The organism is Pseudoalteromonas sp. SG43-1 (assembly GCF_014164415.1).
Taxonomy (GTDB): domain Bacteria; phylum Pseudomonadota; class Gammaproteobacteria; order Enterobacterales; family Alteromonadaceae; genus Pseudoalteromonas; species Pseudoalteromonas distincta.
Genome location: NZ_JACJFD010000006.1, coordinates 57,672 through 115,342, shown reverse-complemented (window position 1 = coordinate 115,342; position 57,671 = coordinate 57,672). Strand labels below are relative to the sequence as shown.

Below are 57,671 nucleotides of genomic sequence, written 5' to 3'. Positions count from 1 at the left end.
AAAATCAATCACCATCTTGTTAACGCCTTCAGGAATAGGCTGGCCGGGAATTCCGCCTAAGCCTTGGCGAGTATTTACAACGCTTGCAAGCGTTTTTGATTTTGGATCGAGTGGACGCCATTCAATATCATAAGAAAAGGTAAACTCGTCGCCTTTGCGCGCCTCTTTTTCGGGCACCCAGTAGGCAACAATATTGTCGAACGTTTCATCTTTTGTAGGAATTTCGATTAACTGAACTGCGCCTTTGCCCCAATCGCCAGTAGGTTTAATCCACGCTGATGAACGCTTATTGTAAAATACGCCGTCGTCTTGGTAGTTATTAAAGTCACGATCTCTTTGGATTAAACCAAACCCTTTTGGGTTCTCATCAATAAAGCTATTGGTTGACACCGACTGAGGATTATTTAATGGGCGCCAAACGTATTGACCCGATCCTGTGTGAATCGCAAGGCCATCGCTATCGTGAATTTCTGGGCGCCAATCTTTAGCTTCTGTTTTATCTTTTTGTGAGTACCAATACATACTGGTTAACGGTGCTACGCCTAAGCGTTCAACATCGGCGCGCATATACAAATTAGCCGTTACAGAGGTAATATGGCCTTTGGCTTCTTTGTTATCTTTACTTAAACCAAATCGATAAGCACCAGTGATAGAAGGCCCTTCAAGCAATGCCCAAACAGACACACTTTCACCTTTTTTCTCTGCGGGGCCAATCCAAAATGCAGAAAAGCGCGGAAATTCTTCTGGCTGATTCATACCCGTATTAATTGCAATACCTCGAGCCGACAGTCCATATTGCCCCTCTGGCCCGTCGGTACGAAAATAAGACGCGCCTAAAAAAGATATCCAATCGGGTTTCATATCTGGGCGCATTATTCTAAAGCCTGCAAATCCAAACCCTTCTGGGAGATCGTGAGCTGGGCTGTCATCAGGCATATCAAAAATATCATTACTAAAAGGTACATTTTGAACCTGATTTTTATCGTCTCTGATGTAAATACTTACTGGCTCAGGAAAATATCGACCAGGGTAAAATAATTGTACGGGCGCCTTTTTTCCACTTGGGTATAAGGTTTCATCTTCTTTAAAGCGTATTTTCCAGTGTTCGTCATACGTAATTTTATCGATAAGCTCAGGGGCTGGTACTGCAGTTGGCGTATAGGGCTTTTCGGCTGAGGCTTTTGCTAGGGCTTTTAAGTCTTCGAATGAAAACTCCGTTTTATCTACTGCTTCTGTCGCGTAAGACGACATCGAAGTGCTAAAAATAATTGCGATAAATAACTTTAATTTCATAAAAAGAATGTCCAATAAATTGAGTCAAATAAAAATGGGAACGCTGCACGAACGTATGTTTAACTTAAAGTTCTGTATGGATATTACGTGACGTAATATGAACTAGTGTTTACTAAAATATAGTTATTTGACTACAGGACCTCCCATAGTTATTTTTTTTAGGTATTAGGGATATTGCGCGCGTTTGATGATATCGCTGAAGTGAAAATAAGTGGGATAGCGCAATTTATTATTAGATCGCTGGTATTCAAATGGATAAGGGTTGTATTTAGGTGGTGGAAAACGAAGAGGCTCACCCCTTTTAAAACTTGCAATTAATGGCTGAGTTTTATTTGGCCCTCACTTCAGGGCATGTTTTTATGTTTTTGAAGTTAATTTTTCAATAGCATCTTTAGCTTCTTTCAAACTTACACCATGAACAGATCTATAATATTTTATTGCTCTAACTTTATGACCTGATTTTAAAGCAACAATAACATCACCTTCGGTTACGCTGCCATGCTTAGGTATTGAGTTACCAAATATTAATATAAATAAAACTGCAATAACCGCTAAAACACCCCAAATATATTCAATTTCCATAAATATCCTCGATGTTCGAAAAATAATGAGCCTGTAGGTTAACTCGTTTTTTATTTATTTTTATTGATAAACAAACCATAGCTGAGTTCCTCTTTTGTTTGTAATAATGTTCACCAAGAGCAAAATGTATTTTTATTTTATCTTATTTTAATTATTCTTATTGGCTACTGGTTAAATAGCCTTTCGCATTTTATTTAATAACTCGTAGCATGCTTTATACAACAGTATTTCCATGTCTTCGTTATGGTACAAAGGACCCCAACGAAAAAAGCCTCTTAAGCTAAATTTTTTAGCTATGAATTCGCGCCACGTAACAGATTTAGAAACGCTGAACGTTTTAATCGTCTTATTGTGTTTAATATTATACAAGCGCGATACTAACTTAACTTTTGGTCGCCAAAATAGCGGAATAATAGCTGTATCAAAATCTATAGTGAATGCATCACCACCATGCAAAGTAACTATAACAACATCTAAACCAATATCTGACTTTTTAGGCTCTTTAATAGACGAAATACTGTGAAGACAAAAAATATCTTCAAGCTTCTTGTGCATATGATCTTGTAGTGAATCGCCCGTTATATAAAAAAACGACTCTACCTTAGAAAAATGGCTGTTATTAGCTACAGCTAACGATCCCAAATAAACATTTGGCTTTTCAGAGCTAAACCAATCGAATAGCAAATTTAAATTCCTTTTTTACTTATGCCGAATAAATAGGCCGTAAGGTTGTTATCTAAGGTTAGGGCGAAAAAGCAAAAACCAGCTGTTTTTGCTCTGCTTTACGATTTGTTTATTTACGCTCAACTATTTTCGACGTAATTGAATACCAAGTAATGTACCTAATAAAACAGCAATAACATGCAGCAAAGCTGAAATTAAATATATCAGAGGATCCATTGATATTTCTAATAAAATGTATAGTAAGGCACCGACACTTAGATCAATAAACCAATAAACCGCCGCAACTAAAAAGGCTTGTTTATACGGACTCACTGTTTGCTTATAGCCTAGGTAACAATAAACGATTAAAGAGGTTACAAATCCGAGGACGTAATAAGTAAAAGTTAATGAGGTACTTTGAGTCATTTCATCAAAGCCAACAATCTTTGTTGCTATTGTTGATAAAGCAACTAGCAATAAATACAAGCCTACTGAAAAGAGTACAATCCTAGAGCATTTCACGATAATCCTTTAGCAATACAACGAGGCTGTAGAATAGCTCTAACAGTCAGATTCAATTAATTAGTTTCTTTAATCTTAACGAGCCTGTAGATTAACTCGTTTTTTATTTTTTTGATAAACAAACCATAGCTGAGTTCCTATTTTGGTTCAATCGTTATTGCATTTCACGTGGAATATAAAAAGAGGACTAGGTGTTGTTTTAATTGACGTTTTGGAAGGTATTACTGGAAATTTAGTATGCTAACTGTTTGTTATTATCCTAACTTGCCGTATTTCAGAGTACTCGGACTGAATTAACCCAAAGCATTTAAGATCGTGAAACTGATTTTTCCAGTAACCACTTTGACGCCTTATACCTTCCTCTTTGAACCCAACTTTTAAAAGGAGTGACTCAGATGCAGAGTTTCCAAGAACAGTATCGCCTTGAATACGATTAAGTTTACCGCAAGATAAGTCACCTGAAAATGCGGCTTTAACTATTCGATGAACTGCTTCAGTGGAAAAACCCTTACCCCAATATTTAGGTAGTAAATCATATCCAATAACAGCATTTTTCATTTTAGGACTCCAAGTATTAAAGCCGCAAGTACCTATAAGTTGATCTGTTTCTTTTAGGCGAATAGCCCAACGAATACCTGAGTTTTCTTTAAAACGAGCGTTAAAAAACTCAATTAAATGGCTGGCTTGTGACAGTTCAGTAAACGCCTCTAAATCATAATATTCTACAACTGAATTGTCCGAGAACAACTCAAACAAACTATTTGAATCTTCTTTTGATAATTGATCTAACCTTAAGCGATTTGTCTCTAAAGTTGGAAATGACAACCTAAATCCTCCGTGAAATATAACAAGCCTGTAGATTAACTCGTTTTTTAATTTTTTATTGATAAACAAACCATAGCTGAGTTCCTATTTTGGTTCAATCGGTTACTTCACTTCACGTGGAATATAATAAGAGGACTAGGTGTTGTTTTAATTGATGTTTTGGAGGGTATTACTGGATAATTTAGTGTGAGTGTCTTTTTACTCTTTCTTTCATTTCAGCTCAGCTTTTTGCGTGATTTATTTTTATAAAACCCACTTAACCCGCTGCTTTAATTTATTATTTATGTAAAAGCTAGAATGAATCTCATCCTAACTCTTTAGCTTTTGTTTAACTCTATTTTTGAAACGTAAAATACAATACCAGCAACAAGGCCTACTATAGAAAATAAAAATAATTGTAAAAAGCTATATCCATAACCTATTAACGTAATTGAACCATTTTCGACCAATACCTTACCATTAATGATTGAGCTATCTAAACCTGAAGGGAAAACAAAAAAGAAAGAAACTAAGCAAGTAGATATAACTGAAGATTTGAGCACTGTATTTAGCGAATAACCACAGCTTTTAGTGATAAATTTATAAATGGGAAATGCTGTTACTGGAACCAAAATTAGAACAACTATTAACGTCCAAATAAATATACCAAAAGGCATAATAGTAAATTTCCTTTCAATTGCCATTGGCGCTAAAAATGCAACAATTAAAGAGGCTAAAATAAAGCTAAATATTGTTCTCAACTCGAAACCTTCTTAGAAAGCTAACGCCTGCCATAACCGATTTGTGGCGCTCTTGCACAAATCCGGTTAATGGCTTTGTTATGTAAGGTCACCGTCAAGTCCAAATTTTTTTCTGTTCAAAACTAGCGCTGCCAGCACAGTTACTCCTAACACTGTACCAACAGGGAACATGAAGAGTAACAATGTTGAATATATTATTAGTGCCCAAAAAAGCCACTTAGTTCGATAGTTTAAGCCCACAACGGAAAATGTTAAAAAGCAAAGTGCAACTAAAAATAAGATGAACCCTGTTACTGTAGACAAAGCTGTTGATGACATTTCTTCTTGTGATATTTTAGGTTCATTACTTCCAAACAGCGTTATCTCTTGAAATGAAGAGGACATAATTAAATACGAATCAACAATTCCCCAAAGAGGTGCCCAGAAAAGCAATAATCCCAGAACTGCGACGTATTTCCCTATAGTTTCCTTGTTCATCATCTCTCCTCACGTAGTTATATAAAGAGCCTGTTAACAGGCAGAAAATAGTTAGTTAAATTAGCAACAAAGGAACAAAGCCAACTATTTTTATCCTTGTTTAACAGCCTGTTATGCATTGTTTACACTACAGTCAATTGTTGCGTTAATCTTTGGTGGGTAGACAGAACCAAACTGACTATGCGAGCCATAAGTACCCATTTTATATTTTTTTACGTATATATCACTAGATTTGCATAACTCTTTTCCTTTGAGCTCTACCAATTCGACCATATCTGTTTCATTAAGATCGGTATGACCAAGAACCTCAATTGAATACGTCCCATCAGAGTTTTTGCTTACATCGCTATATTGGACTATGACACCTTTATAAGTTTTCATACCAACACAACCAGAGATTATTAATATGATTAAAGGTAGATACTTTTTCATGCTTATCCTTAAACACCTAACAGCTTATTGAGCACCACTTTGGGGATTTATAGCACCCCAAAACGGCGTATATTACAGTGTTCAATAATTCCACTAAACAACTACAGTGTAAACAAGTAATTAAATATGTTACAAAAAACCCTTTGTAATTTTTCACCAAAACGGTGTTTAATAATGTTATTGGACAAAACAAAAATAGAGCTTTATTTATGATAAAAACGAATGAGTGAGGCATTTACTTTACTTCAAAATTCACATGGTCAAAGTATGGGTTTTTCTCATGCGCTTTAAGTACGCTGATTGTAGTTAGCACAATGAGTTTCAACTCGCTATTTACATTAACAACTATGCATTCGTCTCTATTAGCATTGCGTTTTGTGTCAGTTGCTATCCCGCATACACCATCACCATTTTTTAATATAAGCTTAATGCTTAAATGGTGCATACAAGCAATTTCGATGTAGTCGTATTGGTTGCAACTGATCATAACGCTCTCTTTATTTAGTCGGCTTAAAAATCATTAAAAAAGCAATAACAACAAGGTTGGCTATATACCACAAATCTTTAATTACAAATTGCCCTAAACGATCCAATAAAGTGGATGAACTAAATGCACCGGTTGCGGTAATTAAGAATGTTTGGGTCATCATAAATACGCTTAAACACGCTAAGCCACTTACAATAATTAGCTTTTTATTATTTAAAAATAGCCCTAATCCCAATAACACAGCAAATAATACATCAAACCCGCCAATCACGTTAGACGCGCCTTGTACGCTAAATACCGTGTATAACCACGACATAAACGGTGAGGTTTCTACTAAACTTACAATGCCTTTTGCTTCAAACTCATAAAACTTCATGCCGCCAATCCATAATAAAACCATAGCAACAGGTATAAAGTTTAATAGTACGTGTTGTTTGTCGGTAAGTTTGTCTTTATAAAACAAAAACAAATACAAAGGCACTACAGCGAAGTATTTAATTATGCCCTGCCCGCTACCAATGATTGGAAAGCCACCAAGTTGCGCCATCCAACGGTTACTGGCAAACAAGGTAAGTAATGCTACTAAACTTATAATTGCTGCAAGTAAAAGTGCTGGTGTAGGTTTCATTAGTTTAAGGCGAGCGAGCACGGTGGCAAACGCTAAGGCAATCATAAATGAGCCACTAATTAAACCTAACGCAGATACAGACATTAGCGAATCAACGCCATAATAACTAAACGTAGCCGTTAACGTATTAGGGTTTGCTCCTAACGCAAACGACAAGCCAAGTAGTAAAAAGCTACTCGTTAATAAAAAAGTAATCACGTTATTGGTTAGTTTTAAGTTCATTGTATTTCCAAGTATTCGTTGAGGTTTATAAAGACCTTACGAACCTATAAAACAATTCAAGCTAACTCTTAAAAATCAGAGTTAATTAAGCACACTGTAAGCTCTTATCGGGTAATGTAATCAATCACTTTAGTTTATAGTTTATTTCCTCTTTATTAATAAAATTAAATAAGTCTAATATTCATATGATGTGCGTCATCTTTTTTATTATTAAATGAAGTAGAATAACGTCGCCTTTTCAATAAACAGAATGCATGCATTTCTAAAACTTAGGGACATTTTTAATGAAGGGTACTGATATTCGAGTTACCTCTGGACTGATTTCTATAGCCATTGTTTTACTACTTTGGTTTGCTGTACCGCCTCCGCAAGGTGTTACCGAAAACGCATGGCATTTGCTCGCTTTATTTATTGGTACTGTAGTTGCCATTATTGGTAAAGCAATGCCTATCGGCGCCATTGCTATTTTAGCTATTACTTCTGTTGCGTTAACCGGCGTAACTAATGACAGCCCATCTGGCGCTATTAAAGATGCATTAAGTGGCTTTTCTAACTCATTAATTTGGTTGATTGGTATTGCTATTATTATTTCTCGGGGTTTAGCTAAAACCGGTTTGGGAAATCGTATTGGCTATAATTTTATTTCTTTTTTTGGTAAAAAAACTATTGGTATTGGCTATGCCCTCGCGCTGTCTGAACTTGTTATAGCGCCTGTGACGCCAAGTAATACCGCGCGAGGCGGCGCTATTGTTCACCCAATTATGAAGTCGATAGCAACAAGCTTTGGCTCGTCTCCTGAGGAAGGCACCTCTCGTAAAATTGGCCACTACCTTGCTTTAGTTAGCTACCATATAAACCCTATTACATCAGCTATGTTTATTACCGCCACGGCTCCTAACCCTCTAATTGTAAAGCTTATTGCAGATGCTACTGGTGCAAATATTAGTATTACTTGGGGTACGTGGGCGCTGGCAGCGCTTGTTCCTGGTTTGCTATGTATTGCCCTTGTGCCTTTGGTTGTTTATGCCATTTACCCACCTGAAGTTAAAAGTACGCCCGATGCTAAAACCTACGCAGAATCTAAATTAACTGAAATGGGCCCAATGAGTTACGGCGAAAAAATAATGGTGGGTGTTTTTGCCATGCTGCTTATTTTATGGGCCGGCGTGCCTGCAATGATTTTAGGGGCTGACTACGCAGTTAACACAACCGCAGTGGCTTTTTTGGGTTTGTCGGTATTATTAGTGACTGGTGTATTAAGCTGGGACGATGTACTTAAAGAAAAGTCTGCGTGGGATACCGTTGTTTGGTTTTCTGCATTAGTAATGATGGCCACTTTTTTAAATAAACTAGGTTTGGTAGCGTGGTTTTCAACACTTGTTGAGAGCAACATTGCGCAACTGGGCTTTGACTGGATTGTATCGGCTATTATATTGGTAGCTGTGTATTTTTAGGCTCATTACTTTTTTGCCAGTACCACAGCACATATTACTGCTATGTTTGCCGCATTTTACGCCGCAGGTTTAGCGCTTGGCGCTCCGCCTTTATTTTTAGGTTTACTGTTAGCTGGCGCTTCATCACTCATGATGTCGTTAACGCATTACGCAACAGGCACATCTCCCATCGTGTTTGGCTCAGGCTATGTATCGTTAAAAGACTGGTGGGTAATGGGCCTTATAATGAGCGTTATTAATTTAAGTGTATGGGGAATTATTGGCGGGCTTTGGTGGAAAGCACTTGGGTATTGGTAGTCTTGCCTTTGTTAGTTTGGCTTGCACATTTAATACTGCGCACTTATTTTAGTTAGTTCTACAAATATAAACATTGAGGCTGTTGCAAGGGAGCACTATGGTTTTTAAATTCATAAAGGCAGCATATTCAGACCAAGACTACTTATTAAGCCTCAGAAAACTGACTATGGTCGAACACTTAGAAAATGCCGGGTTATTTTTAACAGATCAACAGCATGTTTTAAGGCTTAATGATCAATATGACTGCTCCCATCTTATAGTTATAAATGAGGTACCAATTGGTACTTTAAAATACCAAACACACGCTCAATACGTTGAAATAATGCAATTACAAATACATCCATTGCACCAAAATAAAGGGTATGGGAAAGCGGTTATTGAACAAGTTATTACAAATGCGCAGTCAAAACCCATTAAACTCACCGTGCTTAAAAACAACCCAGCATTAGGACTTTATAAGCGGCTGGGTTTTACTATAACTGATGAGAATAATTACGAGTACCACATGCAAACGCGAGCTACTCGTAGCTAAAATTAGTCGCTTTGATCTCTGAAGTCTTTTTTTCTGAAAATAGTTAAATGCCAACCCCAATGCAAAGAGCCTAATCTTAAAAAGATAGTCGTGAAAAATGAGCCTAAAATACACCAAATGTAATCTACATTAAGGCTAAATAAAGCAGCATAGACTGCACCACCCGCTAAACACGCAGAGGCGTATGGTTCACTGCGCATAACAGTTGGTACCTCACGGCAAATTACGTCACGTATTAAACCACCAAATATACCTGTAGTGATACCCATGGTAATTGCGACCACCATACCAGAGCCATTAATGAGTGCTTTTTCTATACCCATAATATTAAATAACGCCATACCCACAGCGTCTACTAATAAAAAGTAGTAATTATTAACGCGCGGTAAATATCGAATAAATGCAATTGTTGCTATAACGGCCCCATAGGTTGAATATAAATACTCTGGGGTAGCAATCCAAAATACTGGTTTGTTTAAAAGTATATCTCTGAGGGTACCGCCCCCTAGTGCAGTAACGGTTGCAACCACTACGACGCCAAAGCCACTAATGTTTTTTTCATACCCAAGCAATGCCCCTGCAACAGCAAAAAATGCAACACCGAGTAACCCTAGTACCATAAAGTATTCAGCAGTCATGGTAATTCCTTTTTAAAGTTTATTAGGAGCTGTATCAACTTACGTGCCAAAAAACTGAGTAAATATAAATAAACCCACAATTTAAGTGACTGAAATTTATAAGCTTATTTCATTTATTAAAAAACGTTAGCTATGTGATATTTAGTGAAGGATTAACAAGAGTAATTATTTTAATTATGGGTAGTTTTTACACGTTAAAGTACAGAGGGATTTTGTTACAGAGTTGCAGTCGAGCACTTTTAAATTTTAAGCAAAAATTAAATGAACAATAAAGCTATTACCAATATTACAAAAATAATAGGCAATATTGCATGTTGCCAGTTTTGTTCTTTATTTTGATTATAGAGTGTTTGCATTGAGCTTTTATCATTATTGGTAAAACTATGCTGGCACTGCATACAGTTTTGGGCTTTTATGCTCACCCAAGTACCACATTTAATACATGCGTAACACCTCGACAGTTTATCAAACTCGTTTGTGTTCCTAAATATTCTCATTTATCACCTCATTGATTTTCGCCGCAGTAAGAAACCCAATGAATAATATATGCTCTTTAAATTCATTGTTACTTCTTTACTTTATTCAATAATTTTTACATTTGGAATGTTTTGTAAAAGGTAGGATTTTAAAGATTCAAACGCATCTTTATTGAAAATAAACTCAGTTGTTTTACCATCAACTTGATTATACGGTAGTGCAAATACACCGTGCCTCTTAGTTTTGTCGATGACAACTTTGTTAATATCGTTAATATTAAACACTTGCTTATAAACGTATAATATTTGCCCCTCAACGCGTACAGCCTTTAACGGGCTTTGCTCAACATTGCGCGAACGAATAAACACAAAATATAAAATAACGGGAAATAAAAACAGGTTAAACGCTTGCAAACTAAAAGGTTTATCTATCAATACAATATATGTTGAGTAACAAATTAAAGAGGCCGCTAGTGCTAAAATTAGTTGTGTGTTGTTTTTCATAATCATCCTTGGTTACTAGTCAAAAAAATCGGTAAGGTTTTTTAATTATATTACCAATTTAGTGAAATACGCCATTTTGTAACTTTTGCTAATCAAACTTAAATCCGGGCAAAGCTGCCATAATTAATATCCTGATTAATCTACATAACTCACTTTTGTTCCCGCTAAATGATCATGTAAACATCGTTTATCTTTTCCAAATATAAATAATGGATTAACAAAACCAGCTATAAACTGACCTACCGAAGGGACAAGTGATAATAGTTGCATACAAAGCATGCGTTTAAAGTAAATTGTAGTAAAGCTTGCTTGTGTACCATCTAAATTTTCAATACGGATAGACATGAAAGATTTACCAATTGTTTGTCCGCGTTGGTACATAAGGTAACCATGAAGCACTAACGTGCTTAATATGCCATAACCTAGCAAACCTGCAGATAAAGTAAGTGTTGGTTGGCTTAAATTATCAAACCCTACGAGTATGAATACAGGTATAAAACAAACAACACCTAAAACGCCATCAACAATAGCAGCCACTAGCCTGTCTGAGCGCGTTGCTTTTTCTCCTGCTACTTTTGATACAATATTTTCAGATGGGTTCTGTGCTTCTCGCGTTTCAATTAAGTCGTCTATTTCTTTTGCTCGATCTGGGTAGGCTTCGCGATCTATAGCTCTCGCTGATGAGTAAAGCTCATCTAAAGTGTAGGTAGAAAAATCAATTTCAGAATCCATGCAAAAAATCCATATAGTGTTATTAAAAAGTAATTTAACACAATTAATTTAAGCTATTCAATTATTTAAAATTATCAAATAAAAAAGCTACTAAAAAGTAGCCTTTAATTATTAATTAAATACCATTCAATTTGCTGTTAAAAATGCCATTTAACTAGCAAGTTTGGATTATGTTCGGTTTGCCCATCTACACCAAATTTATTTTTCCAATAAACATACTCAATACCCACATCAAGGCGGCCTGTATCTAAGCCGAGCATAGGGGCAATATTGTATTTAATCTGCGAGGTAAAGTTAAAGCCACCTTCACTTTTACCAAACATTGTGTCGGTGCTATCTACAATATCTAAAAAGCCATCGTATCTAAAGTTACCTTTGTTGTAGCCCCACGTGACTGTTATTTGGTTGTTATCTTCACGCTCTATACCTATTTCATCTTGAAAACGACGATAATAAGCCACATTAAAATATTGAAAGCCAGGTACATCAAGTGATACACCGCCCCCTAATAAATAGTTATTTTGATCCGTATCTCCCGAGCCATACTCTGTTTGTAGGCCTAAAAACACCTCTTTAACAAAGCTATTTTGTGGCTTGTAAAGAGTAGGGTTTATGTTTAGCTCACCGTACACTTCATCGGGATTACTTAGCCTATCCATAAAGAAGAACGTACTGCCCCAAGTATGGCCCGATGCATGCTCTATAGTAACAACACTTCTATCATCTTCCTCCCCTGAAAACGGCTCTAGGTAGTCGGCTCCTGTCATTGCGGTAATACTAAAATCAGACCAAAGCTCTTTAGCCGATACACCTGTTGAGCACATTGCAATTGCAGTTACTAATGCTAATTTTTTTATTGTTTTGATTTTCATTGTTAATCCCTTTTATGATTTTTATTAGTTTAGTTAAGATGATCCGTACTTGCTGAGTAATTTTCTGGTAGTACCAACGTCATTATTATTGCGGTGATACCCGACACCGTCACTGCACTACCAAATATGGCAGTAACTAACTTAGGTGCGTTTGCAAACAACTCCGGTACAAAACTAACACCTAGCCCGAGCCCCAAACTCACCGCAATAATAAGTAAACTTCTGCGATTTATTTTTTCGCTGGCGAGTATTTTGACCCCAGCGGCTGCTACGGTGCCAAACATTACAAGCGTTGCACCGCCCAAAACAGGTTTAGGTATATTTTGTAATACAGCGCCAATCACAGGAAACAAACCAAGAATGATTAAAATACTGCCTATCCACAGGCCAATATATCTGCTGGCAACTCCAGTTAGCTGAATAACGCCGTTGTTTTGACTAAAAGTAGTATTAGGAAAAGTATTAAATAAAGCGGCAATCATCGAGTTAACACCATCACCTAAAATACCGCCGCGAATACGTGCTAAGTAACTAGGTCCTCTAACAGGTAACTTAGAAACCGCACAATTGGCAGTAATATCGCCTGTCGATTCAATTGCAGTAATAAGGTATAAAAAACCAAAGGCTATGAGTGCACCAAAATCAACATTAAAGCCGTATTTAAAAGGCAGTGGGATAGCAATTAGGTCAAATTCACCTAATTTAAAATTAGCGATACCTAATACAAACGCAAGTAACCAGCCAAGTATCATTGCAACTACCACAGCCGTTAGCCTCACCCATTGGTTTTTACTTGCATTAAGCAGCACCACTAAAGCCACAACCGAAAAACCAACAATTAAGTTGCTCGTTGAAGCAAATTTTTCAGGCATATTAGTAAGTAGCCATTGCCCGCCACCTATATCAGTCATACCTACTTTAATTAGGTAAATACCAATAGTAGTGATGACCACACCAGTAACTACTGGCTTAATTATTTTGCCTAATTTACTAATAAAAAAACTAATAAATACTTCAACAAAAGCGGCCAAAAAGCACACTGCAAATATAGTGGCAAGGACCTCTTCGTTATTGCCTCCGGTGGCTTTAACGGTAAAGCCTGTTGCTAAAATAGTCCCTAAAAAGGCAAAGCTTGTACCTTGCACACATATTAATCCTGAACCCACAGGGCCAACACGCCGCGCTTGTATAACCGTGCCCACACCAGATACAAATAATGCCATACTAATTAAATAAGGTATTTCAGCAGCTAAACCAAGCACACCGCCAATAATAAGCGTGGGTGTAATAATACCTACAAAGCTTGCGAGTACGTGCTGTAGTGCGGCAAAAAATGATTCAGTTACGCCTGGTTTGTCATCAACTGCATATATAATATCGTCAGACGAGCTTGTATTTATTGACATATAAACCTCTACGTTTTGCGAGTTAGCCACTGTATTTGTCTAAGTGATTAACTCATTGTTATTGCGTTAACCGCTTATTTAAGCTGCCCTTCAACGCCCTCAACATAAAAATCCATACCCAACAACGTTTTGTCGTCTATTGTTTTACCCGCATCAATAATCAGCTCACCTTGCTGATTTTTTATAGGGCCAGTAAATGGATGAAATTCACCTTTACCAATTTTCTCTGAAATAGCATTTACTTCACTTACTACATCACTTGGAATATCTTTACTTAGCGGCGCCAAGCGAGTCATCCCTGAGCCTATCCCTTTCCATATATCTTGCGATTGCCATTTATCGTCAAGTACTTGCTGTACGCGATCTGCATAAAATTCATCCCAGTGATGAACCGCTGCCGTTAAATGTGCTTTTTTACCGTATCCGCTCATATCTGAGTGGTAGCCAATAGCGTAAATACCAGCGGCTTGCGCTGCTTGCAGTGGTGCAGGCGAATCAGTATGTTGAGTAATAATATCAACGCCTTGATCTATTAGGCTATCGGCAGCTTCACGCTCTTTACCCGGATCAAACCAGCTATTAACCCACACTACTTTTACTTTTGCATTCGGCTTTACTGAGCGCAAGCCAAGCGTAAATGCATTTATACCGCGTATTACCTCCGGAATAGGAAACGCAGCAATATAACCAATGCTGTCGGTTTTACTCATGTGTCCTGCAATAACACCTGTTAGGTAGCGTCCTTCGTAAATGCGATCAAAGTAAGTGCTTACGTTTTTTGCGCGTTTATAGCCTGTGGCATGCTCAAACTTTACATTAGGAAATCGTTTAGCCACTTTAAGTGTTGGGTTCATGTAGCCAAACGACGTGGTAAATATTAAATCGTGCCCGCTTTTAGCCAGTTGCGTAATAACACGCTCTGCATCCGCTCCTTCTGGTACGCTTTCAACAAAAGTAGTTTCTATTTTGTCGCCAAACTTTTCTTCTAGGTAGTGGCGGCTAGAGTCATGTGTATAAGTCCAACCGGCCTCACCTATGGGGCTTACATATACAAAGCCAACTTTTACGCTATCTTTTGCAATAGCAGATGCGCTTATGCCTAAGCTCAATGCAACCCCGAGTGCTGTTATAAGTTTTTTCATTGTTATTCTCCGTGTTATATTTTTAATATCCTGTTGTAGCAGGTGATTTACCTTATTGATTTTGTAATTAATTTAATGACCCTTGTGCCAAGGTTTACCTAGCCACATGGGTTCGTACATTTTTAATTTTTGTTTATTTTTACTTAGCATAATCAGTACTATAAGCGTTGCACCATAAGGCAACATGGCCAGTAAGTTAGACTCCACAGCCCACCCAAAAGCCTGTGCCACTAAGTGCATAATGCTGGCAAAGCCAAATAAATAAGCGCCAAGCATTACGCGCTCAATACGCCAGCTTGCAAACACCACTAAAGCAAGAGCTATCCAACCTCGCCCTGCCGTCATGTTTTGAGTCCAAAGTGGTGTATAAGCCAACGACAAGTATGCGCCCGCAATGCCAGCCAGTGCGCCGCCAAACATTACGGCTAAATAACGTGTACGCATTACAGGTAATCCTAAGTTATTGCCCACACTTGGGTTTTCGCCAATAGCTCGTACTGCAAGCCCTGCTCTGTGATATTTAAAAAACAAATACGCACCAAACACTAAACCCCAACTTAAATAAACAATGGCGTCTTGCGAAAATAGCGCTTTGCCTAAAACCGGAATATGCTCAAACCCTGCAATTGCTAAAGTAGGTAACGCGTTAATAGTTTTTCCCTCATAGTCAGCACCTAAAAATGCCGAGAGGCCTGTACCAAAAATAGTCAGCGCTAAACCTGCCGCTACTTGGCTAGCATTTAAATTAAGTGCTACAAAAGCAAAAATAAGTGAGGCCATAACCCCGACCAAAGCTGCTACCGTAAAACCAATAAATAGGTTTTCGCATTGGTACATAGTTATAAACCCTGCCACTGCGCCTAAAAGCATCATGCCTTCTTGCCCTAAATTTAAGGTGCCGCTTTTTTCGCATACCATCTCACCCAGCGCCACCAGCAATAAGGGAGTGCCTGTACGAATAGTGGCGTATAAAATATTAGTAATTACATCTAATTCCATGATTTAAGACTCCTGTGCAATATGTATTGGCTGCGCTTTTTGTTGTTTAAATGGCAGCGAAAATCTAAGGCGATAAGTAATAAGCACATCGCACGAGAGTAAATAAAACAGCATTAACCCCTGAAAAATACCGGTAATGGCGTTTGGTAAACCCATGTTAATTTGCGCAAGCTCACCTCCCATATAAATAAGCCCCATTAGTAAGCCCGCGAACGTAATTCCTACTGGGTGCAATCGCCCTAAAAAAGCAACAATAATGGCGGCATAGCCATAACCAGGTGATATTTGCGGAACCAGCTGCCCAATAGGCCCAGCTACTTCGCCCGCACCAGCAAGCCCCGCTAAGCCACCGCTAATAACTAACACTCCTGTAATTAATAATGCTCGCTTGTAACCCGCCATTTTGGCAGCGGATGCATCAAGCCCAAGTACTTGTATTTGAAAGCCTATAAAGGTTTTACTAATAAACACCCAAGTGGCGCATAGCGCTAATAACGCAAACGCTAGGCCTAAGTGCAATCGAGTACCGTCGAATAAAACAGGCAATAACGTGCTATCGCCAAACAATGCGCTTTCAGGAAAGTTATAACCGTGAGGATCTTTGAGTGGCCCATGAACAGCCCACAGCAATACATTTACTGCTATGTAGTTGAGCATTATGGTGACTAAAATTTCATTAGTGTTTAAACACAGCTTCATAAAAGCAGCAAGCCCCGCCCACAACATGCCACCAGCAATACCCGCAAGTAATGTTAGTGGCATTGCAAAAGCACTTGATGAGTCAACAAAGTTAACGGCTACAGCACTTGCACATACACCACCAATAAGCAGTTGCCCTTCTGCGCCTATATTCCAAACCGATGCTCTATAACAAAGCGCTAAACCATAGGCGCATAGCAAAATAGGAATGGTCATTACAAGTAGCTCAGTTACACCATACCAATCGGCAACAGGTGCTATAAGCAATGTATATAAGGCATTTAGCGGGTCATGCCCTAATAAGGCAAACACCACGTAACCGGTTATTAATGTGAGTAAGATAGCTAAGACAGGAGAGAAATAACTCCAAGCCGGCGAGCGCTGAACACGTGGTTCTAACTTAATCATGCTAGAGCCCCTTTTGATGTTTGTAATGTAGGCAGATTATTAAGGTCGTCACTAAAATCGCCAGCCATCCACTGTCCTAACTGCACAAGCGGTACGGTATCGGTGTTTAAAATAGGAGACAGTTTTCCATCGCAAATTGCGCCAATGCGGTCGCAAATCTTATAAAGTTCATCTAAATCTTCTGAAATAACGAGTACCGCACACCCTTCGTCACGAAGCTTTAAAATAGCTTCATGTATCGCCACTTGTGCACCTATATCTACACCCCAAGTAGGGTGCGACATAACGAGTAGTTTTGGGCTTTGCTCTACCTCGCGACCAATAATAAATTTTTGTAAATTACCACCTGAAAGGCTAGCTGCATGAGTGCGAAAACTTGGCGTTTTAACCTTGTATTTTGTAATGATTTTATTAGCAAGCTCAGTAATTTTTTGTTTTACTAAAAAGCCATTTTTAACCAGCCCATTATCAAAACTAGTAAGCAGTGCATTTTGTGCTAAATCCATAGTGGGCACAGCTCCTCGCCCAAGCCTATCCTCTGGCACACATGCAAGCCCAAGGCGGCGCCTTTTTAGCGGGCACAGTGCATCAACTACGGTATTTTTAAATTTAATGGCGCTACTACTAGCTTGAATTTGCTCCCCCGAAAGCACTTTTAATAACTCTTCTTGTCCGTTGCCAGCAACACCCGCAATCCCCACTATTTCGCCTTGCTGTACTGCAAAGTTAATGTTTTTAAGGGGTGTTTCAAATAATGCTTGTGCGGCGGTGGTTAGATTATTAACGGTTAAAAAATCCGCAGTACCCAAAGCTCTGCGAGTTTGGTTACTAATTGGCGTGTTGTCGCCTACCATCAGCCTAGCAATTGACTCACTAGTTTCGTTTTTAGGAATACAATGCCCGCTTACTTTCCCGCCTCTCAAAATGGTCGCACTGTCACATAGCTCAATCACTTCGTGCAGTTTATGGCTGATAAACAGCACAGAGCAGCCTTCTTTTTTAAGTGACTTTAGGGTTTTAAATAATGCATCGACTTCTTGTGGAGTCAGTACTGAAGTGGGTTCGTCTAAAATAAGTAACTGAATATCTAATAATAAGCATCTAACAATTTCTACTCGTTGGCGCTCGCCAGTTGAAAGTGTTGATACCAGTCTATGGGGGTCTAATGGCATACCATAATGTGTTGATGTTTTCGTAATTCGACCCGCAAGCGTGCTGCTATGCCCTGCTAAATCACCTAACGCTAGTTCAATATTTTGGGCGACCGTAAGTGTTTCAAATAACGAAAAGTGCTGAAACACCATTCCAATGCCTAAATCACGGGCATCAGCAGGCTCTTTTATATTCATTATACGGCCGTTGAAAAACATGTCCCCTTGGTCAGGTTTAACCACACCATAAAGCATTTTCATTAATGTGCTTTTACCTGCACCGTTTTCACCTAATAAGGCATGCACTTCACCATGCTTAATTTTTAAGGTTACGTCATTATTGGCTATACATCCGGGATACTGCTTTGTCATTCCCTGCATAGTAAGGCGGTATTTATTATTCATTATTAGGGCCTATTTGTACTTAATGAGCAATTTAGCCTACTCAAAACATCAACTGACCAACCGGTCAACAATGGCATGGTAACTGCAATATACTTACCAAGATGAAAAAGTATTTTTCTTACCCGTGCGCAAACAACAAGAAAAAACATACGCCAAGCCTTTATGTATCAGGGCTTTATAAAAATTAAGGGGGTCTGTGTGATTCAATTTTTATTAAATAACACGCCAATTGAAGTACAAGAATGTTCGCCAAGTCTCACCATTTTGGACTGGCTACGCACCAAAAAAGGGAAAGTGGGCACCAAAGAAGGGTGTGCAACTGGCGACTGTGGTGCGTGCACAATATTAGTGGGTGAAGAGCGTATAAATGCAAACGGGCAAACTAGTTGGCAATACAAAACAATGAACAGCTGTTTATTGTTATTAGGTAATGCGCATGCAAAACATATAGTAACGGTAGAGGCTGTGACTACTGGCTTATACCCAAACTTAACCGATTTACATCCCGTACAACGTGCACTGGTAGAGTGCCATGGTTCGCAATGTGGTTTTTGCACGCCCGGTATAATAATGAGTTTGTTGGCTCTTTATATTAATGAGCCAACGTACCCTGGTAAAAAAGCGGTTATTCATGCACTTGGCGGTAACTTATGCCGTTGTACAGGTTATAGCCCTATATTACTTGCAGCCGAAAAAGCCTATAGCTATGAGCGTAAAGCTGAACCGTACTCAGCAATGGCCGCTCAATTTAAAGCATCACTTAATACGCAATATGATGACGATATTCCATTTTTAAAAAATGGTCCTCGTAAATTTTACTTACCACAAACTGCCCAGCAACTTGTTGAGCTAAAAGCGCTTTATCCTTATGCACATTTAGTTGCTGGTGGCACCGACTTTGCCATTGAGCTTAGCCAAAACATGCTCTTACCAGATGTAATTATCTCCCTTAGCCAAGTAAAGGAGTTTTGCACCTTGGCAGATAATAACGGTGAGTTACACATTGGTGCAGCACTACCTTATAGCCAGTTTGTTGAAGTATTTTATAACCATTACCCAGAGTCAAAAGAGCTATTTGAACGCTTAGGATCAAGCCAAGTACGTAACAGCGGCACGCTTGGTGGCAGCATAGGGAATGCCTCTCCTATTGGCGATCCCGCTCCCCTTTTAATCGCTCTTAATGCATCAATGGATTTATTAAGCAGCGCTGGTACGCGCACTATTAAAGTTGCCGACTACTTCATTGATTACAAAAAAACAGCTCTTAAAAGCGATGAAGTAATTAGTAAGTTCACCATTCCAAAGCGCCCAAAGTCGCTAAAACTGGCATGTCATAAAATATCAAAACGCTTTGAAGACGATATATCTACCGTTTGTTTGGTGCTTGCTATAGAGCATTCACAAAACATGATTACTCAAGCCCGCTGCGCTATGGGCGGTATGGCTGCTATTCCTAAGCGCGCGCAGCATATTGAGCAAAAGCTGATATCTCAATCATTACAAGTAAGTAGTTTTATAGACGCAGCAACGGCTATTAACGATGACTTTACGCCCATGAGCGATGTAAGAAGCAGTGCGCATTACCGCACCACGGTAAGCAAAAACTTATTACAACGCATTGGTATTGAGTTTTGTGAGCCACAAGCACGCAACAATAACAACATTGCCATTACGAGGATCTCACATGCGTCACTTTGAAATGGATAAACTAAAAGCGCAAGGTGGTAGCGTTGGAGAATCTAAATATCACGAAAGCGCTATTAAACAAGTTTGTGGCAGTGCAAATTTTGCCGACGATAACCCTGAGCCTTACGGTTGCCTGCATGCCTACCCAGTGCTCGCACCTGTTACAAGCGGCTTTATTAAATCAATAGATACCAGTCTCGCACTGGCAGTTGAAGGCGTTAAACGTATTTTATCGGCCGAAGATGTTCCGGGTAAATTAGATATTGGCCCGGTATTTCCTGGTGATGTACTGCTGACCAGCCATGAAATTCAATACCACGGGCAACCTGTATTAATTGTCGTTGCCGACACCTATGAAATAGCGCGCCGCGCGGCACGTTTAGTGGTTATAGAGTGCGAGCAAACTACTCCAATACTTGATATTAAAAAAGCCATTAGCAAAGAGCATTGGGTAAGGCCGCCCCATTCACTTAACCGTGGTAACAGCGAAAACGCCATTAATAACGCAACCCACCAGCTTAAAGGCGAAATAAACATAGGCGGGCAAGAACACTTTTATTTAGAAGGCCAAATAGCGCTGGCGCAACCTGATAACGACGGGGGCATTCATGTTCAGTGTTCTACGCAACACCCTACTGAGGTGCAGCACTTAGTTGCTAAAATTTTAAAAAAGCCATTTAGCTTTGTAAACGTAGAAACCCGCCGTATGGGCGGTGCTTTTGGCGGCAAAGAAACCCAAGGCGCACCATGGGCATGCCTTGCAGCTCTTGCGGTTTACCACCTTGGCTGCGCAGTAAAAATGCGCCTAGCCCGTAGCGACGATTTTAAATTAACCGGTAAGCGCCACCCGTTTTATAATCACTATCATGTTGGTTTTGACGAAAATGGTTTAATAGAAGGTGCCGACATTACCGTAAACGGATTTTGTGGCTACTCGCCTGATTTATCAGATGCAATTGTAGACCGCGCCATGTTTCATGTCGATAACGCCTACTACTACCCAGCCGCCACAATTAAGGGTAATCGCTGTAAAGTAAATACCGTAAGCCATACCGCATTTAGAGGATTTGGTGGCCCGCAAGGCATGATTATGGGCGAGCTAATAATGGACGATATAGCCGCCAAATTAGGTAAAGATCCGCTTGAGATCCGAAAACTTAATTTATACAAAAAAGGCCGCGATACCACGCCGTACCATCAAACCGTAGAGCAACATATTTTAATAGATATGATTGCTCAGCTTGAGGAGTCGGGTGACTACTGGGCACGTAAAGAGGCTATTAAAGCATTTAACGTATCGTCACCTATTATAAAAAAAGGCCTTGCAATGACGCCGGTTAAATACGGTATTTCGTTTACGGTACAACATTTAAACCAAGCTGGTGCATTAGTGCATGTATATAGCGACGGCTCTATACATTTAAACCACGGCGGCACCGAAATGGGCCAAGGGCTGAATACCAAAATTGCGCAAATTGTAGCCCATGGCTTTGGGGTCGATTTTAACGCGGTAAGTATTAGTGCTACGCGTACCGACAAGGTGCCAAACACTTCACCAACAGCGGCCTCAAGTGGTACCGACTTAAACGGCATGGCGGCGCTAAATGCAGTAAACACAATAAAAGAGCGCTTAATTGATTTTATTACCGAGCACTTTGAAGTAGACAGCAATACTGTTGTATTTAAAGATAACCTCATTACTTTTAGTAAAGGGGAAATTAGCTTTAGCGAACTTGCAAATCTTGCTTACATGAATCGTATATCGCTTTCATCTACCGGTTATTACGCCACACCAAAAATTCATTACGATAGAGCCAAAGGTGAAGGCCGCCCATTTTTTTACTACGCTCACGGCGTAGCACTCAGCGAAGTAGAAGTAGATACCCTAACTGGCGAAAACACGGTAACTCGCGTTGATATACTGCACGATGTAGGCAGTTCAATTAATCCAGCTCTTGATATAGGCCAAATTGAAGGCGCCTTTGTACAAGGTATGGGCTGGCTAACAACCGAAGACTTACAATGGAATGATAAAGGCCAGCTTGCAAGCTTTGGCCCTGCCAACTACAAAATACCAGCCATTGGCGATACCCCTGCCGAATTTAACGTCAATCTTTATAACTCAGCAAATCCAGAAACCACCGTGTTTAGATCAAAAGCCGTAGGCGAGCCGCCATTTATGCTGGCCTTTAGTGTATGGAGCGCCATTCGTAATGCCATAAGCAGTGTGGCTGATTACAAATACACCGCCCCACTTGATACGCCTGCTACACCTGAGCGTGTATTAAATGCAATTGAGCAAACCGCTAGCTGGTTTAAGGAGCATCAACATGGCTAATTTAAATGAGTCGTTTCAGGGTTTTCATACTCAAAATTGGGCGCAGGCTATAAATGAGCACGAACAAAGCGGCACTAATTATGTTATTGCCACAGTGCTTGGCACAAATGGCTCAACCCCACGCGGCACAGGCTCTAAAATGGTAATAAGCGGCGAGCATATTTACGACACCCTTGGCGGTGGTCACCTTGAATACGTAGTAATAGAAAAAGCTCGCGAACTACTTGCCAAAGGCGAAGCCGCCCAAGTGATAGAGCAGTTTAACCTAGGTGCAAATTTAGGCCAATGCTGCGGGGGAGCTGCCACCGTTATGCTTGAGTGCATGCAATGCGAGCGATTTACCCTCGACATTTACGGCGCAGGCCACGTAGCACAGTCGCTTATTGGTATATTGGCACAACTACCTATGCGTATACGTTGGATAGATAGCCGCGCCGATGTATTCCCACAATCAATCCCTAATAACGTAGTAAAAGTGGTTGATGAAGAGCCAACAGAGCAAGTAAAACGCGCACCAAAAGCTAACAATTACTTAATATTAACCCATAACCACCAGCTCGACTTTGCACTCACCCAAGCCATTATTAAACGCGCTGATGCCAATTGGCTAGGCGTTATTGGCTCTGACACTAAAGCTAAACGTTTTAAGCAACGCCTAGCCCATCGCGATTTTACAGCCGATCAAATACAACAAGTGACCTGCCCTGTTGGGCTTGAAAATGTAACGGGCAAGCTCCCTATGGAAGTAGCAATATCAATTAGCGGGCAGTTAATTGGCCTTTATCAAGCTATGCAAACCCACGCACCCAAACGCCAAGGCTTGCAATGGCGCGCACTTAAAAATGCCTTAATTAGCACCACGCACGAGGAAGAAAGCGCATGAGTAGCTTAAAAATTAATAACTTAAATGCAGCGCAAGCTCACCAAGCTTTAGAGCACTGCTGCGCAGCACCAAATTGGGTAAGCGGTATGCTAAATATCATGCCATTTAAAAATAAAGAGCACCTATATCAAAGCGCGCAAAGCGTATGGGATAGCCTAGGCGAAAGCGACTATTTAGCAGCCTTTGAAGGTCACCCGCAAATAGGCGATTTATCAACCCTTAGCAAAAAATACGCCGCCACTGCGCAAAAAGCGGGGCATGAGCAATCGGGTATGAGCAAAGCAAACGAAGCCGTGCTTAAAAAAATGATTACCCTTAATAAAGAGTACCTCAGCACGTTTGGTTTTATTTTTATTGTGTGCGCCACCGGTAAAACGGCCGAACAAATGCTTAAACTCATAGAGCAGCGCATACACAACACCCGCAGTACAGAGCTAAATATTGCCGCGGGCGAACAAGCCAAAATAACAAAAATAAGATTGGAGTCATTGCTATGAATAAAAGTATGAATAAAAGCCCTATCACCACCCATATTCTCGATACCAGCACTGGTAAACCGGCTGCAAATGTAGCAGTAAAATTATTTGTACAGAGCAATAACGAGTGGCATTTAATTACTCAAGGCAAAACAGATACTGATGGGCGAATTACCGACTGGCTAGATACAGACGTAGAATTTACAACCTACAAACTGGAGTTTGATTTAGATAGTTATTATCAAAATAAAGAAATGCCAGCGTTTTACCCAGAGGCGCAAATAACGTTTAGATTACAAGACAAAAAACACCATCACATTCCGTTATTGCTTAGCCCGTTTGGCTACTCAACGTATAGAGGCAGCTAATTATGAGCCCCCAAAACAATAATAAAATGACCGTAATTTGTGCCAACATACTCGATTTTGTTGACGACCCTGCCATAGCAGGTGAAAGCGCCCATCGCTATTTTGAAAAAGGCGCGTTAGTTATTCAAAACGGCAAAGTGGTTAAACTAGGTTACGAGCAAGACATACTGCCAAGCTTAGATAACTCAGCCACTATTATTCGCCACGATGGCAAACTGGTTATGCCCGGCATGATAGACACGCACATACATTTACCGCAAACCGAAATGGTCGGCGCGTATGGCGAGCAGCTTTTAAGCTGGCTTACCGAATACGCGTTTCCGACAGAGAAAAAGTTTACCTGTGAGCATTATTCAAAAGATATATCTAATCGCTTTTTAGATGAGCTACTGCGTAATGGCACCACTACCGCATTGGTATTTGGCACTGTGCACCCGCAATCGGTAGATGCGTTTTTTAACGAATCTCAAAAACGTAATTTACGTATGATTGCCGGTAAGGTAATGATGGATAGAAACTGCCCTGACGATTTATCAGATTGCGCGCAAACCAGTTACGATCAATCAAAAGTACTCATCGAAAAATGGCATAATGTTGATAGATTAAGCTACGCAGTTACACCGCGTTTTGCTCCTACATCAACCCCTGAGCAACTACAAAAATGTACTCAATTATTAGAAGAATACCCCGACACCTACCTGCATACCCACTTATCTGAAAACAAAGACGAGTGCGAATGGGTAAAAGGGTTATTTCCTGAAGCCGAAGATTACCTTGGCGTGTACGAGCAAGCTAAAATGGTGCGTAAACGCTCGGTATTTGCCCATAGTATTCATTTATCTGAGCGCGAGCTTTGTTGCCTTGCAGATAACAACGCGGCCATATCGCACTGCCCTACCTCTAACTTATTTTTAGGTTCAGGCTTATTAAACTTAAAAGCCTGTGAAGAGCACGGTATTAACGTAGGCATGGGTACCGATGTAGGCGCAGGCACAAGTTTTTCTATGCTACAAACAGGTAACGAAGCGTACAAAATTCAGCAATTACAAGGCCAGCGCTTTTCCGCGTTTAAAGGCATGTACCTAGCTACTTTGGGCGGTGCACGAGCGCTTGATTTAGAAGGCACCATAGGTAGCTTTGCTATTGGCTGTGAAGCCGACTTTATTGTAATGGACTACGCGGCCACCTCGTTTTTAAAATTCAGAATTGGCCATGCAAAAACCCTGCACGAGCAACTTTTTGCCATGATGATGCTAGGTGATGACCGCTGTATTGAACAAACCTACATTATGGGTAAAAGCGTGTATAAGCGCGATGAAAAAGAGCAGTTTTCAGCTACCCATACACCGCAATTAGAAGAGGCTTAACCTAATGGAAAACTATTTATTTGAGCTTGCCCATTTAGTACTGCGTTATTTTCATGTGATTGCAGGCATTGCGTGGATTGGGGCTTCATTTTATTTTGCGTGGCTTGATAATAACTTACAAACCCCGCCACAGTGGAAACAAGACAAAGGCATAAAAGGCGATTTATGGGCCGTGCACGGCGGTGGCTTTTACGAAGTGGCTAAGTATCAAAATGGCCCTGAAAAAATGCCGCATACCCTGCACTGGTTTAAATGGGAAGCCTACACAACGTGGATCACCGGTATTTTATTATTTAGCCTACTTTATTATGTTGGCGCCGATGTTTACCTAATCGATAACAGCAAAAGTGAGCTAAGTAAATTTGCCGCTATTGGTGCATCGCTTGGCTTTATTGGCTTAGGTTATGGTGTTTATCGTTTATTGTGTAAAACCCCACTCGTAGAAAACGGTAAAGCATTTATTGCTGTAGTTATTGGAATATTGGCCCTTTGGACTTACGGGGTCGATCAGCTATTTAGTGACCGCGCTGTGTATATTCATGTAGGTGCGCTTATTGGTACTTGTATGGTTGGCAATGTGTACCACATTATTATGCCAGGGCAACGCTACATGGTAAGCGAAGTAGAAGCTGGCCGTATTCCCGATTCCGCACCGGGATTAAAAGCAAAGCTGTGCTCTATTCATAATAACTACGCCACGTTACCTGTGGTATTTATTATGCTGAGCAACCACTTTCCTTATACCTACAGCCATAGCTTTGGTTGGCTTATTTTAATTGCGTTATTTGGTATTGGCATGTGGATACGCCATTACTTTAACTTAAAGCACCAAGGCGTTAATAAACCTTCGGTACTTATAAGTGGTATTGCCGCCTTTTTTGCCCTCATGCTGGCTATAGCTCCATGGCCTAGCAGCCCAACAAATACAGGCGAAAGCGCGCCTTTACAAGCAAGTATTACCGATGCACAAGCGTGGGATATAATTAATAAGCACTGTACACAATGCCACAGTGAAACACCTACATCAAAGCTTTTTCAAGCAGCGCCACTTGGCTTTAAGCTCGACTCTATTAATGATGTAAAAAAGGCCAGCACGCTTATTCATACCCGCGCGGTTATAACAAAAGATATGCCACTGGCCAATATGACCAAAATGACTGACGCAGAGCGCGAAACGCTAGGCTCTTGGCTCAGCGCACTTAAAAAGGAGCAATAACATGAGCGAGCAATTTAAAAACTACCCGCGCGATTTAATTGGTTATGGTCCAGATGTACCCCATGCAAATTGGCCCAATAAAGCCCGTATAGCTGTACAAGTGGTATTAAATTACGAAGAAGGCGGCGAAAACTGTGTATTGCATGGTGATGCAGCAGCCGAAACATTTTTATCTGAAATAGTCAGTGCCCCGCATGTAGAAGACCGCCATATAAGCATGGAATCTATTTACGAATATGGCTCGCGAGCAGGTGTATGGCGTTTACTTAAACTCTTTAAAAAATACGATATACCGGTCACCATTTTTGCAGTGGCGATGGCCCTTGAGCGCCACCCCGATGTAGCTAAAGCCTTTGTTAAAGCGGGCCACGAGATTGCAAGCCATGGCCTGCGCTGGATTAATTATCAAAATATAGATAAGCAAACCGAACGCGAGCATATGCAACAAGCCATTGAGATCATTCAAACGCTTACCGGTAAAAAGCCCAAAGGCTGGTATACCGGCCGAACTAGCCCAAATACCGCAGCCCTTGTAGTTGAGAATGGCACATTTTTATATGATGCCGACGATTACAGCGACGACCTACCTTTTTACAGTATTAAAGAAGGTAAACCACAGTTAATAGTGCCCTACACGCTTGATGTAAACGACATGCGCTTTGCTGCCGTGCAGGGTTTTAATGCCGGGGATCAGTTTTATAATTACTTAAAAGATGCATTCGATACACTATACGAGGAAGGCGACCCACAAGGTGAAAACGCCCCAAAGATGATGTCGATAGGTTTGCATTGCCGCCTAATTGGCAGACCAGGAAGAATAAAAGCATTAGCACGGTTTTTAGAATATGCTCGCTCGCATGATCAGGTTTGGTTTGCCACACGTGAGCAAATAGCCGAGCACTGGCTTAAAACCCATCCATATAAAAAAGCATAGTTTATATTTTTTAAAACATAAAAAAGCCCAGCAATGCTGGGCTTAAAGTCACTTTAGGAGTAGTTAGTTAAATGAAACCGTAATGATGTTAGAACATACATTTTCAGTTACACATAATTGGTAATCGTACGATGGTAATGTAGCACCACGTACGTAGTCGCGGTAACGACCTCGGTCAGCAGTAGTATCTACAAGCTCACCATTACGGTAAACACTTAGTGATTCAGCGCCAACACTTTCCCAACTAAGCTCTACACGCATAGTATCAAGGCGAGACTTATTAGCACGTTTTAAGGTGATTTCTAGCTCTACATCACTTACAACAACCGTTTGAGTTGATGTACTTGTATTGCCTTCACTGTCTGTTACCGTTAGTTCTACATCGTAATTACCTGATGCTGCATACACATGCATAGGGTTTTGATCAGATGATGTTGCACCATCGCCAAAGCTCCAGCTCCACTGTGTAATATCGTTATTTGAATCAGTGCTTGAATCAATAAAGTTAACTGTTAAGCCTTGTGTCTCAACGTCAAAACTAGCACGTGGTGGTTGTGGGCTAACTTCGCCAATAGCGCTTAGCGTTAATGACCAGCCATTAATTGTGCCGGTATCGGCTGCAGCAGTATCTTCTACTTGTAGTGTCCAATCGCCTGTAGCAACTTCGCCGTTAAATGATTCAGAAGTAAAGCTTCTAACTATGTCGTCGTTTGAACCACCCACATTGCTTTGTAGCGTTACTTGTGTGCCTTGAGCAGATACTAACTTAACCACTAAGTCGCCTGAGTAAGTATGCGAAATATCTACATCAGCAGTAGTACCAAATACTGTTAAGTCATCAGGAACATTAATTACTGACACTGCACCTACTGGCGAGTTATCAGGAATATCAACACTTGTGTTACTGCTGTAAGTAAAGTCGTTTAAGCCAACAGGTTGAACCATTAATTTAACTGACTGCTCTTTAACAATATCACCAGCTGTAGCTGTTACAGTAAGCTCGTATTCGCCCCACTGAGTGTTAGTATCGGTTTCAACATTTAGCATTACTTCATCGCCTGGGCGCGCTGTAAGCGATGATAAATAAGCGCCGCCTAATGTTGTTGATAACTCAAGCGTTACTTCTTCATCCCATTCGGCAATTGAACCAATTGTAAATGTGTAGTTTGTAGCTTGGCCTGCTTCAATTTGTTGCGTAAGTGGATCGGCTGATATTTTAAAGCCAGGTGTAGGGTCTGCATCAATAAGCGCTTGGTTAACATTAAGACGAGTACCTGCAACCGTTACACCTTGTAGCGCAGCATTTGCATCGCCAGAGTTCATTAGTAAATCTTTCAGCTCTTGAGTGCTAAGCTCAGGATTAATTGACAATACTAACGCTGCAGCACCTGCTACATGTGGCGTTGCCATAGATGTGCCTGAGTAAGATGCATAGCTCTCACCTGGTGTAGTTGATAAAATAGCACTACCCGGCGCGCCCATATCAACGCTTGTTAAACCATAATGTGAAAACCATGAAATACCATCGGTTTGATCCGTACTTGCAACCGATAATACACTTGCGTTTTCGTAGTTAGATGGGTAATGCGGGTTAACATCGTTATCAATAGTATCGTTACCAGCTGCGGCTACAAAGAGTAAATCCGCCGCTTCGCTTGATGCAATTGCATCTGCTAGTGCTTGGCTGTAACCGCCACCACCCCAGCTATTATTTAATACGCGTAAGTTAACGCCTGAGTTTTTAAGGCTAACCATGTAATCAATACACTTAATAGCGTCTGATGTTGAGCCATTACCCGCAGCATCTAAAAACTTACAACCAACAAGTGATACTTCATGGTTAACACCTACAACACCAATACCATTGCCACCACTTGCGCCAATAGTACCTGAAACGTGTGTACCATGGCCTTCGTCATCCATAGGGTCGCCACTGTCAGTAATGGCATTTATACCATGCACGTCATCTATAAAACCGTTACCATCATTATCAATACCATCTCCTGGTATTTCGCTGCTATTTACCCACATATTGCTAGCTAAATCACTGTGGCTGTAATCAATACCCGTATCGATTACACCTACCACTACATCGCGGCTACCTGTCGAAATATCCCATGCTTCTACTGCATCAATATCAGCGTCTGCTGTACCACCCGTTTGGCCATCATTATTTAAGCCCCAAAGCTCATCAAAACGAGGATCATCTGGCGTACGTGCAATGCTTACTTGGTAATCAGGCTCTACATATTCAATAGCTTGATGAGACTTTAAAAGCGCAATTGCGTCTTTAGTGCTCATTCCCGACACTTTAAACTTAGCTAAGCGACCTGAAAGTAAAGACGTATAGCTGTCATCAAGTTCATCTTTATTTAGATCAGTAATTTTAGCTTTAACTAATGAACGAGCCTGCTTACGCATTTCTTTCGTTGCATTACTTTTATATTTAACAATTATAGAATCACTGCTAGCAGTTACAGATTGCTTTACACCCACATCAGGAACTTTTGCAGCTGCTAAGCACGGAAGTAAGGCAAGAGTAATAATAGATAATTTTGTTTTCATTGTTCTATCCATAGTTTTTTTTGGGTTAGCTTAGATGCTCTAAGCACGTTCTTTCACTATTTCGAGTACAAGGGATCACATGGCATACCCTAAGGAAACAACCAAACTAATCATTTAACAAGTTAAAAAATAAAAACGTTGTTAAAACCAACAATTTTGACCAGTTAAAGTATAAAAAAAACACTAAAGACAGACCTTTTAATGAAATTCACGCAAAGCCATTTACCTAATAAAGGGTCGGAGATTTTTACTGCTTTTAGATTGAATTAATAAAAACCTCAACAACCGCACCATAACCCACTGAAAAATAAAAATTAAAAAATTGGTAAAAAATGATGATTTCAGAAAATACATTTGAGGAATACAGTAATTGGGTACTTAATAATTAACAGTTATTAAACGTAAGTTAAAAATAATGACAAAGCGTTTAGTGATAATTATTAACTACATCGAAAAATTTTACTTTAAGAGCTTTTCAAGCGGATCACAAAACATTATATCGGCACGGCATGCTGACACAGCAAATACCTTATAAAACCTATAAAATTTAAGGTGTTTGGTTTTAATATTTCAAGGAGAAAATAATGAAGTTGAACAAATCACTTTTAAGCTGCGCAGTTGCAATTGCAATGGGTACTAGCTTTGCTTCTTATGCAGATACTAACAACAAATCAGCATCAAGCTCAGAACTTGCTACCAACGTATCTGTAGCAAGTGTTGAAAACTCAATGACTCTTATCCAAACTTTTAATGAAAATACTGCACTACTTACACAAGATGGTGATAGCAACACCATGCTTGTAACAACAACCGGTAATAATAACGAAACTGAAGTTGTGCAGAGCCAATATGGTAATTATGCTGAAGTAATCACCACAGGTGACAACAACTTACAAGTATACAGCCAAGATGGCGTTGCTAATGGTTTTATCTCTGAAGTGACTGGTAATAATAATATGTTATTTGTTTCACAATTTGGCCAAGGCTTTTTTGTAAATAATGAAGCGATTAATATTGTAACTGGTGATGATAATATCATTGATGTTGAACAAGGCACTGGTGGTCACTGGTTCTACAACATGGATATGCAAGGTAACGCAAATGAAATTACCTCACTGCAAACCGGTGAATGGCATGAAGCAGAAATTACGATGCTTACAGGCGACGAAAATACTCTTGATTTAGTTCAAGACGGTTATTGGAGTACCTTTAAAGTAAGTAGTTTACAAGGCAATGACAACGAGCTTGAAGTTGAACAAGTAGGTGATCGTAATGCTGTAGCATTTAGTGCAATTTCTGGTGATGCAAATGAAATTGAAATTGAGCAAGATGGCTTAACTAATGCGGTAACGTTTGCAACTGTAATTGGGGACGACAACCAAATAGATTTAGATCAAGAAGGTTCACTTAACACAATTGAATCAAACTTATTTGAAGGTTCTAATAATGAGGTTTCAGCAACACAAGTTGGCGCTGAAAACTTAATGACAGCCGATTTAATTGGTGACAACAACGAACTAACTTCAATGCAAAACGGTGATTTAAACGAAGCCTACATGGGTGTAATTGGTTCAGACAATGAATTTACATCAGCCCAAATAGGTGATTTAAACTCGATTCACTTAGCTAACTTTAACGGCTCTGGCAATGATGTTGATTTAGTACAAGCTGGCGATGAAAATGCCGTACTTGTTCAATCTTCATACCCAGATGTAACGCTTACATCTAACGATAATGACATCGATATTGCTCAAGACGGCTCTCAAAATGAAGCAATTGTTACCCTTGCTGGCATTTTAGATAGTAATAATAACCAAATTGATATTGCACAAAGTGGCACGTTAAACCTTATTGATATGATGGTTGAAGGCAATAACCACAGCATTGATATTTCACAAACAGGTGAAGGTAACTGGGTTACTGGCGTTGAACAATCAGCATTTTTAGTTGGTGGTGAAAACGTATCGTTTAGTGTTACTCAAATTGGTAACGACAATATTGTTGAAGGCTCAGTAATTGGCTTTGACAGCACTGTATCTGTTACCCAAATTGGTGATGGAAACGCAGCAACAATTACTCAAATGTAATTGTTGAGGTGGGGAGAGCGACCCTCTCCCCTTTTTAAATTATGAAAAAAAATATTAACTTTAATCGTTACCTACTCACACTTTTCCTATGTTTTTCTGGGGCAACTCATGCTGCGGATGAACTAGAAATAGATGGCTTATTACTTGATAGAAGTATTAGCCGCTTTGGTCATCAATTTTATTATGAATTTTCAAACTACTGGCGAGATCTCCCTTCAACAGCTGGTTTTAATATTGAAATAAAAGAAACCGTAATACCAAAAGCGGGTACACAACTTTCTTTAATAATGAATAACCAACTTGTTTACGCGACTTATTTAGGTCGCAGATTAGAACCCCTCGATGAACGTGTTGAGCAAGCTGTTTATACAGTAATAGATGCAATGGCTCGCTCAAACATGGCTGCATCAACACCAGATATGGCTAAAGATGGATGGTAAAATGAAAAAAATAGCCCTTATAATAATAACAATATTAAGCTTTTCAGCTTCCGCGACTGAAATAATTTACACCCCAATAAATCCAAGCTTTGGTGGTAATCCACTCAATGCAAATATGCTGCTGAGCAAAGCACAGGCTCAAAATAAGCACAAGGCTCCGGTAATCGAAAAAGGTTACGCTGAACAATTTCAAGACTCTTTAGAGCGCACTTACTTAAACCGCATGGTAAGAGAGATTACCGATATGGCTTTTGGTGAGGATATTGAAGATAGTATTTTTAATCAGGACTCAATTTTTATGAGTGGTGATTATCAAATTGAAGTTATAACCAGCACAACCGATTCTATTACAGTAAAAATAACAAACATATTAGATGACTCTGTTGTGATCATTGAAGTACCGAGGTTTGGATAATGTATAAACTACTAATAACAATAACATTACTGGGTTTGAGCGGCTGTACAAGTTTAGGTAAGCTTATTCCACCATCACAGCAAAAAGCAATTAGCCTAGAGCCAACTGAATTATTTGCAGACTTAAAAAACTTACCAAAACCTGTTGGCAGCATTCCGGTATCGGTCTACTCATTTAGAGACCAAACAGGTCAATATAAACCACAAACTAACGTTAGTTCGTTTTCGACTGCCGTTACTCAAGGTGCTAATTCAATACTCGTACAAGCACTGCATGAATCTGATTGGTTTACACCTGTTGAGCGTGAAGGTTTACAAAACATTTTAACTGAGCGAAAAATCATTCGTGCAGGCCAAACTGATAACCCTAACCAGGCTGAGTTACCTCCACTTACCACAGCTAAAATCATTTTAGAGGGCGGTATTATAAGCTATGACACCAATGTGAAAACGGGTGGGTTAGGTATGGAATACTTTGGTATAGGCGCATCTGAGCTTTACCGTGAAGATGCTATTTCAATTTATCTACGCGCTGTGGATGTTCGTACAGGCCAAGTGTTGCTTAGTGTGGCCACCAGCAAAAAAGTATTAAGCCAAGAGATGCGTGCAGGCTTTTTTAGATACGTAAGCTACAAACGTCTAGCTGAAGCTGAAGCCGGCTTTAGTGACAACGAACCTATGAGTATTTGTGTAACTCAGGCAATAGAAAAAGCACTGACAGACCTTATAACAAAAGGCATTGATAAAGGCTTATGGGCTAAAAAAGTGAGCTAATTACTCAGGCCGTCATCACAAATAAAAAAGGCTACTAACAGTAGCCTTTTTTATGGGAGAAATTGAGATTATATATGCTATTTATTTAGCCATTGGTAATAAAACAGAAACGTAGCGCTGAGCCCAATTCGCAAGCTCTACCCTGTTACGTGAGTTAGTTTTTTTAAACGCACTGTACAAATGTGTTTTTACAGTGTGGTCGCTAATATTGAGCTTATCAGCAATTGTATTGTTACTCGCACCTTGTGCAATTAAATGAATAACGGACTTTTCTCGCTTTGTTAAATGATCGTAATCGTCCTGCTTTAATTCAATGTCGTCATGTAGGTTATTAAATGACGATGCCACGGCTAAAATATCGTTAAAAGCTTTTGAAATCACTTTACGCGTAAACCAAAGCTCGCCAGTATCAACACGAACTAACCCTTTAAAAATATCTTCTGGCGCATCAGATTTATAAAAAACACCATTAAAATGGTTAAGCAATAAGTTTTGCTCGCACACATCTTCTTTATCAACATTAAAGATAACAACACTATGGTGTTTAGCTAAACAAATAAGGTCTGCGGGAATGAGATCTTGCCATTTGCTTTTAGCACCATCTATTAAAAACAAATCATAATTTGCACGCTGCTCAGCTTTAGGAATAACATCGTCCATTTTAATATCACCAAACAAGGCCTGTAGTGTTCTTAAAATAGCTGTGTAGTTGTGTGAATGAAAAGATGATTGAAATGTAGTTTTTACGAATACTGAGTTTTTATGGGGCATAAATTTCGTCCTTGAAACATTTACACTACATTACCTAAATCAAATACAACTTACAATGAGATTTTGGTATTAAAATAAAGTTATCGTTTCTCACCCTAAAACAGATAAAAACCTATTAAATCAATACATAACCTACATTACTTTTATTTTACAATTGATTTTGTAAGATAAATAACAGATCGGATTAGTAGTTTAGTAATTTATAAAATCGAGTCGTTACGCCATTAGTCCAACCAAAACCCTGCTGTACTTGATATTCACCACCACCGGCTAAAACCGCTGGTGTGCACACATTGTATTTTTCGAGTAAGCACTTATTTACTGCAAAATTTTGCTCAACCATATTTACCCAATTTTGCATTATATGTGTACTCAATTGAGTAATACCGTAGTTATTAAGCCCTTTTACCGCAAGCCATTGGAGTGGAGCCCAACCATTTGGACTATCCCACTGCTGAGGCGTTTGAGTAATAGTTGTAACAATGCCACCCTCTTTTAAAAATTCATTGGCTAATATTGTAGCTACCTTGATTGCTTGCTCATTACTGGCTAAATTAACAAATAAAGCAGTAGTTGCCGCTGCACTAAGTATTGGAGATTGAGTCGTTGTACGGCAGTTATAATCAACAAAAAAACCGGTTGGTTCATTCCAAAGGTAAGCATTAATAAGTGCCTTGCGATTGCTGGCAAGTAATTGGTAATGCTCTGCTTGTTCACTATTGCCGAGCAATTGAAAGAATTTGCTTAATTGATTCTCTAAGTTATACATAAGGCAGTTTAAATCTATAGGAACAATATCAGTTGTTTGAATAGAGCTTAGTAAATTAGACTCACCAAGCCAACGAGAACTAAAGTCCCAACCCGACTCACATGCAGCGCGAATATTACGATAAAAATCAGATTTTTTCTCCTTCGCCAACCCTTCCGCTAGCGCTAAATCTTCACGCAATGACTCTGCTCTTGGCTCACTTACATCGTCCCAATAACGATTTAAAACACCACCACAAGGCATTCTTACTACCCGCTTTGAGCCCAATAAATCACTCGAAAGCAACTGCGCGTCTTGCATCCAAAATATATATTCTTTTTCAAGTGCTGCAACACACATAGCAAGCCATTGCGTATTGAGTGATTTGCTATGCGTATGTTCCCATAATAACTCGACCATGAGTGCTAAAACCGGTGGCTGCGAGCGTGATAAATAATAGCGACGGTTACCATTTGGAATACAACCATAATCGTTAATTAAATCTACAAAGTTAAGTAGCATATCTTCAACTACATCACCTTTATCTGCATCGATTAAGCCCAATGCTGTAAAATAACTATCCCAATAGTAAATCTCTTGAAAGCGCCCGCCAGGCACAATATAGCTGTGCTTTAGTGCTAGTAATGAATCTTGCTTCGGGGTATCCGCCTCTCTTCTAAGGCCACTCCATAACGAGTCTATATAATGTTTAACCGATGACGTATCAGCCTCAGTGCCCATTGCTAGCACTGGGGAAGTAATAAAGTGTGCGTTTACAAACTCACTAAACTGCGTATTAGTTAAAGGCGCTAATTGTTCATAGCTTTTACATGCACTTTGCCAATTAACACGCGCAATTGCATCTGCGAATGTTTTACAGTCGCTAAATACATGCTGCATTTGAACATCTTTAAATAATTGGCTGTCAAAAAAACTCATAACTTTCCTTACTGTTAAGCTGTTGTTGCGTGTTGTGAGATAGCGTCGGTTCGTTTTTTGAAAAAAATCACGCTAATAAAAATCAAACTAATGGGAACCAAAGAAAGGTAAAACGCATGCTGGCCACTAAAGTGCTCAAATACATAACCAGTTATTATTGAGCCTGTTGTTCCACCAAGTGCTGAAAAAACTACAATTAAGCCAGTCATAGCGGCATGACGATGTTTTTCAAGAGCGCTGAGAATAACTGAGTTAAGTACCGGATAAATAGGCGCCATGAAAAAGCCAATTAACGGTAAAATAAATGCAGCAAGTGGTGCATCAAATAAGCTAATTACTGTATTTTCAGTAACATTCTCAGTAAGCGGTAGGGTAATAAGTATGAGGCCGGCCATCGCAATTAAACAACTGCTCAATACAACAAACCAGTGAATGTGTTTAAGTACTTGCCCTGCTACTAAGCGCCCAAATGCAAGTGCCGCAGCAAAAATACTGGCCAGCTGAATACTAATAGCTATAGGAAGTTTTAAAACTTCATTATTGAATGTGGGTAGCCAAGTACCGACGCCCTGCTCAATTAATACGTATAAAAAAGCACTAATTATAAATATGAGTACCAACGGTTGATATGTTAGCTTAAGCATGGCGATAAAATCGAACCAACCAGAGCGTTTAGTTTTACTTATAATGGCGGGCTTTATAGGCGCAGCAATTACGCTCGCTATAACGATTAGGGCCAGAGCTGCTAGTAAGTAATAAACGTTGAGCCACGCGGTTGAATCGTTTGGATCTATAAAAGCAGTAAAAACCCAATAGCCACTTAACACACCAACCATGAAAATGCCCTCAATGGTGTTTAACAATGAAGAGTGGCTATTTGCATCATCTGTCACTTGGCCGATAATAGAGTAAACCGACACTTTAACCACAGCAAAGCCACAACCAATGGCGGCAAATAAAATTTTAAACGCATAAAAGTCACTAATTAAAGCCGTACTTACACAAGCAAGGGCAACAACAGTAAGTGCCCCAAGCATAGCCAGTTTATAGCCTAGGCGAGGAATAAACGAAGCCACTACAAATGACATTATCGCAATGGATAAATCTTTAAACCCCTCAAGCACTGAAGCTTCTGTTTTACTTACCCCAAGGGTATTTATTGCCTGCAAAATAACGGTGCCCACGCTATTTAACAAAATAGCGAAAATAAAGTAACTTGCTGCAATTGCCAGTGTGACTTTTGTTTTACTCATAATTGTCCTCGCTTTACAGCGTTATTTAAACGCTATAACGACCTTTATTGTATGCCCATAACGAGTGCATACACAGTGTGTGTTTATATCAGTGAGGTTTGAGTTTAGTTTAGAATAGCCCTAAATGCAATCGTTTGCATTTTAAATTTAACATTAACTCAACATGATTTATAAACTATCTTTTACTTGATTGGCGGGTAATCAGTTCAATATCAATTACTTGTGATTCAACTTTTTCACCAGCTAGTTGCTGCATCAATTTTTGAACTAATAGCGTGGCTGCGTACTGTGTGTTTTGTCGGATAGTTGATAATGAAGGGTGGCTAATGTCGGCCATAGCAATATCATCAAAACCTACTAGAGCGACATCATTAGGAATGCTTACATAACGCTCTTTTAAGGCTTTCATGGCACCTAAGGCAACCATATCACTACATGCAACTATAGCATCAAAATAAAGGCCTTTTTCACGCAGTAATTGGTTAATTGATTGATATGCTGAGCTACTTGTAATATCAATAGATACAACATGTTGCTCTAATTTATGGGATGCTAATGCGGCAGAGTACCCTCTATGACGCTCACTAATTTCACCATGTTCTGGGTCGCCTAAAAATACAATGTTTTTAGCTCCGTGCTCTATTAAATGCGTTGTTGCTTGCAAGCCTCCCAAGTAATTGTCACTTCCTACAATGGGGTAGTTGCTAGGTGTTTTAGGGTCTCCCCATACCACCAGCGGAATACCTGCGTTAGCTGCATTTTCTATATTGGTTTGGTTTTTACCTTGACCTACAACAATAATACCGTCTGCACGGCGGCTATTAATAAAATAATTAGCCCAATCGTCTTGCGCCATGATTGAATTAGATAGTAAAAGCTCTAACCCTTGCTGATTAAGTGCAAGATTAATTTCGCTCACTACTTTAAGTAAAAACGGATCGCTAATCGACTGCTCTGTTTGTTCGTCAAGGTTAATTATAACCGCAACTACATTGGTTTTTTGTGTCCGCAACCGACTTGCAGCCGTATTAAGGCTAAAATTATGCTCTTTAGCTAAGCGCTGAAGTTTATCGCGGGTTTCTTGCTTAATTAGCGGATTATCATTAAGCGCACGCGAAACTGTAGAGGTAGACACGCCTGCTAGTTTCGCTAAATCAGTTAATTTAATTTTTTTGTTATTCATGATCTTCCTAAATAGTCGCTTACCACTGATCAATACAATTATCTAACTCGCTGACAATATAGCATTATTATTTTTTGCTGGCGCGAACAACGACCTAAAAAGTGTTTAACATATAAATAAGCTCAATAAATAAACTATATAAATTCATAAATAATTTACAAATAAATATTGCAAACGTTTGCATTTATCTCTAAGGTTTCAATATACACAGCCTATTTACAATGATTTTTAGTAAAAAGGCTGCAGAAATACACTGTTTAATACACTAAAAACGGGATCACACACATGAAAATCAATAAAGCAAAAAGCACATTAGCGTGTGCAATTACTTTAGCGCTTAGCACTCAATGCGCATTTGCAGCAGAGCAAACACAAGAAAACCAGAAAGTTGAGCGCATTGTGGTATCGGGAACACCTACGGGTGTTGGAGTTAGAAAGATAGATGCCAGCTATGCGGTAACTAATATCGATAGTGAACAAATTATTAAACTGTCTCCAAAAAGCACCGCTGACTTGTTTAAAGCAATACCTGGTGTTTGGGTAGAAAGCTCAGGTGGTGAATCGGGCGCTAATGTATTTGTTCGTGGTTTTCCTGGTGGTGGTGATGCCCCATTTTTAACACTCAGTATTGAAGGCTCACCTATTTATCCTGCTTCAACATTGTCATTTTTAGAGAACTCATCAATGTTTCGTATTGATGAAACCATTGAGACAGTAGAAGCCCTGCGTGGTGGACCTAATCCTGTTTTATCTAACGGACAACCAGGATTAACAACCAATTTTAGATTAAAACGTGGTGGCGAAGAAACAGAAGGCTTATTTAAATACACAACTTCTGATTACGACTTACAGCGAGTTGATGCTGTGATGAGTGGTGAAATTACTGACGATTTATACTTTATGGTTGGCGGTTACGTAAAAAGCTCACCGGGTATTCGTGATGCGGGCTTTACTTCTGAAAAGGGTAGCCAATTTACAATCAACATTACTAAAGATTTAGACAACGGTGAGCTTAACTTTTATACCCGCCAAACAGACGATCACGGTGCATGGTACTTACCAACACCTCTTAATGTTGATGGTATTGACGCAGAATATACGCAACTTGGTACGCTAAATCGTCAAGCAACAATATTTACAGGCCCCGATGCACAAGCACTTGATATTGACCTAGGTGATGGCCGAGGATGGGACGGCCATGTTTCGGGCGGTAGTATTAAGCTAGAGCTAAAAGGTGGTTGGCATTTTTCAGATCGCTTTAACATTACCAAAGGCGATGCAAATACCTACGGTTTAGTACCTAGTGGCTCAGCAACAACGGTTGGAGCAGTTGCTGATAACGGCCAAACTGCATTTGGAGCAGTTACAAACACTGAATACGCAAGCGATACCCCAGTCCAACAACTTGGTCGATGGGTAGTACTTAAAGAAATCAGCTCATTTACTAATGATTTAGCTTTTTCGAAAAAATTTGGCGACCTATCAACAACCTTTGGATATTACACTGCAAGTACTTCAGCAAAAGATTGGTGGAGCTTAGGTAACACTGCATACCATGTACTTGAATCAGGTGGCGAAGCATTGGCTGGGATTGAATGTAATCAAAACACCGATGGTTGTGATTTTAACTACGACATAAGCTCAACAGGTGATGCGCGCACTAACGCGTTTTATGTCACCGGTGAATACAAATTTGCTGATGCGTTTACACTTGATGTTGGCGTACGTCAAGAAAACCACGAAGTAGAATACAGTGTAGATGAGGGCCTTGACGGTATTATTACTAAAACCGTTAGCTATGATGAAAGTAAAACATCGTGGACTACAGGGTTAAACTATTCAATTAATGATGATATGGGTGTGTTTGCCCGTGTTAACCGTGGTTATAAAATGCCTTACTTTGATGACTTTAGAGATAACTTTGATGCTTACGAAGGCGGCGAAAAGCTTATTAAAGAAATAACTCAAGGCGAGCTTGGCTATAAGTTAATTACTGAATCAACCGACTTTTATGCAACCGTATTTGTAAATGAAGTTAAAGGCGACACATTTGTAAGACGACCTGGCGTACCAGCAGAAATTTTAACAAACGAAGCATACGGTATAGAGCTTGATTACAACTTTAATCATGATTCTGGTTTTTCTGTTAATTTAAATACGACATTACAAGATGCTGAAATTACAGAGAGCCCAACAAACGATGGTAACCAGTCGCAGCGCCAACCAAAATGGCAAGTACGTATAACGCCAAGTTACGATTTTGAGCTACAAGGTATGTATGCAACTTTATACGGTACACTTTCAGCGGTTGATGATCGCTTTGGCAATAACGAAAACACTGTAACACTCGATGGCTACGAAAAAGTTGATTTAGGTTTAATATTAGAACCAATGGAAGGCATCAAGCTTCAAGTAGCAATAGATAACTTAACGGATGAGCAAGGCATTACAGAAGGCGATCCACGTAATGCTGATGCACCAAATGGTCGTTACATTATGCCTCGTACAACGCGCTTTAGTGTAAGTTACGCGTTTTAAATAAAATACAATATAAAGGGAGCATTCGCTCCCTTTCACTTTAATTAACCTCAACAAATAAATTTAAAGGCTACTCAATATTCGCTTTTAATTTATTTAACGCATCAACCGAAAAACCTCGATCATAAAAATATAAAATTTCGCCGCTGCTATTTATAAGTACCACACGAGAGTTATTTGGGCTTTGATTACCTGTAAACTTTTGAACTGTCTCGCCATCTTTATAAATAGTGATTACCCCACCCCATAATTCTTTAGGGATGCCTTTGCGCATACCGCTGTCTATAAATGTGCTAAACATACGTGGTGCCATGCCGGCAATGGTTGGTAGTTCGTATGTAGGGAGCGTTACGCCCGCCATATCTAAACCAATTAACCAACGGTCTATATCAAACTGGCTGTCTTGCTTGTACCCAATGAGCAGTAGTGTTTTATCTGCTTTAAAATCACTAGGTATAGTCACCATAGTTTTCTCTAAGCTTTCGCCACTAATGCTTGGGAACTGCTTACCTGTTAATTGCTGGTTTGGGTACTGTGTTGTACATGCGCTAAGTAGTAAAAGTGCAAAAGCACTTAATGTTAATTTGATCATAATAAACCTAATATTTATAAATTTCATACCGATACGTTTAGTATGGCAGCTGAGATCTAAAAACGCTGATTAGTTATATAATTTTTAAATTTAGACGCAGTCATGGGTTTACCATACTTCCAGCCTTGTCCGTAATGCACACCCGCTGTTTTTAAAATGGCTTCTTGCTCAGTGGTTTCAATTCCTTCTGCTACACAGGTATAATTAAACTTATGCACAAGTTCCATAATATTCGGGATCATAGAGGCTTTTAAGCCCTCAGTTGTTATATCTTGAACAAACGTACGATCAATTTTAAGTTGATGAAAGCTCAAATTTTGTAAATTTCTTAAATTCGAATAACCCGTACCAAAGTCATCTAATGATAAGTTAAATCCCGATTCAACCAAGGTTCTAAAATGAGCATGCGCGATGCTTGTATCAAGGTATTCGTCTTCAGTTATCTCTAAACAAATAATAAAGCGTGAATTGGTAAGCTCTGTAATTTGTGGCAGCAACGACACGTTACCCAGCTCTACATCACACGGAAATATATTAAGCGACACTTTGAAGCCTTCAGGCAATACCTCTATAGAGGTTAGCTCTTTGATTGTAGTGGCAATCATGGCCTCAGTAAAAGTCCAGGTTAAATTGTTTTTTCTAATAACCGGAATAAACTCATCTGGAAATAAAACACCGTACTTATCTTCAAAACGTGCAAGTACCTCGCAACCAATCAGCTTGCCACTTTGCAAACAAATAATAGGCTGGTAAGTCCAATAAAATGATCCCTTTTTGAGTCCTTTACGAATACGCTGATTAATAGAGCGACGTGCAGCAATTCTTGCATCAACTATTAACGCACTCGATATTCCCGCTAAACAGGTTAAAATTAACGAAATGATTAATAATAAGTGGTTATTAGAAAAAAACAGACTCCAAGGTAAGTGCACTACCACACAATATTGACTACTTGTAGAACTGCAAACTAAATTAGTTTCGTAAGGAAAGAAAACATTGTTTTTTACTTGAAGGTAGAGATCCTCTTTACCTGCTAAATGATGCAAAGTATTTGGTGTTTTATAAACAACTTCCCAATCTGGCACAGTAATGCCAATGTTGGTAAAGGGAGTACTCTGCATAATTAAATTATAGTCCCCTTGTCTGACTATAATCACCTCCATAGGGCGCTCACTAAATAATAATAGATAAAGCTCTGGCTCAAAACGGACCCTCACCTGTTCATCATCTCGAATAAAGTCAGGCTGTTTGTCGTTAATTGGTTTACTTAATAAGCCTGCACCCGTAGTACAAACTAGCTGATTATCTTTAAAAAAACCTATATCAATTACATATTTTGCGTCAAATAAAGCGCGGCGCATCTCAAGAAGAGTTGTGTTGTCACACTGTTTAAACGCAAGCTTATTTAATGGGGTAAGTATTCGACGCCGCTCTGCAATTGCACCTTCTACATGAGTGAGAATATACTCAGCATCTGACTTTGTTTGTGCTGTTAATTGCTGCGCTGCAAAATTGAGTAAAATAATACAGCCAGTTATAAAAACTAACACTCCGGTTAGAACGGCTATAATAGATTTTTGTTGGTACTTTTTCATAGCATCTCGAAGTTGTTAATTTATATCACTACTTTATTAGATGATTGCATAAGTCGCATTAAATTCACACAGATAGATTTAACAATTATTGAGTGAGTTTTGAACCAATTGCGCTATTTTAAAGCCTATTGCCAAATGTTGGATATCATCAAAATGAATCCCATCACCATCTGTTATGCTAATAAACGAGTTAAAATCAATAAAAGCGCACTTATTATTAGCTGCAACGCTTTTAAATGCACTAGAGAGCTTTGTTACTTTTGTATCAGCCTCTTCATAAATACGTGAATACTGCTCGGTAATTCTTATTTTAGGTGGGCTAGCAATAATAATCTTAGGAGATTTTAAAGTACTACCTTGCTGATAATAAATGTGTATTGAGTTAATTAAATCATTCAAGCCATCTGCTATTAAAGTATGTGTTAAATTAAAACGTTTTTTAAGATCGTTTGTACCAAGAGCTATAATAATAAAGTCGAGATCATGCTTATCCAAATAAGGCTTTAAATAGCTAACACCATTAAGCACACCGTCAAACGGGGGATTATGCACTAACGTGCGATTAGGTTGCCCTGCCTCTATTACGTTAAAGCCCCACCCTAAGTTTTTATTTAAAAGTGATGTCCAACGGGTATTTTCATCAAAACGTTTACCCGTTACAGGGTTTAAGCCCCATGTATTTGAATCCCCAAAGCAGAGAATATTTTTTATTATTTGAGTCATTAAAATGGATTGAGCGTATAGCCTTGTTGTTGAAGTTGTGCGTGAGCGGTCATAGCCGAAAGCGACATTTTTACACCCTCAATTAAAAGCGCTGGCGTTACTTTAAAGTGAGTAGCAGATTGCCCGCAAACATACACTTTAGTGTTGTTTGCTAGTAGCTGCTCAATTAACGCTCGGTTTTTATTGTCAGCGTTAAAGCGTTTTTTATATTCGCTATTAGCTAACACATCAACACTTGCGCTGCCGTGCACAACTAATGCAAGTTGTATGTTTTCAGGCTTTACGCCATGCGCCACATGCATGTTAATAAAACGCGCTAGCGAATTTATTGAATTATTTTGCGCGCCTTTTTCAGCGCCATCAGCAACATCAAATGCTATTTTAAATACCGTAGCGTCATTAATTTCATCATGCTCGGGTACATTGTAATAATTACCATATCCCTTAATTGGTTGCTCTGTTGCATATATTAAAGGGCTAAAAAGCAGCACTAACAATAGTAAATATTTCATAAAACAATCCTGTGTTTTTTAAGATTATTACTAAACTACCAGAGACAACCAAAAAAGGCTGCAATTTAAGCAACCTTTTGGGTACTTTTATGGCTGTGGTTAATAAACTGCATACCTAAATAACTAAACGTATTTTTAAACTGCTCTACAAAACAGGCGGGGGCTTCACTTGATGACGCATTAGAAAGCACTGAAAAATGCTTACTGCGTAAATTACGAAGCTTAGGTTTTAATACTTCATCGTCCATATAATCGGTTATTCTATCGATAAATAATTTCATTTGTACCGTGGTGCTGTACCAATAAACAGGAGACGCAAACACCCAATGATCATATTTTAAAAGTGCTTCAAACACAGCGTAAAAATCATCATTTTTATAGTTTTTGTTATAGCAGTACGGCGCAATTTTATAATCATCTAAGCATATTACACGCACATTATTTTGCTCTGCAAATCCATTAACGTGCGCCTGTGTATTACCATTTTTGCGTGCGCTTGAATAAATAATAACAGTGCTACGCTCAAGTTTTTGTTGCATTTAGTTAGCTCCTTTTTTAATGTTGCAAGAAGCTTAAAACCTCAAGTTATATTGAGGTCAATCGGAAATTAAAAATAATGCCAATAGATCAAAAAAAACTAACTGAGGCCAGCTTAACCGTGGGTTATGTAGCAAAGCGTAGCGGCGTAAAAGTATCAACCCTACATTTTTACGAAACAAAAGGACTAATACGTAGCTGGCGTAATGGCGGCAATCAACGCCGCTATAAAAAAGATGTACTGCGCCGTATAGCGGTAATAAAAGCCGCACAAGCAATGGGAATAACCCTTGATGAAATTAAACAAACATTGGCAACATTACCTGATCAGCGCACACCCACGCAAAAAGACTGGGCAGCCCTTTCAAAGCAATGGCAAGCACAGCTGGACGAGCGAATAGCGTATATGCAGCGTTTGCGCGATCGCGTTGATGGATGTATTGGCTGTGGGTGCTTATCTATGAGTAAATGCCCTATTTATAACAAAAACGACCACTTAGGCGAAAACCAAAGTGGTGCTATTTTGTTAGAGCGAGATTGAGGGCTAGATTAAAGTTAATCTAAGCCGCTTAGCCCCTCTCTCGCCGCTCGGTATAGAGCGCCTAGGGTTGAGTCGAATACAGATTTTATAAAGCTATATGTAAGCTCCACCGCTTTACTAATTACTTTGCCAGCAAACACTAACATATGCCCTAGTAAACCTAAGGTTTGTGTTGCAAACGAGGCTGACGCTTTAGCTATTTTATCTAAAGTACGCGCCAACATATCGTAAAAAGTGAGCCCAGTACCAATAGCAGCTTGAGCTGCTACTGCACTGTAATAGCCCGCATCTTTTAAAAGTGTGACTAACGCAGCCCCTAGCTTATCAGCCCAGTGAGAAGTAAAAGAGGCTTGATTTCTATCTTCAAATTTTAGACGCACAGGGGTACTCAAAAAATGATTAGCTTGAATGGTTAAGTTGTTCCAATTATTACTATTGGCTGTGTTTATATAGCCAGGCGTACCATTGAGGGTATGGGCAGCACCTTTTAAACCTTGCCCATTATCTAAGCGAATTTCTTGACCGCTATAAGGTGCATGCGAAAACGGCCACAAAGGTACCTTAGCAACTGGGTCTGCACCATGAGTACAGCGATAAATTTTATCAATTCTCGATGTCGCAGCCCGAGAGAAGTTTTCAAGCCCAACGCGCGGTGAGCCAAACGTATATAGCTTTACAGGTATTGAATATTCAGCTCTAATCCAATCGGCAGAAAGCGTCGCTAATGCACCACCTAAGCTGTGGCCAACTAAATGAATACAATCGGTTACTTTATCTTTAATATTAGCTTCAACAAACTCCTGTAACGCGGGCTTCATACTGTAAAAGGTCTTATTAAACCCAGCATGCACCATACTGCCGTTTGAGCCTCCACTTAAACCAAAATGGCCATCAGTTAAGCCATCTCTTAGCGAGTTAGTACCTCGAATTGTTATAACTGAATCACCCTGATAATCGCCAAGCCCATGCCCTACTAAAGCAAAACCCGTACTTAAATTAAATAAATGGGAGAAAAAACCGCCCGTTACACCTTGTACTGCGCCAGGGTTAACTGAAAAGTTAAAATTGTCGCGCAAAGATGCATGAAGTGAACGATGAAGTAAGTTAGTGGTTTTAATGCTTTTTGCTTTATAAGCAAGGTTAGCTAACTGTACCGCTTGGGTTGGCGTCAAAGTATTCATATAAGTTCCCTTTAAATTAATAGTTAAAGTTTACATGATGTGTAAATCGCAAAAGCGTGGCTGGTATCTTCTTTAATTGGAATATCGTATGTTTGCGGCTCTTTAGAAATATCGCACTTCAAGTGTGCAAGAAGCTCTTTAAGTGTGTCACTTTTTTCATGAATTGAAACAAGCGTGTACCATAAAACAATTCCTTCTGGCGTGCCGTTTTCTAAATAAATATGCTGAACCAACGAGTCGTTATCAAACATATTAGAGGGCTTACCTGTCTTTATTGTTTTTTCTGTAAAAGTAAAATAACCGTGTTCGTCTGTTGTGGTTTCGTCAACGTATTCATCGCCATAGGTGAGTGAGCGCATTACTTTAGTGTTTGCAACTGGCTGCCCATTATCTAATAACTGCCCCTTTACTGGAGCCGATAAATAAAATTCTTGTTTATTAAAAAAGCCAAACATATCCGCACAAGCCTGTGATGTAGTAAAAAAAACAACGGCAATAGAGACTATTACCAACACAAAAATTTTTAAACGCGATAAAAACAAAGCAAACACTCTCCCAAGACCTAGCTATAAGCTACTTAATGTTTATGGCCAATTAATTACACCAACCATATTTATATTAAAAAAAAGTAGGGGAACATACTAATTAGGTACAATTATATTGCATGTTTTTTAATCAAAAAACAATCCTAATTTAATTATAAAATAGCGTATATATTAATTTGCCAATACTACTAAACGCGATACCGCCCACAAGCAAAAAACCATATATAAAACTAATAGCACCCGCTGAAGGATCGCTCCTTTTATCAATTTCTATACATGCCGTGCACACAACAAAAAATATAAAAAAGTTTGCGATAACGCCTAAAATAAAAGCATGCCCAAATAACGGTGATACACCTGCCAAAACTGCGCCCAATATTAAGAGCAAGCCTGAAAATGAATGTTTATTAAATCGGCTCTCTATTATTTTTATAACTAATGTGGCTAACATAAAGAGTAAAAAGTATAGCGTTGGCCAAAACTGATAATATAAATACCCCCAGTTTAAAAGCTCACCTGTAGTTGATGAATAAGTTTGTTCACCTATGACAGGCGCTGAAGCATTCGCGGCATTTTCGCTAAAAAAATATCCTAACCCACCAATAATTAATTTTATAATCCAAAAAAATAAAAAGCTGGCAATAGTAAACCCGATAGCGTCATCTCTTGTTAATCGTTTTTTAGCTTTGCTTTTTACAATAATGGCAAGCATTAAACCTAGTAGGCATACACTTCCTAAATAAAGTAACGCCTGCCAAAAGTTATCAGAATAAAATACAGCTAACCCTGGTGCTATAAAAAGATACATAGCATCTTCGTTATCTAATGAACGGCTTGGAGTACTCCGATCTGACTCTTTAAAAAGAGCTAAATATACAAATAAAGGCTGCAAAAACAGCATTAAAATACTCGTGGTGATAAGGCTCATAGATCATCCTTGATGAGAAAAAATTAATGCAGCACTAGTGCTGCATTAATATTAAAAATTGAGTGTGTAATTATGATGGGGGTTATAGGTTTATTTTTTGAAAGTATGTTTTAAGTTTTAAAAGCCCTGACTCAAGTTCAAATTTTTGTATTTTAGGATTTTTGAATTTAAACCCATTAGAAATATGAGTATTAATCATCGTCGCCATGCCCTCAAACCCAGCTGGCGCTGTGGCAACTAAATCGCTCAACAAAGGGTTTATAAGCACTTGATGCTCTTCTATTAAAGCTGGGTCTTCATATATATCGTAAACAAGGTTAGTTAGTGTTTGTTGGCTTTGTTGTTCCATATCATTTCTATAGCGCCTTAGCTTAGGCGTTTATAGCTCCTTTAAAAGTGCAATAACTTTAATGGTTTGTACTAATTATAAATCATTTAAGTAAATACTCATTACTTAATTATCTAAAGAAATACCAGATTCCTTGAGTTGCTTTTCAAATATTTCTTTTCTGATTTCGCCATGATTACTTTCATCTAAAAAGCGTTTATGTTCAGCAGCCTTTTCTGAGTTGCCTAGTTCAGTGTAAATTAAATAAAGATCTTTATGAGTCTTTTGCACTCTCATTTTCTCTTTAACTTCATTACTATTATCAGTGAGGTAGCGATTATAAAGTTTTATAGACTGTGTTAGGTCTTTAGTAACAAAACGTCCAGTACTATATACATACGCTAAAGCTAAAATACCATCAGGATCGCCTTCTGCAGCATGCTTTTTTGCCTCAGCAATATAGCGGCTTCCATCACCTGTATGAAGACCTACCAACTCAAGAGTTTGCCAATTTCCCATTTTATAAGCTTTTTCACACCAAGCATTAAGCTCTTGAGACGCATGCATTAAGCTTTTTTGACATTGGCGCATGACTTTATCTTGGGATAAGTTAGGATCATTAATATCAAGGTCAGGAAAAAAAGTTCCAGCCATTGTGCCAAAACATATTACGGTAGCCAAAAGAAGAGTAGCCATTTTTTTCACTATTATAGCCCTTTCATATGAGCTGAATTTTCGGGTAAGTGAACCTGATAAGTTGTTACTGCAGATTTAAACGGGAACCCCTCTCGGTAAAAGTACTTTTGCTTAAGCGCTTCTTTTTCATCAGAGTAACCCTTACAATCAGTTTGTGAGTAGCAAGCTGACCCACCAATAAAGTCGATAAATTTAATTTTTAAAATACCTTGCGCTTTTATCAGTGTATCGAGACCTTCTTGATAATTGGTAGATCTCACAGCATGCCACCTATGCATAAAAGCAATAACTTTATTCTGCTTAGACGTATTTAAAATATTACTAATATTTTGTGTCCAAACCATATTTCTTATTGTGTGGCTATTAAAACAATTTTCTGCAACCGAATTATTGTAACTACATGAAGCATCAATCAAATCCATTTCATCTAAAGTTAAATCCAAAGCAATAATTTTTAATCCCAACTCTCTGGCCGCTTTAACTAGTTCACAATAACTATTTGCTACACCATATCCCCGACCCCAATTATCATTAAAATATTGCTGAATAACATTAAAACCTTTACCGGTGCGTTGATAAAAAACTATTTTTTCCTGCATAGACCTTGGTAGCATTTCGATTGCAAAGTGAGTAAACCCTGAAGCTTTCAGTTGACGAAGCGCTTTGATAGCCTCAAATTTATAGATAGCTGGGTTATGGCTTGATTCACCAAGCATCACTAAGCGCGCATTACCGGCCATTGTTTTATAATTTACATCCGTGTTTATTTTACTCACTGTATTTCCTTATGTTAAGTATTCTTAGTGTTATTAAAACCCCAAGCTAGTCACACCAAGCTGCAGGCGTGCTTGCAAGTTTAAGCGAATCTCTATTTTCATTAATCCAAGCATCAATAATAGGTGCAGGTAAACCAATTAAACGCCGAGACAAAAAATCGCTAGTACTTTTATTGGAAGACTATAGTTTTACAGCTTTAACTGTGAGGGTCTAGGCGACATTCTATTATTAATAGCTCGTTTATTCTTAATGCTGGCAACGTAGGCCATTTATTATTTTTATAAAATTAAAAAAGTTAAATCTTAATGGTGGAGCCACCTGCTCAACTTTTTCAAAGTTTGATTACTTGCATACCATCAAAATAACCGTCAGGTGCTTCCTCAAGTTTCAATATTGGCATTACTGTACGGTATTCAAAACTCCCACCATAAGGTAATAACAAACTACAGTTATTTGATTCAAGTAAAATTGCCTTCTCATTGCTATCTACAAAACTTTTTATACCTTCGGGAGTTTTACGCGTAAACACTTTGATACTGTGAATATGCTCGTTAATCAGTCCAGTCCAACGCTCACGATTTCCATATATACGATGATCATAGGGTATTTTTTCCATGTCTTCATTTGAGCCTTGCTGAATACCCTCCTTATAAGCAAACCAAACAAGAATTGAGTCTTTAACGTTGTTAGTTTCAAACCCAATAATGTCGCCATTCTCTAAATGAATATACAAACAACTCCCAACATATGTAAATATATCTTTATCCTGAATATCGTTCTTTTCTTTGTACTTTCGGATCCCAAACTCTAAATAAGGTCTTGTTAAATTTATCACCTTATTATTTTTTAGGGAATTTACTATGTCTTTTTCAAGGGTTAACCCATTTAAAAAATCACTCATTATAAACCTAATTTTAAGTATGTTATTTAATTAACCAAGACGGAATATAATTATTACTAATATCGAGCTGATAACCATATAGTTTTTTTGCTAGTACAGCCATTGCTGTGAGTGGAATTGAAATAGCGCCTCTTCTATCCCCCTTTCTTGCATGTGAACTGTAGTATTCTTTATGGAGTAATAATGCTTTTTGCATTTCCTCATTGTACTCTTGCGCGCCATTTTCACTAAATATAGCCATCAGTATTGAAGGAATTGGCCACTCTATACGGCTTGCATATAAATATTCCTCATCATTAGGGTAATCATTAGGGTTACTAGCTACTAATGCTTTTTCTAATGCTCCCGCTAAATCTGAACCTGAGGTAAATACTGTTTTTAATAACTCCACTAGTGCAAAATTAAAGGGAGTTAAAGATGCTCCCGACTCTGCATTTTCTAAAATAGAGATATCGATAGATTTTAAATACTCGATTCCTTCCCACTCAAAGCTACGTGCCAAAATACTCAAATAAAAAGTTGTAAGCCAAGTTTGATAATTCGTATTAACATAGTCGCGCCGACCCACAACCATTACGTGGTCATCTATAATTCGAAATGGAAAGGCATTGCCAGAGCGTTCATTACTTTCAAATATACCTATCCCTAAAGATTGCGCCCGCAATAAACAGCCCCACGTCCTATTTTCATTCGGCTCAATTAGTGCTGCTGTAGGCAGTAAATCCTCACAATTTCGTTTAAATAGCCTTGGTACTTCTGTAAATGGATTTCGTTGAATACTTGGCCAATGATCTTCATGGCTGTCATTTTCTGCAAGCATGCCTGTATGGTCTAGGTGTTCATAAGTAAAGTGACTCTCAATCATTTTTATGCCTTCGTAATGCTATAAAATGTAAATTTAGCGTTTTCATTAATACAATAAAAATAATTAAAATACTGTATAAGTAATAAATATTAGCAGTTAATTGATTATAAAAGTTATAACTGCACTTCATATATAAAACTGCTTTATTTATATTCAGCAGGTTTACCATCAATAACCCACTGTGGGATATAGCCATTTTCTACGGTTAAATCATACCCTTTTACATCTTTAGCCAGTACGGCCATTGCTGTTAGAGGGATTGAAATAGCGCCGGCACGATTTTGATCTCTATCAGCGTTACTATAATATTCTTGATGAAGTAATAGCGCTTTTTTCATGTTTTCATTATAAACATGCTCACCCTCATCACTAATAATTGCCGTAATAACATCTACTAGAGGCCATTTTAATCGACTGGCATATAAATAGGCAAAATCTTCGTAATCATCGGGGTTACTGGCAACTAATGCTTTTTCGATTGCTGAAGCTAAATTTGCACCTGGCGTAAATAGTGCTTTCAGTAAATTAACCAATGCGTAGTCAAATGGGCGGTTTTGCTCACCTAAACTAGCCTCTGCAAAAACGCTATTATCAATCGTTATTAAAAAATCAATCGCGAGTTTATTACGCAATATAATAGCGCTGTATAAAGCAGGGAACCACACTTCAACCTTAGTTGAGAAATCATCAGCCTCACCTATAACCTCTATAAAGTCATTGTCGTAAGCTACTATAAATGGTTTACCTACACTTGCGTTACTCTGAAATGCTGCTAAAGCCATTTGCTGTCCGCGTGTTAAATAAAGCCATGCGTTTTTGCTATTTGGATTCTCTACCGCCTCTAAAGGAAAAGCCCTAATGAGGTTTCGCTTAAATTCTTCATGAAAAGACATACCACCGCCTGCTTTTATAAGAAAGAGGCTATCCTCGTCATCTTCAATATATTCCTCAACCATATCATCATAAGAAACTTGGCCATAACTATAGTGACTTTTTATCATTTTTTACCCTTTAAACTTTTACTTTAAACTTTGTAACTTCAATAGTTTTCTTCATTCCACTGTCATTGGCTTTTTGCTTGATCCCAATATACTTAATTACAGGAGCTTTAGGCGGACTTAACTTTGCATTTACTCTAGAGTATTTTTGCGCTCTTTGAATCGCTCTCAAGTTCTTTTTACAATCTTTTATTTGCTTAGTTAACTCCTCTTTCCCAACTTGACCATAGGCAGGGTTCTTTTCAGGATTTTGAAGTTTTTCTAATTTTTCAGTGTAATTGTTAATAACAGATTGCATATACTCAGTACTTCCCTGTTGAGCTCTTTTTTCTTCTGCCATACGGCTGCCCCAATCAGATGCACCACCCTTAGCCTCTACAATAATAACCTCTGGAGGATTTCCATCAATTAAATAAACTTGGTCAAACTGGCCTTGTTTACCATCACCTGGGAGATTTGATTCTAGGGGAGTTGCATCAGGATATTCATGCATTATATACGCTTTAGCCGCTGCTTCCCCTAGCTCCTCACTTGCATTTCGCATATCGCTTCGTGCATTTTTAAGCGCTTGTTCTCGCTCTGAGCCCTCTTCCATATCCAGCGCTTCGTTTCGAGCTTTTACAGCCTTATCACGCTTATCAGCACACTCTTTTAATTTCTCTTTATCTGCAGGAGTTAATTGCTCATGGTCTAAAGTAAGCTTTACCTCTACATCATGAGGAATATCAATTTTATCATTGGCTTCTACTAATGTGCCATTTTCGTAGCGTAACTTCGCTGATTGTTTTTTATCTTTTCGCGAAACAATTACATTACCTTTGTGATTAGTGTAAACATTGTAATTATCTTTATCGGGAGACTTAAGCTTGCTTACTAGTAATATTGCATCTTGCTCACTATTTGGCTTAGCTTTTTGAATTGGTTTTGGCTCAGATGCTTTACTGATTAGTCGATATTCTTTGGCTATATCATTCAAAGATTCATCTACAATGTCATGAGGTGCTCCGACTATGACCTCTTGCGGGTCAGCAATTTTTGGTAAGCCATCAGCACCATACATAAATTGTAGATCTTTAACGAATATATTTTTCTCTTCAAAAATTGCATATATACGCTCTAATTCATCCAAAGATTTTTGAGACAAAACAGCTGCAAGATTATCTTTCGCAAATCCTTGCGCTTCATTATCTTGTATAGTTTCTTTGGTAATATCACGCCCATTAAATAACATGCGCTCTTGAATACCACCTTGGATAATACTGCCGCCTGGAGTAATCGTACTTCCGAATTCAGGTATTGTTACAACGGGCAACCCTAACGCTTTAATCTCTTCTAAAATACTCGCTTCATGCTTAATATCCTCAATAGTCGCAGGGTTCATATTTGTAGAGTTACGTTTTGGAATAAGCAGTACTTCTTCATCATCTATAGCTAAGGCCTCTTTATAACCACCCGCCCCTAACTTATTATCTAAAACACTAGGGGGTATCCATCTAATTGGTGTTGAAAGAGTTGTTAATGACCCTAGATGTTCTTTAATATCTTTTGGCGTTAAATTACCATCGTAAGCGGATTGCAATAATTTATAAGATAATTCACCACTAATAGTTCCTGAAGCAACACTTATTTCAAGCGCTTCTTTTAAGCTCTTCTCACCCTCTTCACACATTAACCCAAACGGGTCCACCCAATTCACCGGATTGGGTGCATATTGGTAATGGTTTATCCCACCCACTAACCCTATTGGGTCTTGGTTTATAAAGCGCTGTTGTTTGGGGCTGTAATAGCGGTAGCGGCTGTAATGTAAGCCACTTTCCTCGTCTAAATATTGCCCTTGAAAGCGTATTGGCTGAGTGAAGGTTTTTTCTTTATTAAACTCAAACTCGACTTCTGGTTCTTCATAACCATACACATCGGCTTGGTTTTCCCATACTACTTGCGCGCTGCTGTTTGTTACAAAACGTGGGGTATTAAGTTGGTCTAGGTGGTAGTAGTACACCTCACCTTGTTTAATCAGCGCAACTGGGTGAAATTGATTCGGCAGGTTGATATACCAGGTATATTCACCGTGTTGGCATTCGCCGATTAACTGGTCGTTATCCCAAATGTAGTCAATTTTACCGTGCTCAGTGTGCTTGGCGATACGACGACCTAGTGGGTCGTAGTCGTATTGGGTAAGCGTGCCGTTGTTGTTAAAACAGCTTAACTGATTAAACGCGTTGTATTCACGACGGGTTTTAATGCCTTTGCCGGTTTCGCGTATTTGGTTACCGAACTCATCGTAGTAAAAGTCGCTGTCGCCAAAGTGTGTTAGGCGGTCGGCGTCGGTGGCACTGTTTATTGTGGTGTTGTTAGTGCCTTCATTGTTTATTACTGAGTCAGCATTACTACTACTTTCACTATTATTTGGCGCTAACTCTTTGTATTCGCTATGCGTGGCGCGTGTTAAATCAATAGAAGAGCTGGCTGTATGCTCATTACTGGCAGCCTTATGTTTTGCACCTTGGTTGCCGCTAGCTATATCGCTAGCTTCTTTATCACACGTGCTTGTATCTTTAGTGTCTGCATCGCTTGTGTTTGATTTAACTGTTTGGCTTTGTGGGTTACCAAAGCTATCCCACTGGTAGTATGTGGTTGTATCAGCACGTGAGCCTGCCAATTTTTGTTGTATTAACTGGCCGAGGCTGTTGTATTCAAAATTGATATTTTGGCTGCTTACGCCTTCGTTTTTACGGGCTATAAGCTGATTGATGCTGTCGTAGTTGTACGTACAGGTATCAAATAATGTTTGCGCTGGGTGTGTAAGCTGTTGCTGCGTTAAACGGTTGAATGCATCAAACTGCTGAGTCAGGGTAATGCTGTTACCAAACTGCTGGGTTTTTATATTACCTTGGCTGTCGTAGCTTAATGTTACAAGTTGCTTTGCAAGTTCAACCTCTTTGCTGTTGGTTTGCAATAAGTTAATGCCGCTTAGCTGGCCAAACTGGTTGTAGCTGTATTTAAGCGTGGTTGAGTCTGGCAGGGTAAGGGTTTGCCTTCTGCCGTATTCGTCGTAACTGTATTTTAAGGTATGCGCTTGTTGCTGGTTATTTACTTGCTCGGCGCACAGTAGCCTGCCGCCTTTATCAAACGTTTGTTTAAGTGTTGATTGCGCATTATGTGCACGCGCAATTTTACCTTGCTTTGTGTAGCTGTAGTAATTGGCGTTATTAATTATATGTGAGTCGCTTGCAAGGCTTGCATGCTGCGCAGTTACGCGGCCAAGGCTGTCGCGCTCTATTTTTACATGGCGTTTATTACTTTGCGTTACTGAGGCTAAGCGATTACAAGCATCGTACTTATATTGCTGTAGCGTGCCATCAAACCCGGTTATTTGTGTTGGGTTTTCGTTAGCGTCGTAACTTATGCGGTATACGTGGCCGTCGCTTCGCTCGATGGCTGTTAAGTTTCGCTCTTTGTCGTACGTTAAATGCAGTGCGCTGCCATCAGGCTGAATAACACAATGCGGTTGGCTTAGCCCTTCAAAGTGTTGCTCTGTGGTATCGCCTTTGCTGTTTTGCGAGCTAACTAATCGCCCTGCTTCGTCGTAGCTAAAATTTTGATGCTGTTTATTTTCAGGCTCTTTTTCATCAAAGGCAATTGTTTGCGTAAGCTGGCCGTGCTCATTGTATTTATATTGAGTGAGTAACCCTGCGTTATTAAGTGTGGCATTTACGCGGCCTAGGCTGTCGTAGCTGTAACGTATTAGCTCATCGTTGTGGTGTTTTGCTAAAAGCTCACCTTGTTCGTTCCAAATAAACTTAGTGATTTGGCCGTTTTTATTTATATGCTGGGTTAACTGGCCAAGCTTATCGTAGCTGTATAACGTGGTGCGGCCATCGCCAAAGGTTTCGCTTTGTAATAAGCCAGCCACACTGTATTTACGCGTAATGGTTTGGCCATCAGGTAAGGTAGTTAATACACGTTGTCCAAGTTGGTTGTAGGCAAAATGGGTTTGGTTACCATCTGGCTGTGTTATTGTTTCTAATTGGCCGAAAGGTGTGTAGGTATAGCGCGTTATGCTGCTATCGGGCTTTATTTCACTGAGCTTTTGGCCTTGTGCATTGTATGTATATTGCCAAACATTGCCGTTAGGGTCGGTATGTTTTACCAGTTTACCTTGTGCGTTATGTACAAAGTGCTCTTTGTGGCCGCGAGAGTCTATACAAATTGTTTCACCAGCCTCTGAGTTATATTCAAACTGGTAGGTATATGTATTGTTATCGCCCCACTGCTTTATACATTTTGCGCTGGGTGAGTAGCTATCCCACTCAAAATGATGGCTAAAGCCACTGGCTCGGGTACGCTTTGTTAATAAATTAGCGGCGTTGTAGGCGTAACGCTCAG

54 protein-coding genes and 1 pseudogene (2 of these 55 cut by a window edge) are annotated in these 57,671 nt (G+C 39.1%); 16 read left to right on the top strand and 39 right to left on the bottom strand.

Going from position 1 to position 57,671, the window contains the following annotated elements:
• The 10 genes from H5159_RS06955 to H5159_RS06910 form a co-directional block, all read right to left on the bottom strand.
• Positions 1–1,293: the 5' portion of a glucan biosynthesis protein gene (locus tag H5159_RS06955; protein WP_182780073.1), read on the bottom strand. 246 nt of this gene lie to the left of the window's left edge; only the first 1,293 of its 1,539 coding nucleotides appear in the window; its start codon is at positions 1,291–1,293; its stop codon lies off the left edge, out of view.
• A gap of 357 nt (positions 1,294–1,650) precedes the next feature.
• Complete coding sequence (locus tag H5159_RS06950; protein ID WP_007378552.1) at positions 1,651–1,875, bottom strand: ribosomal protein L7/L12; 225 nt, start codon at positions 1,873–1,875, stop codon at positions 1,651–1,653.
• A 171-nt stretch (positions 1,876–2,046) separates the two neighbouring features.
• A complete protein-coding gene (locus H5159_RS06945) occupies positions 2,047–2,559 on the bottom strand; it encodes a hypothetical protein (RefSeq protein WP_024596157.1) in 513 nt (170 codons plus the stop codon).
• A 123-nt stretch (positions 2,560–2,682) separates the two neighbouring features.
• Positions 2,683–3,060 (bottom strand): hypothetical protein, encoded by a 378-nt coding sequence (locus tag H5159_RS06940; protein ID WP_310735802.1) that lies wholly within the window; start codon positions 3,058–3,060, stop codon positions 2,683–2,685.
• Between the two features lie 240 nt (positions 3,061–3,300).
• Entirely contained in the window at positions 3,301–3,885 is a 585-nt protein-coding gene (locus H5159_RS06935) for a GNAT family N-acetyltransferase (RefSeq protein WP_024596159.1), read from the bottom strand.
• 317 nt (positions 3,886–4,202) lie between these two features.
• A complete protein-coding gene (locus tag H5159_RS06930; protein ID WP_024596160.1) occupies positions 4,203–4,625 on the bottom strand; it encodes a hypothetical protein in 423 nt (140 codons plus the stop codon).
• Between the two features lie 78 nt (positions 4,626–4,703).
• On the bottom strand, positions 4,704–5,102 hold the full coding sequence (locus H5159_RS06925) for a hypothetical protein (protein ID WP_182716229.1): 399 nt from the start codon (positions 5,100–5,102) through the stop codon (positions 4,704–4,706).
• A gap of 111 nt (positions 5,103–5,213) precedes the next feature.
• Positions 5,214–5,534 (bottom strand): hypothetical protein, encoded by a 321-nt coding sequence (locus tag H5159_RS06920; RefSeq protein ID WP_024596161.1) that lies wholly within the window; start codon positions 5,532–5,534, stop codon positions 5,214–5,216.
• Between the two features lie 235 nt (positions 5,535–5,769).
• Entirely contained in the window at positions 5,770–6,021 is a 252-nt protein-coding gene (locus tag H5159_RS06915) for a Rho-binding antiterminator (RefSeq protein WP_024596162.1), read from the bottom strand.
• A 10-nt stretch (positions 6,022–6,031) separates the two neighbouring features.
• Entirely contained in the window at positions 6,032–6,871 is an 840-nt protein-coding gene (locus H5159_RS06910; RefSeq protein ID WP_182737711.1) for a DUF417 family protein, read from the bottom strand.
• 284 nt (positions 6,872–7,155) lie between these two features.
• Between H5159_RS06910 and H5159_RS06905 the strand changes: the two are divergent.
• Both H5159_RS06905 and H5159_RS06900 read left to right on the top strand, forming a co-directional pair.
• Positions 7,156–8,622: pseudogene (locus H5159_RS06905) on the top strand (DASS family sodium-coupled anion symporter).
• Between the two features lie 97 nt (positions 8,623–8,719).
• Entirely contained in the window at positions 8,720–9,154 is a 435-nt protein-coding gene (locus H5159_RS06900) for an N-acetyltransferase (RefSeq protein ID WP_182780072.1), read from the top strand.
• A 2-nt stretch (positions 9,155–9,156) separates the two neighbouring features.
• Here H5159_RS06900 and H5159_RS06895 read toward each other — a convergent pair whose 3' ends face one another.
• The 9 genes from H5159_RS06895 to H5159_RS06855 all read right to left on the bottom strand — a co-directional run bounded on the left by H5159_RS06895 (position 9,157) and on the right by H5159_RS06855 (position 18,586).
• Positions 9,157–9,792, bottom strand: a complete 636-nt coding sequence (locus tag H5159_RS06895; RefSeq protein ID WP_004334621.1) for a trimeric intracellular cation channel family protein — start codon at positions 9,790–9,792, stop codon at positions 9,157–9,159.
• 578 nt (positions 9,793–10,370) lie between these two features.
• On the bottom strand, positions 10,371–10,772 hold the full coding sequence (locus H5159_RS06890) for a hypothetical protein (protein ID WP_076924301.1): 402 nt from the start codon (positions 10,770–10,772) through the stop codon (positions 10,371–10,373).
• A 135-nt stretch (positions 10,773–10,907) separates the two neighbouring features.
• Positions 10,908–11,504 carry an RDD family protein gene (locus H5159_RS06885; protein ID WP_182780071.1) on the bottom strand — a complete coding sequence of 199 codons (597 nt, stop codon included), beginning with the start codon at positions 11,502–11,504 and terminating at the stop codon, positions 10,908–10,910.
• 137 nt (positions 11,505–11,641) lie between these two features.
• Positions 11,642–12,376, bottom strand: a complete 735-nt coding sequence (locus H5159_RS06880; protein ID WP_182737705.1) for a DUF5020 family protein — start codon at positions 12,374–12,376, stop codon at positions 11,642–11,644.
• Positions 12,377–12,405: 29 nt separating this feature from the next.
• Positions 12,406–13,782, bottom strand: coding sequence for a uracil-xanthine permease family protein (locus H5159_RS06875; protein ID WP_182780070.1), 1,377 nt, complete (start codon positions 13,780–13,782; stop codon positions 12,406–12,408).
• Between the two features lie 74 nt (positions 13,783–13,856).
• Positions 13,857–14,924, bottom strand: coding sequence for a BMP family ABC transporter substrate-binding protein (locus tag H5159_RS06870; RefSeq protein WP_182736689.1), 1,068 nt, complete (start codon positions 14,922–14,924; stop codon positions 13,857–13,859).
• Between the two features lie 72 nt (positions 14,925–14,996).
• Positions 14,997–15,923, bottom strand: coding sequence for an ABC transporter permease (locus H5159_RS06865; RefSeq protein WP_182780069.1), 927 nt, complete (start codon positions 15,921–15,923; stop codon positions 14,997–14,999).
• A gap of 3 nt (positions 15,924–15,926) precedes the next feature.
• Entirely contained in the window at positions 15,927–17,030 is a 1,104-nt protein-coding gene (locus H5159_RS06860; protein ID WP_182780068.1) for an ABC transporter permease, read from the bottom strand.
• The gene (locus H5159_RS06855; RefSeq protein WP_182780067.1) at positions 17,027–18,586 is read right to left on the bottom strand and encodes an ABC transporter ATP-binding protein; all 1,560 of its coding nucleotides are present in this window, start codon (positions 18,584–18,586) and stop codon (positions 17,027–17,029) included. Before H5159_RS06855 ends, H5159_RS06860 begins: the two co-directional genes overlap by 4 nt.
• Before the next feature lie 198 nt (positions 18,587–18,784).
• On the opposite strand from H5159_RS06855, the gene xdhA reads away from it, so the two are divergent.
• Genes xdhA through puuE form a run of 8 tightly spaced genes read left to right on the top strand, consistent with a single transcriptional unit; the run spans position 18,785 to position 27,854 of the window.
• The gene (gene xdhA / locus H5159_RS06850; RefSeq protein ID WP_182780066.1) at positions 18,785–20,284 is read left to right on the top strand and encodes a xanthine dehydrogenase small subunit; all 1,500 of its coding nucleotides are present in this window, start codon (positions 18,785–18,787) and stop codon (positions 20,282–20,284) included.
• Positions 20,271–22,610, top strand: a complete 2,340-nt coding sequence (xdhB, locus tag H5159_RS06845; RefSeq protein WP_182780065.1) for a xanthine dehydrogenase molybdopterin binding subunit — start codon at positions 20,271–20,273, stop codon at positions 22,608–22,610. The genes xdhA and xdhB overlap by 14 nt, the downstream gene beginning before the upstream one ends.
• Positions 22,603–23,493 carry a xanthine dehydrogenase accessory protein XdhC gene (xdhC, locus tag H5159_RS06840; RefSeq protein WP_182780064.1) on the top strand — a complete coding sequence of 297 codons (891 nt, stop codon included), beginning with the start codon at positions 22,603–22,605 and terminating at the stop codon, positions 23,491–23,493. Before xdhB ends, xdhC begins: the two co-directional genes overlap by 8 nt.
• Entirely contained in the window at positions 23,490–23,990 is a 501-nt protein-coding gene (gene uraD, locus H5159_RS06835; RefSeq protein WP_182780063.1) for a 2-oxo-4-hydroxy-4-carboxy-5-ureidoimidazoline decarboxylase, read from the top strand. The genes xdhC and uraD overlap by 4 nt, the downstream gene beginning before the upstream one ends.
• Positions 23,987–24,337: a hydroxyisourate hydrolase gene (gene uraH, locus H5159_RS06830; protein WP_259399097.1), complete on the top strand. Its 351-nt coding sequence runs from the start codon at positions 23,987–23,989 to the stop codon at positions 24,335–24,337. The genes uraD and uraH overlap by 4 nt, the downstream gene beginning before the upstream one ends.
• A 2-nt stretch (positions 24,338–24,339) precedes the next feature.
• Positions 24,340–25,704, top strand: coding sequence for a guanine deaminase (guaD, locus tag H5159_RS06825; RefSeq protein WP_182780062.1), 1,365 nt, complete (start codon positions 24,340–24,342; stop codon positions 25,702–25,704).
• Positions 25,705–25,708: 4 nt separating this feature from the next.
• Complete coding sequence (locus tag H5159_RS06820) at positions 25,709–26,920, top strand: urate hydroxylase PuuD (protein WP_182780061.1); 1,212 nt, start codon at positions 25,709–25,711, stop codon at positions 26,918–26,920.
• A gap of 1 nt (position 26,921) precedes the next feature.
• Positions 26,922–27,854, top strand: coding sequence for an allantoinase PuuE (gene puuE, locus H5159_RS06815; protein ID WP_182780060.1), 933 nt, complete (start codon positions 26,922–26,924; stop codon positions 27,852–27,854).
• A 63-nt stretch (positions 27,855–27,917) separates the two neighbouring features.
• Here the strand turns inward: puuE and H5159_RS06810 are convergent, their stop codons facing one another.
• Positions 27,918–30,419, bottom strand: coding sequence for a S8 family serine peptidase (locus H5159_RS06810; RefSeq protein ID WP_154902977.1), 2,502 nt, complete (start codon positions 30,417–30,419; stop codon positions 27,918–27,920).
• Positions 30,420–31,003: 584 nt separating this feature from the next.
• On the opposite strand from H5159_RS06810, the gene H5159_RS06805 reads away from it, so the two are divergent.
• Genes H5159_RS06805 through H5159_RS06790 form a run of 4 tightly spaced genes read left to right on the top strand, consistent with a single transcriptional unit; the run spans position 31,004 to position 34,134 of the window.
• Entirely contained in the window at positions 31,004–32,506 is a 1,503-nt protein-coding gene (locus H5159_RS06805; RefSeq protein WP_182780059.1) for a curlin, read from the top strand.
• 41 nt (positions 32,507–32,547) lie between these two features.
• A complete protein-coding gene (locus H5159_RS06800) occupies positions 32,548–32,946 on the top strand; it encodes a curli production assembly/transport protein CsgE (RefSeq protein WP_024595596.1) in 399 nt (132 codons plus the stop codon).
• Positions 32,936–33,361: a curli assembly protein CsgF gene (locus tag H5159_RS06795; RefSeq protein WP_024595597.1), complete on the top strand. Its 426-nt coding sequence runs from the start codon at positions 32,936–32,938 to the stop codon at positions 33,359–33,361. Before H5159_RS06800 ends, H5159_RS06795 begins: the two co-directional genes overlap by 11 nt.
• Complete coding sequence (locus H5159_RS06790; protein ID WP_182197166.1) at positions 33,361–34,134, top strand: CsgG/HfaB family protein; 774 nt, start codon at positions 33,361–33,363, stop codon at positions 34,132–34,134. Before H5159_RS06795 ends, H5159_RS06790 begins: the two co-directional genes overlap by 1 nt.
• Before the next feature lie 81 nt (positions 34,135–34,215).
• Here H5159_RS06790 and H5159_RS06785 read toward each other — a convergent pair whose 3' ends face one another.
• The 4 genes from H5159_RS06785 to H5159_RS06770 all read right to left on the bottom strand — a co-directional run bounded on the left by H5159_RS06785 (position 34,216) and on the right by H5159_RS06770 (position 39,028).
• Positions 34,216–34,905: a LuxR C-terminal-related transcriptional regulator gene (locus H5159_RS06785; RefSeq protein WP_024595599.1), complete on the bottom strand. Its 690-nt coding sequence runs from the start codon at positions 34,903–34,905 to the stop codon at positions 34,216–34,218.
• Positions 34,906–35,089: 184 nt separating this feature from the next.
• Positions 35,090–36,592, bottom strand: coding sequence for a trehalase family glycosidase (locus tag H5159_RS06780; RefSeq protein ID WP_182780058.1), 1,503 nt, complete (start codon positions 36,590–36,592; stop codon positions 35,090–35,092).
• Positions 36,593–36,606: 14 nt separating this feature from the next.
• A complete protein-coding gene (locus H5159_RS06775) occupies positions 36,607–37,845 on the bottom strand; it encodes a sugar MFS transporter (protein WP_182780057.1) in 1,239 nt (412 codons plus the stop codon).
• 175 nt (positions 37,846–38,020) lie between these two features.
• Positions 38,021–39,028 carry a LacI family DNA-binding transcriptional regulator gene (locus tag H5159_RS06770; protein ID WP_007378432.1) on the bottom strand — a complete coding sequence of 336 codons (1,008 nt, stop codon included), beginning with the start codon at positions 39,026–39,028 and terminating at the stop codon, positions 38,021–38,023.
• 285 nt (positions 39,029–39,313) lie between these two features.
• On the opposite strand from H5159_RS06770, the gene H5159_RS06765 reads away from it, so the two are divergent.
• Positions 39,314–41,566 carry a TonB-dependent receptor gene (locus H5159_RS06765; RefSeq protein ID WP_182694191.1) on the top strand — a complete coding sequence of 751 codons (2,253 nt, stop codon included), beginning with the start codon at positions 39,314–39,316 and terminating at the stop codon, positions 41,564–41,566.
• A 70-nt stretch (positions 41,567–41,636) separates the two neighbouring features.
• On the opposite strand, the gene H5159_RS06760 is transcribed toward H5159_RS06765, so the two are convergent.
• The 5 genes from H5159_RS06760 to H5159_RS06740 all read right to left on the bottom strand — a co-directional run bounded on the left by H5159_RS06760 (position 41,637) and on the right by H5159_RS06740 (position 45,527).
• The gene (locus H5159_RS06760) at positions 41,637–42,158 is read right to left on the bottom strand and encodes a hypothetical protein (RefSeq protein WP_182780056.1); all 522 of its coding nucleotides are present in this window, start codon (positions 42,156–42,158) and stop codon (positions 41,637–41,639) included.
• 56 nt (positions 42,159–42,214) lie between these two features.
• Positions 42,215–43,753, bottom strand: a complete 1,539-nt coding sequence (locus tag H5159_RS06755; RefSeq protein WP_182780055.1) for an EAL domain-containing protein — start codon at positions 43,751–43,753, stop codon at positions 42,215–42,217.
• Positions 43,754–43,831: 78 nt separating this feature from the next.
• A complete protein-coding gene (locus tag H5159_RS06750; RefSeq protein ID WP_182780083.1) occupies positions 43,832–44,467 on the bottom strand; it encodes an SGNH/GDSL hydrolase family protein in 636 nt (211 codons plus the stop codon).
• Between the two features lie 8 nt (positions 44,468–44,475).
• On the bottom strand, positions 44,476–44,988 hold the full coding sequence (locus H5159_RS06745) for a DsrE family protein (protein WP_182671945.1): 513 nt from the start codon (positions 44,986–44,988) through the stop codon (positions 44,476–44,478).
• A gap of 65 nt (positions 44,989–45,053) precedes the next feature.
• A complete protein-coding gene (locus H5159_RS06740) occupies positions 45,054–45,527 on the bottom strand; it encodes a flavodoxin family protein (protein WP_182780054.1) in 474 nt (157 codons plus the stop codon).
• A gap of 77 nt (positions 45,528–45,604) precedes the next feature.
• Here H5159_RS06740 and soxR point away from each other — a divergent pair, with 77 nt between their 5' ends.
• The gene (soxR, locus tag H5159_RS06735; protein ID WP_182733393.1) at positions 45,605–46,066 is read left to right on the top strand and encodes a redox-sensitive transcriptional activator SoxR; all 462 of its coding nucleotides are present in this window, start codon (positions 45,605–45,607) and stop codon (positions 46,064–46,066) included.
• A 14-nt stretch (positions 46,067–46,080) separates the two neighbouring features.
• On the opposite strand, the gene H5159_RS06730 is transcribed toward soxR, so the two are convergent.
• The 10 genes from H5159_RS06730 to H5159_RS06685 all read right to left on the bottom strand — a co-directional run.
• Positions 46,081–47,247: a lipase family protein gene (locus H5159_RS06730; protein ID WP_076924320.1), complete on the bottom strand. Its 1,167-nt coding sequence runs from the start codon at positions 47,245–47,247 to the stop codon at positions 46,081–46,083.
• Positions 47,248–47,270: 23 nt separating this feature from the next.
• A complete protein-coding gene (locus H5159_RS06725) occupies positions 47,271–47,702 on the bottom strand; it encodes a DUF4198 domain-containing protein (protein WP_253188801.1) in 432 nt (143 codons plus the stop codon).
• A 238-nt stretch (positions 47,703–47,940) separates the two neighbouring features.
• Positions 47,941–48,720, bottom strand: a complete 780-nt coding sequence (locus H5159_RS06720) for a hypothetical protein (protein ID WP_076924321.1) — start codon at positions 48,718–48,720, stop codon at positions 47,941–47,943.
• An 82-nt stretch (positions 48,721–48,802) separates the two neighbouring features.
• Positions 48,803–49,069, bottom strand: coding sequence for a hypothetical protein (locus H5159_RS06715; RefSeq protein WP_076924322.1), 267 nt, complete (start codon positions 49,067–49,069; stop codon positions 48,803–48,805).
• Positions 49,070–49,174: 105 nt separating this feature from the next.
• Positions 49,175–49,753 carry a hypothetical protein gene (locus tag H5159_RS06710; protein WP_182780053.1) on the bottom strand — a complete coding sequence of 193 codons (579 nt, stop codon included), beginning with the start codon at positions 49,751–49,753 and terminating at the stop codon, positions 49,175–49,177.
• A gap of 2 nt (positions 49,754–49,755) precedes the next feature.
• A complete protein-coding gene (locus H5159_RS06705) occupies positions 49,756–50,520 on the bottom strand; it encodes a ChaN family lipoprotein (RefSeq protein ID WP_182780052.1) in 765 nt (254 codons plus the stop codon).
• A gap of 332 nt (positions 50,521–50,852) precedes the next feature.
• Positions 50,853–51,422: a hypothetical protein gene (locus H5159_RS06700; protein WP_182780051.1), complete on the bottom strand. Its 570-nt coding sequence runs from the start codon at positions 51,420–51,422 to the stop codon at positions 50,853–50,855.
• A gap of 22 nt (positions 51,423–51,444) precedes the next feature.
• The gene (locus H5159_RS06695; RefSeq protein ID WP_182780050.1) at positions 51,445–52,287 is read right to left on the bottom strand and encodes an immunity 49 family protein; all 843 of its coding nucleotides are present in this window, start codon (positions 52,285–52,287) and stop codon (positions 51,445–51,447) included.
• Positions 52,288–52,430: 143 nt separating this feature from the next.
• Positions 52,431–53,288 (bottom strand): immunity 49 family protein, encoded by an 858-nt coding sequence (locus tag H5159_RS06690; protein ID WP_182780049.1) that lies wholly within the window; start codon positions 53,286–53,288, stop codon positions 52,431–52,433.
• A 10-nt stretch (positions 53,289–53,298) separates the two neighbouring features.
• Positions 53,299–57,671 carry the 3' portion of an RHS repeat-associated core domain-containing protein gene (locus H5159_RS06685; RefSeq protein WP_310742391.1) on the bottom strand. 1,129 nt of this gene lie beyond the right edge of the window, so the window shows 4,373 of its 5,502 coding nt (coding positions 1,130–5,502); its start codon lies off the right edge, out of view — the gene reads right to left on this strand; the stop codon is at positions 53,299–53,301.

Bases quoted from the DNA above. Each gene is read 5' to 3' on its own strand.
- H5159_RS06950 (WP_007378552.1), bottom strand. From the start codon at position 1,875: ATGGAAATTGAATATATTTGGGGTGTTTTAGCGGTTATTGCAGTTTTA.
- H5159_RS06925 (WP_182716229.1), bottom strand. From the start codon at position 5,102: ATGAACAAGGAAACTATAGGGAAATACGTCGCAGTTCTGGGATTATTG.
- H5159_RS06920 (WP_024596161.1), bottom strand. From the start codon at position 5,534: ATGAAAAAGTATCTACCTTTAATCATATTAATAATCTCTGGTTGTGTT.
- H5159_RS06915 (WP_024596162.1), bottom strand. From the start codon at position 6,021: ATGATCAGTTGCAACCAATACGACTACATCGAAATTGCTTGTATGCAC.
- H5159_RS06910 (WP_182737711.1), bottom strand. From the start codon at position 6,871: ATGAACTTAAAACTAACCAATAACGTGATTACTTTTTTATTAACGAGT.
- H5159_RS06900 (WP_182780072.1), top strand. From the start codon at position 8,720: ATGGTTTTTAAATTCATAAAGGCAGCATATTCAGACCAAGACTACTTA.
- H5159_RS06895 (WP_004334621.1), bottom strand. From the start codon at position 9,792: ATGACTGCTGAATACTTTATGGTACTAGGGTTACTCGGTGTTGCATTT.
- H5159_RS06890 (WP_076924301.1), bottom strand. From the start codon at position 10,772: ATGAAAAACAACACACAACTAATTTTAGCACTAGCGGCCTCTTTAATT.
- H5159_RS06885 (WP_182780071.1), bottom strand. From the start codon at position 11,504: ATGGATTCTGAAATTGATTTTTCTACCTACACTTTAGATGAGCTTTAC.
- H5159_RS06880 (WP_182737705.1), bottom strand. From the start codon at position 12,376: ATGAAAATCAAAACAATAAAAAAATTAGCATTAGTAACTGCAATTGCA.
- H5159_RS06875 (WP_182780070.1), bottom strand. From the start codon at position 13,782: ATGTCAATAAATACAAGCTCGTCTGACGATATTATATATGCAGTTGAT.
- H5159_RS06870 (WP_182736689.1), bottom strand. From the start codon at position 14,924: ATGAAAAAACTTATAACAGCACTCGGGGTTGCATTGAGCTTAGGCATA.
- H5159_RS06865 (WP_182780069.1), bottom strand. From the start codon at position 15,923: ATGGAATTAGATGTAATTACTAATATTTTATACGCCACTATTCGTACA.
- H5159_RS06860 (WP_182780068.1), bottom strand. From the start codon at position 17,030: ATGATTAAGTTAGAACCACGTGTTCAGCGCTCGCCGGCTTGGAGTTAT.
- H5159_RS06855 (WP_182780067.1), bottom strand. From the start codon at position 18,586: ATGAATAATAAATACCGCCTTACTATGCAGGGAATGACAAAGCAGTAT.
- xdhB (WP_182780065.1), top strand. From the start codon at position 20,271: ATGCGTCACTTTGAAATGGATAAACTAAAAGCGCAAGGTGGTAGCGTT.
- xdhC (WP_182780064.1), top strand. From the start codon at position 22,603: ATGGCTAATTTAAATGAGTCGTTTCAGGGTTTTCATACTCAAAATTGG.
- uraD (WP_182780063.1), top strand. From the start codon at position 23,490: ATGAGTAGCTTAAAAATTAATAACTTAAATGCAGCGCAAGCTCACCAA.
- uraH (WP_259399097.1), top strand. From the start codon at position 23,987: ATGAATAAAAGTATGAATAAAAGCCCTATCACCACCCATATTCTCGAT.
- guaD (WP_182780062.1), top strand. From the start codon at position 24,340: ATGAGCCCCCAAAACAATAATAAAATGACCGTAATTTGTGCCAACATA.
- H5159_RS06820 (WP_182780061.1), top strand. From the start codon at position 25,709: ATGGAAAACTATTTATTTGAGCTTGCCCATTTAGTACTGCGTTATTTT.
- puuE (WP_182780060.1), top strand. From the start codon at position 26,922: ATGAGCGAGCAATTTAAAAACTACCCGCGCGATTTAATTGGTTATGGT.
- H5159_RS06810 (WP_154902977.1), bottom strand. From the start codon at position 30,419: ATGAAAACAAAATTATCTATTATTACTCTTGCCTTACTTCCGTGCTTA.
- H5159_RS06805 (WP_182780059.1), top strand. From the start codon at position 31,004: ATGAAGTTGAACAAATCACTTTTAAGCTGCGCAGTTGCAATTGCAATG.
- H5159_RS06800 (WP_024595596.1), top strand. From the start codon at position 32,548: ATGAAAAAAAATATTAACTTTAATCGTTACCTACTCACACTTTTCCTA.
- H5159_RS06795 (WP_024595597.1), top strand. From the start codon at position 32,936: ATGGATGGTAAAATGAAAAAAATAGCCCTTATAATAATAACAATATTA.
- H5159_RS06790 (WP_182197166.1), top strand. From the start codon at position 33,361: ATGTATAAACTACTAATAACAATAACATTACTGGGTTTGAGCGGCTGT.
- H5159_RS06785 (WP_024595599.1), bottom strand. From the start codon at position 34,905: ATGCCCCATAAAAACTCAGTATTCGTAAAAACTACATTTCAATCATCT.
- H5159_RS06780 (WP_182780058.1), bottom strand. From the start codon at position 36,592: ATGAGTTTTTTTGACAGCCAATTATTTAAAGATGTTCAAATGCAGCAT.
- H5159_RS06775 (WP_182780057.1), bottom strand. From the start codon at position 37,845: ATGAGTAAAACAAAAGTCACACTGGCAATTGCAGCAAGTTACTTTATT.
- H5159_RS06770 (WP_007378432.1), bottom strand. From the start codon at position 39,028: ATGAATAACAAAAAAATTAAATTAACTGATTTAGCGAAACTAGCAGGC.
- H5159_RS06765 (WP_182694191.1), top strand. From the start codon at position 39,314: ATGAAAATCAATAAAGCAAAAAGCACATTAGCGTGTGCAATTACTTTA.
- H5159_RS06760 (WP_182780056.1), bottom strand. From the start codon at position 42,158: ATGATCAAATTAACATTAAGTGCTTTTGCACTTTTACTACTTAGCGCA.
- H5159_RS06755 (WP_182780055.1), bottom strand. From the start codon at position 43,753: ATGAAAAAGTACCAACAAAAATCTATTATAGCCGTTCTAACCGGAGTG.
- H5159_RS06745 (WP_182671945.1), bottom strand. From the start codon at position 44,988: ATGAAATATTTACTATTGTTAGTGCTGCTTTTTAGCCCTTTAATATAT.
- H5159_RS06740 (WP_182780054.1), bottom strand. From the start codon at position 45,527: ATGCAACAAAAACTTGAGCGTAGCACTGTTATTATTTATTCAAGCGCA.
- soxR (WP_182733393.1), top strand. From the start codon at position 45,605: ATGCCAATAGATCAAAAAAAACTAACTGAGGCCAGCTTAACCGTGGGT.
- H5159_RS06730 (WP_076924320.1), bottom strand. From the start codon at position 47,247: ATGAATACTTTGACGCCAACCCAAGCGGTACAGTTAGCTAACCTTGCT.
- H5159_RS06725 (WP_253188801.1), bottom strand. From the start codon at position 47,702: ATGTTTGGCTTTTTTAATAAACAAGAATTTTATTTATCGGCTCCAGTA.
- H5159_RS06720 (WP_076924321.1), bottom strand. From the start codon at position 48,720: ATGAGCCTTATCACCACGAGTATTTTAATGCTGTTTTTGCAGCCTTTA.
- H5159_RS06715 (WP_076924322.1), bottom strand. From the start codon at position 49,069: ATGGAACAACAAAGCCAACAAACACTAACTAACCTTGTTTACGATATA.
- H5159_RS06700 (WP_182780051.1), bottom strand. From the start codon at position 51,422: ATGAGTGATTTTTTAAATGGGTTAACCCTTGAAAAAGACATAGTAAAT.
- H5159_RS06695 (WP_182780050.1), bottom strand. From the start codon at position 52,287: ATGATTGAGAGTCACTTTACTTATGAACACCTAGACCATACAGGCATG.
- H5159_RS06690 (WP_182780049.1), bottom strand. From the start codon at position 53,288: ATGATAAAAAGTCACTATAGTTATGGCCAAGTTTCTTATGATGATATG.